We start from the raw sequence: 57,671 nt of genomic DNA, 5'->3' as shown, positions 1-57,671 counted from the left end.
TTTTGATTATTCTTTAGAAGAATTACAAGCCGTTCATGAGTATTGGCGGTCAATGAATCGTTACTCAAAACAAGTTTTGAATAAAGAGAAAGTGGCTTAATATGGCAAATATAGTCAATTTTACTGACAAACAATTTGAGAATCGCTTAAATGATAATTTAGAAGAATTGATTCAAGGAAAAAAAGCGGTTGAATCGCCAACCGCTTTTTTACTTGGTGGGCAACCAGGGTCAGGGAAAACCAGTTTGCGATCAGCAATTTTTGAAGAAACACAAGGGAATGTTATTGTCATTGATAATGATACCTTTAAACAACAGCACCCTAATTTTGATGAACTAGTGAAACTTTATGAAAAAGACGTAGTAAAACACGTTACCCCTTATTCTAATCGCATGACAGAAGCGATCATAAGCCGTTTGAGCGATCAAGGGTATAATTTGGTGATCGAAGGTACAGGACGAACAACAGAAGTTCCTATTCAAACCGCAACAATGCTTCAAGCCAAAGGTTATGAAACAAAAATGTATGTCATGGCAGTACCTAAAATCAACTCATATTTAGGAACAATTGAACGATATGAAACCATGTATGCAGATGATCCAATGACAGCCAGGGCAACACCAAAGCAAGCACATGATATTGTTGTTAAAAATTTACCTAACAATTTAGAAACACTTAAAAAAACGGGCTTATTTAGCGATATAAGGCTATATAACAGAGAAGGAGTAAAACTCTATTCAAGTTTGGAAACACCTTCTATTAGTCCAAAAGAAACCTTAGAAAAAGAATTGAATCGTAAAGTAGCAAGTAAAGAAATTCAACCGACTTTAGAACGAATAGAGCAAAAAATGGTTCAAAATCAACACCAAGAAACCCCTGAATTTAAAGCAATTCAACAAAAAATGGAAAGCTTGCGGCCACCTACACCACCAATACCCAAAACACCTAAACTTCCAGGTATTTAAACCTTAAAAAAGGAAAAGAGTAGTTACCAAAAAACGGTAACTACTCTTTTTGGGGTCCTACCAACAAAACGTGGAAAACATACGCTAAGCAAATGTCGACATGAAGAAAGCCGATTTTTCCTACGCTAAGGAATTATCGGCTTTTTAGTCATTATTTTTGTCGTGTCATTCTATTTATAAAACCAGTTACATTACCAAGACAACAAGAACCTTGAGGGTTGTTTACTTCGCATCCACATCGATTTGCCTTTATGTGCATTGAGATGTTCTGTACAATGGTATTTTCTTCGGTTTTATTACTTTCTTCAGAAACAATTTTTCTTGTCCATCCAAAACAGTAACAAATTGGCGTATTTTCTTTCACGTCTTTTTGAAAGACTGGTATTTTTAAATCACTTTTAGTAAATATCTGTTCCTTTTCGTTAAAATACACAACATCACATTCTGAAAAAGAGCAAAATTGATAACTGGTATCTGGTTGCAAATTTGCTAAGGCTTTAGGAAGAAGTAAACTTTTAAGCGTTATTAATTTCATCTGCTTCCCTTTATTTTTACAAGAGGGGCAAACATTAGACTTTTCCTTTTCATTCGACTTGGAACAACAATCCTCCATTTTTACTTATATCTTCTTTTTCTTAAAAATCATTTTTATTCTTTAACCTTCAATAGTCGTAAACTGTTTAGTGTAACAAGTAATGTTGCTCCCATATCGGCAAAAATCGCTATCCATAAAGTTAACCAACCAGGCATAACTAATAGTAATGCTACTAATTTAATGGCTAAAGAGAAGGTAATGTTTTGTTTGATAATTGCTAAAGCCTTACGGCTTAATTTGATAGTATATGGCAATTTGCTTAAATCATCAGACATTAAAGCAATATCAGCCGTTTCTAATGCAGTATCCGTTCCAGCACCACCCATTGCGACACCAACTGAAGAAGCTGCAAGTGCTGGTGCATCATTAACACCATCTCCAACCATTCCTACACTTTGATGTTTTCCACGAAGTTCTTTAATGAAATTCAGCTTATCCTCTGGTAATAAATCAGCTTTAATATCCGAAACACCGACTTGTTTTCCAATTGCTTCTGCGGTTCTTTGATTATCACCAGTCAGCATTACTGTTTCAATTCCGATATGATTCAATTTACTAATAACTTCTTTTGATGTTTCTCTCATTTCATCTGCTACGGCAATTAACGAAAGAATTTCTTTTTCCGTTCCTAAAACCATTACGGTTTTTCCTTCTGTTTGCATACGAGTAATTCTTTCTTTGATGGTACTTTCAATTGTTTGATGTAATTCTTCAAACAGATTTGGACTTCCTACATAATACATTTCGTTATTTACTTTTGCTTTTACACCTTTACCTGTAATAGATTGGAACTCTTCAACCGAAACACCATTTAAATTCAATCCATTTTCTTCTGCTTTTCTTACAATGGCTGAAGCAAGTGGATGTTGTGATCCTTTTTCAATGGCTGCTGTAACTGTAAGCAATTCATTTTCATTTCCACCATACGTCACGATGTCTGTTATAGCAGGAATACCTTTTGTTAATGTTCCTGTTTTATCAAAAGCAATGGCTTTTAAGTGTCCTGCTTCTTCTAAATGGATACCACCTTTAATTAACACACCATTTTTTGCCGCATTCCCTATTGCAGTAACTACGGCAACTGGAGTTGAAACAACTAAAGCACACGGACAACCAACTACTAACACAGCTAAACCTTGATAAATCCATTGGCTCCAATCTCCACCGAATAATGGAGGAACAACTGCAATTAAAAGAGCTAAAAGCACAATAGCTGGTGTATAGTATTTCGCAAATTTATCGACAAATGCTTGAGAAGGTGCTCGTTCTGCTTGAGCTTCTTCTACAAGATGAATAATTTTTGAAAGAGTAGTATCTTCAACTCGTTTTGTTACTTTAACTTCAAGTAACCCTTCTTCATTCAATGTTCCTGCAAACACTTCATCATCAATTGTTTTTGTTACTGGAACACTTTCCCCAGTAATAGCAGCCTGATTTAGTGTAGATGTACCTTTAATAACTAATCCATCCATTGCTAATTTTTGACCAGGTTTTACAATCATAATGTCTCCAACTTGAATATCTTCAACGTGAATCATCATTTCTTCATTTCCACGCCGAATTAATGCTTCTTTTGGGGCAATATCCATTAATGATTCAATAGATTGACGAGCTTTATCCATTGAATAACGTTCTAACGCTTCACTGATAGCGAATAGGATAACAACTGTTGCGCCTTCACCCCATTCACCAATGATCGCAGCACCTATAATAGCAATCGTCATGAGCGTATTCATATCGAATTTTAATCTGCTTAGATTTTTAAGACCTTTAATAAACAGTGTATATCCACCAATTAAAATGGATGCTGCGTAGCCGATCATTGGAAGAAGATGTTCTTCTCCTAATTGCTCGCCCAAAAACCAACTAATCACAAGTAATAACGCTGAAATATAGACCTTAATGTTTTCTTTTTGCTTCCAGAAAGGTTCACGCTCTACCTTTTGTTCTTTTTCATCCCGAACTTTTAAATTTTCAAATGCTCCTGCTTTTTCTAGTTCCTCAATTGTTGTATTTCCTTGAACATAAACTTTAGAGGCTCCAAAATTCACTTTCGCGTCTTTAACTCCTGGTAATTGTTTCACATTGTTTTCGAAGATGCCTGCACAATTGGTACAAGTAAATCCTTGAACACGATAGGTTTTCATTTCTTCTTCAGATAATTTTGCTTGTTGATCAGACACTGGCTTTCACCTCATTTTTATGAGCTAAAGCAATAAGTATTAACTGTTTGATATGTTCATCATCTAGTGAATAAAACGCCAATTTTCCTTCTTTTCGATACTTCACAATCCCTTGTTTGTGAAGGGTTCGTAAGTGATGGGACGCTGTTGCAACAGTGGAACCAATGATATTCGCAACGTCACACACGCATAACTCCCCATCTTGGCATAAGGCATAGGTAATTTTTGCCCTATTTTCATCTGCAAGTGCTTTAAATAATTGGGAAACACTAGATATATCTTCTTTTTGTAACTCTTCTTGTATTCGATTGACTTTTTTTTCGTCATAACAATAAATTTCACAACTATCTTTATTACTCAACATCATCACTCCATTATCATTCAAATATTCATTTGAATATATTATACCCCTTTTTTCAAAACATTAAAATACTTATTTGAATGTTTTGTAGAAATAATCGTTTCACAAAAATTCGGTGGTAATAGCAAGTACCGAAAACGACCGTTTTTGGCTATGACAAGTGAACTGTTCTAAAAATCTTAAAAACTACATAAAACCTATAACCAAAAATATAACCAAAAACAAAAGACCAATATATCTATTTCAAACCCCTTTTTGGTATAGTTAAAGTGTTAAGAAAGAGGGGATTCGTATTGAAATTTGGATATGCTCGTGTCAGTACGCAAGATCAGTCATTGTGAGTATGCTAAAAGTTGACGGCTTAAACGTTGATACCTTGCCAGTATCAGAACAAGAAGGGTTAAACGAAGATTTTGGTGTCTTTCTATCTCAAAACGTTCTATATGAACCGCAGATCACTTCTAAGAATGTACCAGTAGAAATTGACGATTTTGTAGAAGCCTGGGGGAATACAGTAGAAAATTATCGCAAAATGCCAGGGCATAACGAAGCTTTATTACAACTAAAGGCTAGTTACTATTATCATTATAGAAATTTAGCAAGTAACATGGAAACTTCAAAGAAACAACATTTTGTAATTAATTCTGAACCAATTTCAAAGGAAACATATGATAGTTTAGAATTGTCCTATCAAGTGTTACGTGATAAGACAAGAACAATCAGAACAGCTTTAATTGCATTTTTAAGTAAATATGATTGTCAGGTTGAAATTTGTACGATTGGCGAGATGAAAAAGGTTTTGAATAGTTAGGAGCGTTAAAATGGAGAAGATACCAAAAGAGAAAATTATTGTAATACCCGAAGTTGATACGGACGTTGTATCTGATTTAGCACCATTTAACTTTACAGTAGAACGTGACAAATTATTGATTGATGATTCATACGCAGTTCCCTATGTCATTACAAAATACAATAATAAACCAAGAGGAAATTGGTTTAATCGTATTCGTAAAATGAGTGGAGATATAACCATATCTCATTATTACACTAAAGCAAACGGTAACTCATTGAATGATTATTACAACAGAACCATTAAGAACAAGCAAGCAGAGATCGATCGTTCGCATGATCCGTTGACGATTATCCGTTTAGAACGTGAAATGAAAATTGCACAAACGCAGTTAGAACAAGCCGTTGACGAAAACACTTCTTATCTTTATTTATATACCTATGTTTTGATCAAAAGTAAGTCCGAAGATAAGCTGAAAAAATTGTGTGAAGATTTTGAAACACGTTGTATCGCAAGTGGAGTAAAAGCCTTGATTCCATATACTATGATTGATAAAGCGTATTGGAGTGCCTTACCTTTGCAATCTAATGAAGTGCCTGAATACACGTACACAATCGCTAATTCAATCAGTGCAAGCAGTATTTTTCCTTTTGATGATAATGAATTAAGTGTATTTACTAAAAATATGATTATTGAGGGAATTAATAAAGATACTGAAAATATCGTTAGTATTGATTACACCAACAGAAAATTAGTAGTCAATCGTAATAAATTCGTTTTTGGTTTATCTGGTGGGGGAAAGACCACTTACCTAACGTCAGACTATTTGAAAAAATATGCTTTTGCTGATAACTCGACAGAACTAAAACACAGAATTGTTTTATTTGATCCCGAAGATGAACAAACAGAACGTGTACGTTCTCTAGGGGGCGAAATAATCAATCTTTCGTCTATGTCAGATGTTCGTATCAATCCGTTTCAAATCTACTCACGCAATACACCAGATGTGGATTTAAAAGAATCGTTATCCGATTTTGAAGAGGACGAACTTGTAGAAAATCTTGAAATAAAGCACAAAGATTTTGAAATGACTGAAAATGATATTGATAAAGAAATCAGTAAACGAATGAATATTTTAACGCCATATTTCCTAATGGTGGATCACTCTTTGACTGACAGTCAATTATCTATTATTAAGTTAGAAGCTAAAAAATGCTATACGAATTTATACGAAAAGAAAAACTTGTCGAAAATGGAAAACACCGATTTTCCAACATTTTCAGACTTAGAAAGTCGATTGAAAGCTTTAGAAGAAACTGATCCCAAACGATACAAGCGAATTGAAGATTTTATTTATTCATTAGAAGATTTTACAATCGGAAGCCGTACCATATTTAACGGTCATACAAATATTGACTTAAATAATCCGTTAATTTGCTTCTCTTTGCGAGATTTACAGACCGAAGAAGGAATCAGAGATTTAGCATACCTCAACAGCTTTAGTTATCTATTTGAAGAAATAACCAACAATCCGCAAATTGTAACGTCTGTTTATGCAGATGAATTTCACTTTTTACTGAAAAATAAAATTAGTGCAGATTTTTTCTTCCAGGCTTACAAACGCTTTAGAAAATATAACGCCGATTGTACCGTATCAACCCAACAGATTGATGATGTATTAAAAGCACCTGATAATATCGGTAAAGCAATTATTGGGAATAGCTTTACAAAAGTGTTCTTTGGACTTGATGAAACGGAAGCGCAAGGTATCTCAAACGAGTTGAAACTTAAACTTACAAAAAAAGAATTATCTTTCATTACCTCAAAACGTCAAGGGGAAGCTTTACTCTTTCATGGAACAAAGAGGGCTAAAATTAAAGTCGATTTGACCCAGGAAGAAATGCGTTTGCTTAACCCAGGCGGATATGAAGATATTTACGGCGTTAGTCCGAAGAAAGAGATCAACTGGTTGTTAAGATCGAAAATTCAATAGAAGGGAGAAGCAAATGAAATACAAAATCTTGAACAATTTACAATTTTACTATCAAGAGAACGTGATTGTCGTTCAAATAAACGAAAAATATTTGACGAATCGAGAACATATTTTTGATGTAGAAGAAAGTGAACAATATTTTGTTGATGTCGAGGAGATTTTGACCAAAGACGGAAAGCTAGAAATTGTTTATAACCGACCTAATGGCTATACACCACTACTAGATTTAAAAGAATATGCTGATTTTTATAAATTGGATATAGTGAATCGATTACTTGAAATGAATGTACTAGAAAAAACAAACACCTATCTAGCAATGCAAAATATTCTACTCAAAGATACACGTGACTTGCTATTTATTTATAAAGCAGATCATTTTGATAATTTGCCTTACTCAACTAAAGAAGAATTAGAACAGTGGAAAAATTTTATTTGTAGTTTTTTTGGTAAATTTTCACTTGAGAAGTATGAGAAGAACCGTATTGAGGTTCTAACAAAAGAAAAAAATTCATTTTTAAATGATGTAGAAGCAGTTGAAAGTTTGGAATCATTAAGAGATTTAATAAAAAATCGACTAACCGAAGAACAAAAGAATTTCTTTTCTGCTGAATTACAGGATAAGAAAGCAGACGTCCGAAAAATTCGCAGAAATAAAAGCTTAAAAATTGCGTTAGTTGTAGGTGTTATTGCGTTATATGGCGGTACGGTTTTTCTTATGAAAGTAAATGAGAAAAAACAAGTTACGGCTACACAGCAAAGCGCAGAAACAGAGATCACTATTTTAAATAAGATTATTGATAATGATAGTGAGAATATCGAAGAAGATATGCAAAAACTCAACTATCCTAAGAAAAAACAAGTTGATATTTACGTGAAACTTGGTGACTACACTAAGGCTTATGAACTTGATAAAAAGTCAGATAAAAAAATTATTCAAAGTCTGTACAAACAAGGGGAAACCGAAAAAATAGAAGCCCTTGATTTGCCAGGAAGCGACTATTTAGCAGACTTCAAAAAGATTTTAGCATATGACAATTCAACAGATACTGAGTATTTGGTTCAAACTAGTACCGATACAACAATTGTTGAAGCTTTAATCGATAAATCAGTAAAAGAAAAAGACATTCCAACAGTAAAAAATATTCGTCAAGTATCAATTACACAAAAGAAATTAGCAATCGATCCTAAACGTCAAATCAGCATGATTGACTTATTGATTGAAAATAACAGTGAAGAATTAGAAAATATGTATAAGGATAATTCTTTAAATGAGGACTTGAAGAAAAAACAAACCAATGACTTGTTAGAAGAAAACAACACATTGCTTAGTGAAAAGATTGAATTAACAAACGCTGAAAAAGATTAGGAAGGTTGGTGATTTCATATCATGGGAGCAACAGCTGCTAAACTGCTTATTCGTTATCGAAAACCGATAGCGAAAGCAATTTTAGGCTTTTTCGTCTTTATCATTGTAATCTTCCTTCTTATTTTTAATAATGATCAAACCGCCCCTAGTGGCGGACTAGCAACAGAAAACAAAAATTTAAGTGAATCTGTTTTGAGGTACAAAAGTACCGTTGAAAAGTACGCTAGACAATATGACGGTATGGAATATGTACCTTATATCTTAGCCCTTATGCAAATTGAATCAGGTGGTGAAGGTGGCGACCCTATGCAATCAAGCGAAAGTTTAGGACTGCCCCCGAACACTATTAAAGACCCCGAACGAAGCATACAACGAGGAGTAGAGTTTTTTGTAGAAAATATGAAAAGCGCTATAAACCGAGGATCAGATATAAAAACAGCTCTTCAAGCGTATAATTATGGCGGTGGTTTTGTTGATTTTGTAGTGAGGAATGGCGGAACGTATTCTTTTGAGTTGGCTAAACAATTTTCTATTAATATGTCAGGTGGCGAAAAGGTAGCTTATGTAAATGCTTTATCTACTTCAATGGGCTACAATTACCGCTATAACTACGGAAATATGTTCTATGTGCCAAAATTACTTGAATACGTTAACGAAAGCCAGGCAAGCGCAGAGGGCGTTCAAAACAATTCTAATAATACTGGCGTTGTTCAAGTTGATGTACCCAGCGAATACAAAAATAAATTACGTTATCCAAGATATGACGGACACAACTATAATACAAGCGGTAGTTATCCATTTGGGCAATGTACCTGGTACGCTTTTAATCGTATGGCTCAAATAGGAAAACCAGTTGATGATTTTATGGGCAATGGTGGCGAATGGGGCTATAAAGGGAAAGCTTTAGGCTATAAAGTAACAAATAAGCCAAAAGTAGGTACGGCAATTTCTTTCCCACCTGGTTCTTTTGGCTCTGATCCAGTTTACGGACACGTTGCCTTTGTAGAAGTCGTAAATGCAGACGGTACGCTTCTTGTATCAGAGTGTAACGTAGTAAACCCAGGAAGCGGAACAATCAGTTATCGAGTAGTGCCAGCTTCTATTGCAAACATTGCAAGTTATGTTGAATAAGGAGAGGAAGAAATGGAGTTTGACAAAATAAAAGTTGGTTTGTTTATCTCAACGCTTGTGTTACTTGTGGTTACCATAGGCATGATTGTTTTTGGAATAAGGCAAGGCGAACAGATCCGTCACTTAAAAAGTGATTTAAAAAGCGTACAGACGGAACTAGCAGACAAACAAGCGGAACAAAACACTAACCAAAGCGAATCGGAAAAAATTATCAAAGAATTTTACAAGACCGTTTATAACTACGAAAAAAGCCAAAAAGAAATATCTATGACAACGGTTAAAGAATTAGCGACAGACAACGTTTATCAAGAATTACAAAACGAGATCAACGTAAACAATTCATATAGCCCACAACAAAACACGATTCAAAAGTCTTCAGTAAACGAAAATGAAATAAAAATTCTTGCTTATGCAAGTAAGGATAATTCACAGCAATATCTAGTAACAGCACCGATTCACCAGGTTTTTAACGGTACAAAAAATGATTTTGAAATAAACCAAATTATCCAAATTAAAAACCAACAAATTACTCAAAGAACGACCATTCAATTAGGAGAGGAGTAGAAGCATGGCAAAGAAAAAGCAAGAGCAAGTAAAACTGATTATCCTAGTTATACTCTATCTACTATTATTACCAGTAACATTGATTGTGTTTAAATTATTACCTTTTATCATTGCGAATGATACAAATATTGAATTGAGTACCTTTGTTACAACTATTTTAAAGCACCCGATCAATACTTTTTTAGAGATCATTCAATCTACTTACATGATTCCGTTCTTCATTGTACAAATCATTGTTTTAATTATTTTATTTGTCTTTCTTCACCCTACCAAACGCCAACCGTTTGAGGTTGTCGGGAAAACAAACCCTGTTCATGGATCGGCTTATTGGGGGGAAGAATCAGAAATAAACGCACCCAAAAATGTTCATTTGATCCCTGAAAAGTCAATGAAAAAGATATTAGAAAAGTCAATGAGGAGGGGGAAAAATGAGTAGTTTGTTAGCAGAATCAGACGGTTTAATCTTAGGGAAATTTCAAAGCGGAAATGTTGTGATCCAACCCGAAGATAGCAAAATAAGTAATCGAAATATTTTTGTAGTAGGTGGTCCAGGATCATTTAAAACACAAAGTTATGTTTTGCCTAATGTTGTAAACAATCGCAGTACATCAATTGTTGTAACCGATCCAAAAGGGGAAATTTACGAGTTAACCAATGAAATAAAAAAAGCCCAGGGCTTCAAAACAGTTGTGATAAATTTTAAAGATTTCTTGCTAAGTTCTAGGTACAATCCGTTACTCTATATCCGCAAATCAAATGATACAAACAAGATTGCAAACGTCATAGTATCAGCAAAGAATGATCCCAAACGGAAAGATTTTTGGTTCAATGCACAATTAAACTTATTAAATACGTTGATTAAATATGTTTATTTTGAATATGAACCAAGCGCAAGAACAATTGAGGGTATTTTAGACTTTTTAGAAGAATTTGATCCACGCTATAACGAAGAAGGTGTATCAGAACTTGATGAACAATTTGAGCGTTTGCCAGACGGACACGAAGCAAAACGCAGTTACTATTTAGGCTTCCGACAAGCACAAAGTGAAGCAAGACCAAACATTGTTATTAGTCTATTGACGACTTTACAAGATTTTGTTGATAAAGAAGTATCAGAATTTACCAGTACAAACGATTTTTTCTTTGAGGAATTAGGAACGTCAAAAATTTGTTTATACGTGCTAATTTCCCCATTAGATCGAACTTGGGACGGCTTAGTGAATCTCTTTTTCCAACAAATGTTTACAGAGTTATATTTTTTAGGGGATAAGCACAACGCAAAATTGCCAGTACCTTTAGTTATGTTACTAGATGAATTTGTCAATTTGGGCTACTTTCCAACATACGAGAATTTTCTTGCAACGTGTCGAGGGTATCGTATTTCAGTTAGTACCATATTGCAATCCTTGCCCCAGGGCTTTGAACTTTACGGAGATAAGAAATTTAAAGCGATCATTGGGAATCATGCCATTAAAATATGTCTAGGTGGTGTAGAGGAAACGACCGCCGAATACTTTTCAAGACAAGTAAATGATACAACAATCAAAGTATATACAGGCGGAACAAGTGAAAGTAAAACGTCCGCAAAAACAACTAACCGAAGCGGAAGTAAGTCAGAAAGCTACGGTTACCAAAAAAGGCGATTGATTACCGAAGGGGAAGTTATCAATTTACAACAAGAAGAAAATGGAAGAAAAAGTATTGTGTTAATTGACGGTAAACCTTACATGTTAAGAAAAACGCCACAATTTGAATTGTTCGGAAATCTTCTTAAAAAGCATGAAATTTCACAGCAAGATTATATAAGCAGTCAAACAGAATTTGCCAAAGAATACATTGAGGAGTTGGAAAAACAGCACAAACAACGAAAAGTGCAACTAGCAAGCGCCCCAATTTTTCACGAGAAGAAACAAGAAGATGATTTGAATAAAAAAGAAATAAATCTACCTGAACAACCGATCGAATCAGAAGTAACAGAAGAAGAGGAAGAAAAAGAACTATTAATGAGTGATATTCTAAGTAGTTTTGATGAAGGTATAGAGGAAAACACAACCAACAATGACAACAGCGAATTACCATTTTAAAGATCGGAGGAAATCAAATGAATGGATTGAAAGAATTTTTTGGGAATATCCCAATGTTTCAAAAGCAAGTAGAACAAGAAATTGAAGAAAAAGGGATTGAACCTAGTGAGGGTATTAAAAAAATGGAATTTAGCCGTCAAGTGATCCGTAACGTAGTGATTGGCGTTTTAGTTGTCGGTATTCTTGCTTTTGTGGGCATTTCTTATTTTAACAATAAAAATCAACCACCAGTGACACCAACCGCCACCACCGCAAGCAAAGAAAGCAACCAGTCAGAAACAAGCGGAGAAGCCACAGAAAACAGCTCACAAGCCGTTCAAGGTTCAAGCGACCATTTACTCAAATTAAGTGCGAAAGAGCGAGCAGACGAAGCGACAGAAGCTTTTGAGAGTTGGTACAAGTCTTTCTCTAATGGTGACGTAATTTTAGAAATCAACAAAGAATTATTGAAAGAAGGATCAGGCGGTACAAGTCCGATTGAATTACAAACCAAACTGATTGATAACTTAAAAGCCAAATTTGGCGATAAGGTATCAGATGATTTTTATACAGGGCTACAAGCAAGCTTCAATTTCAATCCAGTGATCGTTGACGGTACCAAAGGGCTAACCATTTCTAAACAAAATGACGATAAAAGCCAATGGTTGCGTACCTGGTTCTTAGATACCCAAAAAACAGAACAAAATACGAAAATTGTTTTGCGTAATGATTTCCCTTATGAGTGGGCAGATTGGCGGAACAAAGGGCAACATGATGAAAAAGTAGGATCAATGTTTTCACAAATTGATTGGGATAATGATTTGAGATATGAGGTTATAGGGCTAGTAACTAGCAAACAAAAGAAGAATATTGAAAACATTGGTGGAGTATTTGTAGTTATGCAATACAACGAAAAAATTGGAAAGTGGCAAGTTAGTGGAACGATTGGTGGTGTAATGTAATATGGACGTAATAGACCAAATAAAAGATACAGGATCGGATATTTTAAGTTCTGCTGGTGAGGCTATCTCTAATGTGTTTGAAGGCGTAAAAGAGAGTGTTGATAGTGTGTTGCACCCAATCGATACCTTGTTAGGCAATTGGGGCAGTGACCTTTTAGAAGCCAGTATGAAAATTGCTAATAAGACGACCTTTGATATTCCCAATATCGAATTGATTAGTACCATTACCAACGTGTTTGTCTTTGCAACGACAACCTTTGCGATTTGTATTGTGTTGTATAAGGTCATTGAAGCGCAAATACAAGCTTCTAATGGGAGTGGTGACGCATTGACCGCTAATATTGTTCAAAAGCTGTTTTACTCGTCTATTGCCTTAGCAACGTTGCCCTGGGCAATGAACTTTTTTATCAAAAAGATTGTTGCACCAATCGGTGAATATGTGATTCAACAAGTCGCTAATGATTTGAACGTGGAAACGATCGGCGAACGATTGCGTAATTTCTTAGTTTCCAATTTCTTTAATGGTGGCGTTAGTGCCGTTGTTCTCTTTGTTTTCGTGATCTTCTTTGCCTTTTCCATTGCCAAGTATTTTGTAGCGATCTGTGTCTTTTATGCTGATTTCTTGGTACTGACTATGTTAACACCATTAGTTGCCTTATCGCTTTTAACAGACGAACAAAATTACTTTCAAATATGGATCAAAGAACTGTTATCCGAAGCACTCACAATGCTTATTAAGCTTATTTTGTACTTACTCATGATTACACTCATGATTGCTGAAAAATACACGTTACCAAACTTTATGTTAATGGTTGGTTGTGGCTTGTTGATTATTAAAACACCGTCAGCCCTACAAAATATGTGGTATTCAACCAAAGTTTCAAAAGGTGGCGGACTAGGAAACTTAGCTATGATGGCTATGTTTAGAAAATAAGAGAGGGGGATAACGATTGTCTTATTATTTTGAAATACGAATTATTCTTCCCGAAGAAGAAAATCAATTTTTGAATCGAAAATTAAGTAAGAGCGAATTATCCGAAGTTACACACTATTTACAACAAAAGACAAGTCGAGGAATTCCAGTTAAATTTCGTGTAGGTATTTTTAGAGTAGAAGATCAAACAAAAATTATGTCTGTTACGCTGAATACAAAAAATACCAAAGAAACGGACGTAATTAACTTGTTATTAAATCGAGTAACAGATCAACACGTTTTAGTTTACTTGAATGAACCAATAGAACCAACGCTTAATACGCAAGAATTAAATCGTCAGGAGTTAAAAACGAGTAATGAACGCCAAGAAATACCGCAGACAGAAATTCCAACTGAAACAGTAAATGAACCTAGTGTTATTAAGGAAATATCGAAAAAGAACCAAGCAAAACAAACGAATAGTAGAAAAGAATCACTATCAGAATCCATAACCAAGAAAAATGTTCCCAGAATTCATTTGTTCATATCTATTTTGACTCTTTTTATTGTATTATTGATAGGAATAAGTGTTATTCAACAAGTACAACTTCAATCAGTAAAAAAAGAGAGCGAATCATTGAAAGAACAAATTGAACGTGTCAAAGAAACGGATATTTCCCAATCAAAAATAGATACATTTGGTAGATACTTTTTAACTTATTATTTTTCACAAGAAAAAAATAAAGAAAATTATCAATCTAATTTAAGAAATTATGTATCAGAAAAAGTAGATATAGCTGATTGGGAAGCGTTAGGGAAAACGCTTAAAAGTGTTAATTATTACGGTAGCGAACAAACAAAAAAAGGGTATAGAGTTGAATACCTTCTAAATGTTTCAGTAGACAATCGTAGTAAAATGCAAAAAATCACTTTTGAGGTTGAACCAACTAAAAACGGCTTTCTTGTGACAACTCAACCAAAACTTACAGACTTCTCTTTTAACTGAAATACGCTAAAAAGAGAGTGCTTAAACAATGGGAAAAATTAATTTAAATCAAATTTACACAGCAAAAGAAATGAGTGAAAGGATAGGTAAGAATAGAAATTACCTATCCCAAGCTTACCGTAACAACAAACATGAAATACTTAAAAATTTTAATTATCGAAAAATTGGTGGAACAATTATTTTCTCTGATAATCCCAATAATGATTTATCGCAATTGATTACAGCAAAAAAAGCAAGCCAGTTGTTAGGAAAGAATGATGAATACTTTGCCCACATTTATAAACGGTTTCCTCATAGACTAGAGGGAATCGATCACATTTATACAGGTAAAACATTATTCTTAACGAAAGAATCGCTAGAAGTTTTTAAAAAAAAGATGAACAAAAATGTCAGATAAAGCATATTTGTGATATACTATTTATGTACACAAATACTAATTTTTAAGGAGATTATAAAATGAAAAAACTTGCACTTTTAACACTTTTTAGTACAGCGCTATTGGTATCAGCACCGATTGTCAGTTTTGCAGACGAAACCGCAAGTAGCAGTGATGTTACTATCTTAGCCGATGATGATCCAGTCGTTCCAGTAGAGCCGACAGACCCGACTACTCCAGTTGATCCAGTTGATCCAGTTGATCCAGTTGATCCAGTTGATCCAGTTGATCCAGTTGATCCAGTTGATCCAGTTGATCCAGTCGATCCAGTCGATCCAGTTGATCCAGTTGATCCAAGCGAACCAACAGAGCCAAGCGAACCAACGGAGCCAAGTAAGCCGACAGAACCAAGTACACCAACAGAGCCAAGCAAACCAACGGAGTCAAGCGAACCAACGGAGCCAACGGAACCAACGGAGCCAAGCAAGCCAACGGAACCAAGCAAGCCGACAGAACCAAGCAAGCCGACAGAACCAAGCAAGCCGACAGAACCAAGTAAACCAACAGTACCAAACAAACCAGTAGACACAAACCCAATTGAAAGCCCAGTTAATACAGATACAGGCGTTGTGATTGTCGCAGTTGAAGATAGTAAACAAATCATTCAATTAGCAGACGGAACAACAAAAAAAGTTGAAGCTAAAGAAATTGGAGCAGACGTTCGAAAAGACGGAACAGTAACGGTTAAAGGTTCAGACGGAAAAATGAAAGTATTGCCACAAACAGGCGAAAAAGAGACTATTGCATTATCTATCGCTGGTATCTTTATGACCCTCACAGGTGGATTTTCCCTATTTAGACTTAACAAAAGGGATAGAGCCAAAAGCTAAGTAACAGAAGTTGACAATTTAATTAAATAGCTTATAATAGAAGATGATAGATGAGTGGTTAAAACGTCTAAGCCACATAAAATAATGATATGACGCGTTGAGTGGTCGAAACGTCTAAGCCACATGAAATAATGATATGACGAGATGAAATCAAACTTACGAAAGGCATCTTCTTTTAAGCAATTAAGAGAAGGTGTCTTTTTATACAGTTTGAGAAATGAGGAAAGCGCTTTGAGTTCAGATAAATTTGTATATGTGATCAATACCTCAAAAATATTAAAAGATAATAATATATCGATTGCAGTTGATAACAAAAATATCATTCAAAAGGATAATAGACCTTATTATGTTTCTATTTCTTTGAATAACGATTATTCAGCTTTTGTTCCAATCAGAACAAATCTTACTCATAAATATGGTTTTATTACAAAAGGAACAGGCAGACAAAGAAGCGGACTAGATTATACGAAATCTTTGATCGTTGAAACCAAAAAGATTCAACAATATCTAATTCGTGAGACAGGGATTTCTTTTGCAGAGTATACCAAAATTCAAAAAAACCATTCATTGATTTCTAGGAAATATAAAGAATTTATTTTTGATACATTTATACCTATTTATGAAAAGAAAAAAGAGAAACGTACTGAAACTGAAAATAGGGTTTTTGATTTTTCTAGCCTACAATATTTTGAAGATACGCTTCAAAATATAAAAAAAAATAAAGATCGACTTAATGAAAAAGCATAGTATAGAGGTTGCTTCTCTATACTATGCTTTTTTGTATGCAGTATTATTTGTTAGACAGAAAATATTTAATACCTGACGCAACTAACAGTCCAGCAACTAAACACACTAGTATAATCGAACCAAAAAATATTATGCTAGCTCGTATTTCTTCATTTGAAAAATAGTAGAGAAAAGCAATTACTATTAAAAGGACGATAATAAGTAATAACCAAATTGTCTTATTATTCATTATGAATCCTCCTTTCAAATTCTTCTAAGTCTACTTTTACATACTCTAAATTTTCGTTGACTTCGATAAATGAAGGTACTTCTGTTACTTGAAAATCAGCTAATTCCTTCTTATCTTCAGAAGTTAATAAATCTGTATCCACATAAAAGATTTTTATAGGTGATTTTCGTATAGCTTCTTCATTTTCTATTATTAATTTTCTGCAATATATGCAAGTGGATCTTCCAAAGTATATTAGTTCATCATTTTGAGTTGGTTCTGTAATGTCTTTAAATTTGACTAGATCAATTTTTTCTACATTATCACTTTCTAGTGCCTTCTCGTATAAACCAATTTCTTTGTCGATTATTACTTGCTCAAAATTAGAACTATTCAAAGTTTCAGAACTACTTTTTGTACCATTGTCTGAAGGGGAATTACATGCTGAAAGAATGGGTATTAAAAACAATAAGATCAAGAAATGTTTATAGGTAGTCATTTGCTTCACAGAATGATTTGATTGGTCCATATTTTTTAAATTTCTTACAGCCAGCTGACATACCCCATTTAGTGAAAGCGGTAGTTATTTCAGTAACAACTGCTGTACCAGCAATGACACCAACCGCCTTAATAGCTAGTATTAGTAGAGCGGGTAATGCAAAGGTTGTAATAGTACCTTGTTTTGATTCGTTTGCGTAAGGCTATAAGCTCTTTTTCCGCTGGAGTAAGATTATCGACTTCTTTGAATGAACCTGTCTTTTTTGCCTGACGGACCCATTTGTCAAAGAACGATGGTGTTAGTTCATATTCTCTGATGATGTCGGCTCTCGGTTTCCCCGAATTTAATAAGTCGACCATTTGTTGTTTAAATTCTTGCGTGTAGGTTCTGCGTTCTCTTCTTTGCGACATGAAATGATTCCTCCAGTGTGTTTTCTTATAGTTTACACACCTTATCTTTTCTGTCTAGTTTATTGTAGCCTATCCACTTCTTACTTAAATATCTATTAGATATTTATAATAAACCTACTCACGAATAAAGCAGACACTCTATAAATATTTATTAAGTATTTATGGGGCTAAAATTTTACTCTTTTAAAACATATTTTTTATATTTCTCATACATCCCAGGCCTCTCCTGTATCCATTCTATCCCTTTATTTCTTTCAAATTTTTCCATTAATTTCTTCATGTCTTTAGCATATTCAATCTCTTCCAAGTTGGGATCATAAAACTTTTCAGTCATTTGCTGCAAAGTTGGGATACAATCCAATTGCGAGGATGAACTAATATAAATTATTTGATCAGTTTTTTCAGATAATTTATATTGAATAGTAGTTTTTTCAAAATTATCTTGTAAATAAGAAGACATACTTCTATTAGTTCCCATTTCAAAAGGATTAAATTTAAAAGTATCTTCTATATAGCTAATCAAAGACGTCCAATATTCGCTATCACCTCCATTTGAATACATATGGTTCTGAAATTCTTTTTGATTTTTATTTATCTTTTTAATGAATTCTTCCCAATTTGAATAGAGTGAAGAGGCTTTTTTTGTCGATTCAGAAATAGCAAACTCAATATTATTAGGTAAATTCAATTCAATTCTTTCTGATTCACCATCATCACTTTCGATTTTACTAATAGATACATATTTCTCATCAAAGTTTTCTACGATAAACCTACGAACTTGTTTGTCATGTTCTTCGCTAAAACCAGCACTTATATTAGAATATGAAAAAATATCACCGTTTATCTGAAACACTTTTTCAAAATTATTCAGAACTACTTTTTCTATACTTTTAGAAAAATAAATACTTTCAATAGCTGAAACCTCTGACACTACGCGAGTTATGACCTTTGTGTATTTTTGCCATTTTTTTAATGTATCTTCACTAGAAAAATATTTCAAATAATAGCTATCAAAACCACCCACAACATCTTCATTTTTTTTAATAATGGTAATATTAAGAGTAATGCTATTAATCAACAAATCAATAAAAGATTGATTTAAACATTCATCCTCAGTAAAAAAACTAAATATTGGAGACTCTTTCTTCCATCCTTGCATTGATCTAGAAAAATACATTCCCTCTATTTCACCTAAACGAAACAATGCCTCATTCATTAATAATATTAAATCAAAATATTCAGTTTCTTCAATTAAAGCATTAAATCGATTTAAATAATTAGCAAAAAAAGCTTCATTCTTTTTCTTAATGACTTCTGGGATCCCTGTTGTTAAATATTTAATTTTCTCTTCTTCAGCTTGTTCTTTTCGTTCGTTTTCCTTTTGAATATGTTGCTTCTCATAAAAATTTTTTTCCGCATCATAAAGCCTTTTTAGATTTCTAGCAGCCTGATCGTTTTTTTCTTTCATTTTTCTTTCTGTTCGGTCTATAATTTTACCGAAAATATATAAATCAGTTAACCATGACATATTTCAACACCTCTTTTTAATAGTCAAAAATAATAAATAGCGCTTTCCATATTTTGATAATAGCATAACTTAATATAATTTACTCTGAGATTTTTTCCGATAGCGTAAAATATTTTGTGTAAATAGAAATTTAGGGTAGAAAAAAAGAAAGTCCATTCTGTAAAATTAAAGTTACCACACAGAAATTTTATAGGAGGACTTTCTCATGATTAATTTTACTACAGAAATTATGCAAACTCTACTCAATAAAGGGGATTTAGATGAATTATTTCGGGAGCATTTAGAACGAGCGATTAACTCGCTCCTACAAGCAGAGCTAACTGCTTTTTTAGATTACGAAAAATATGATCGAAATGGATTCAATTCAGGAAATTCCCGTAACGGGAATTATTCACGTACATTTAAAACAGAATATGGAGAGTTGAATTTAACTATTCCTAGAGATTGGAATGGCGAATTTTCTCAACAAACACTACCAGCATATAAGAGAACCAATGATTCGTTAGAAACGACCATTATCCAATTATTTCAAAAAGGCATTACTATGGCTGAAATCTCCGAATTAATTGAAAAAATGTATGGTCACCACTATACGCCACAAACGATCTCCAACATGAGTAAATTGGTGTCTGAAGATGTTTTAGCTTTTAAAGAAAGAACGTTAGAAGCCAATTATTCCGTTATATTTATGGATGCGACGCATATCCCTGTGAAGCGACAGACTGTTTCGAAGGAAGCCATTCATATCGCAGTTGGCATTCGCCCGGACGGTTCAAAGGAAGTGTTGAGCTATGCGATTGCACCAACTGAATCTATCACGATTTGGGAAGAGATTTTAATAGACCTCCAGGAACGTGGCGTGAAAAACGTCCTCCTTTTCATCACGGATGGCTTAAAGGAGATGGCAGGGGGGCCGTGCAGCGGTTCTACCCCAAAGCCCGTTTTCAACATTGTTGTGTGCACGTTTCCCGTAATATCAGTCACAAAGTGCGTGTCGATGATCGTAAGGAAGTCTGTGATGATTTTAAAATGGTGTATCAAGCGTCACCTAGAAAGGCGGCATTGGAAGCACGTGGTGCTTTTGCGGAAAAATGGAAAACCAGCTATCCAAAAATGGTGGAATCGATCCTTTCGAACGATTACCTGCTCACTTTCTATGATTTCCCATTAGCCATACGCAAGACTATTTACTCTACGAACTTGATTGAATCCTTTAATAAGCAAATCAAGAAATACAGCCACCGCAAGGAACAGTTCCAAAATGAAGAGTCGATGGAACGTTTCTTAGTCTCGTCTTTTGATACTCACAACCAAAAATTCCTAGGTCGCAGTCATAAAGGTTTCCAATAGGCCGAAGGCGAGCTTGAACAAATGCTGAGTCAACCGATGGAGAATTAGAAACAATCTACAGTAGGGAAGAACCATTTACACAAAATTATTGACGCTCCCAACTAAAAGTGTCAAAACAATGATGAAATCATTTAGTTCTTATAAATTAGACAAGAGAAAATAAATATTCCATATCTACTTTATTGGATCCATGACATGACTAAATTCTGAATACTTTTTAAAGCTTATGATTTGGTAAAACTGAATTTAATTAACTTAAAAGTACTGACAAAATTTTTTAAAGGGGCAATATTAATGTTCTGAGATAATCAAATCTTACCGAAAATCTCAAAAGTCCAATGTGACACAATCAGATTATGTCACATTCGCTAAAATCGCTCCATCCTTAGAGGCTCTAAGAGGAAATCACTTTTCTTTTAGGGCCTTGTCATTTTAATATTTAAATGGCGCATAGTTTGCTTCATAACTAGCGTTCAAAAAAACTAAAAATGTATCATAAAAAGAAGGCACGCTTATAAACATGCCTTCTTTTATTTGTTGTGTTATTTAACTTTCATCAATCGTAATCCGTTTAATGTTACTAAAAGCGTTGCTCCCATATCTGCTACAATAGCAATCCATAGTGTTAGCCAACCTGGTATGACTAGTAGTAGAGCTAATAGTTTTATACCTAATGAGAAGGTGATATTTTGCTTAATTACTTTTAGAGTTTGGCGGCTAAGTCTAACAATGAACGGTAATTTTTGTAAATCGTCGCCCATTAGAGCAACATCAGCAGTTTCGAGAGCCGTATCTGTTCCTGCACCGCCCATTGCAATACCAACCGTCGATGCAGCTAATGCTGGTGCATCATTAATGCCGTCGCCCACCATTGCTACTTTATTATAAGTTGTCCGCAACGCTTTAATCGAATCTAATTTTTCTTGAGGCATTAGATCTCCTTTTATTTCAGTCACACCTAATTGCTTACCAATAGATTCAGCGGTTTTAGTATTATCACCAGTAAGCATAATAGTGTGTTCAATTGACAACTTGTGGAGTTCAGAAATAACGGCAGCACTTGAATCTCTTACTTCATCCGCGACAGCAATTACTCCTAAAATTTGTTCGTCAGTACCGAAATACATGGCGGTTTTCCCTTGTTCTTGAAATTGTCTGTATTGTACTTTGACCGCTGTTTCTTCGATTACTGATGCAGAAAACAGTTTAGGGCTTCCAATATAGTAACGTATGTTTTGATGTATACCTGTAAGTCCTTTACCTGTGATAGATTGGAAATCCTCGATTTGTATTGACTTGTAATCCACATTAGTTTTATCCGCTTCGTTTAAAATAGCAGAAGCTAATGGGTGTTGAGAAAGAGATTCCAACGATGAAATAATCGATAGATAATTTATATCAGTTTCAGAACTGGTTGCAATGAAATCCGTTACGACAGGCTTTCCTTTTGTTAAGGTTCCAGTCTTATCGAAAGCAATTGCTCTCAAATGACCAATTTCTTCCAGATAGACTCCGCCTTTTACTAAAACACCATTTTTTGCTGCATTACCAATAGCCGAAACAATTGAAACAGGTGTTGAGATCACTAATGAACAAGGACATCCGACAACTAAAATGGATAACCCTTGGTAAAGCCATTTATTCCAGTCACCACCAAAGAATAGCGGAGGAACAACCACTATCAAAAGGGCCATAATAATTATGAATGGCGTATAGTATTTTGCAAATTTATCTACAAAGGCTTGTGCAGGAGCTCGTTCTCCTTGCGCTTCTTCAACTAAGTGAATGATTTTGGCAATCGTTGTATCCGTTACTTTTTTTGTTACTTTGACTTCAAGAACACCTTCTTCATTTAGTGTTCCTGCAAACACTTCATCATCTAACTGTTTTTCAACAGGAACCGATTCTCCTGTTATTGCTGCTTGATTTACTGAAGAATGACCGTTGATAACAAGCCCATCCATGGCTATTTTTTGTCCGGGTTTAATGATCATAATATCGTCGATATCGATTTTATCGACACTGACTAATTGCTCTATATTGTTTCTCCTGATAAGAGCTTCTTTGGGAGCTATATCCATAAGAGAACGAATCGACTGTCTTGCTTTATCCATTGAAAATCGTTCCAAAGCTTCGCTAATAGCAAATAGTATTACTACAATAGAACCTTCGGCCCATTCTCCAATAAATGCGGCCCCAATAATTGCAATAGTCATTAAAGATTCCATGGAGAAGTCCAATTTGATCAAATCAGAGAACCCTTCTTTAAATAAATCAAATCCACCAATTATTATTGCCAATATATAAAGAGCTTTCGTTAATAAATGATCTTCGCCCAATGATAGTTGGGAAATCACAGCAACAAGTATAAAACCAAGAGAGATGATTAAAGCGATATTCCGTTTAATAAAAGACTCTTTTGATCTAACTTGTTCATCATTTTCTTGATCATCACGAATGATAAGATTTTCGAAGGCTCCCGCTTCTTCGAGTTCTTCAATTGTTGTTTGGCCTTCTACTGAAATCTTACTTGCACCAAAGTTTACTGTTGCACTCGTAACTCCTGGCAACTGTTTTACATTTTTTTCAAATTTACCTGCACAATTTGTACAGCTTAATCCTTCTATTCGATAGGTTTTTTCGGTCATTTTCTCACTCATGCTAGCACCTCTTCTTTAAAATTTACGCCAAGCTCCATAAGATTTAAGATTTTGATATTTTTAATAAAATAGTAGACTAACTTACCATCCTTGTGACTATCAACTACTCCCAATTTTTTTAAGGAGTTCAGATGGTGTGAAGTTGTTGCGACCGAAGCATCAATGATATTAGCAATATCACAAACACATAGCTCATCTTCATGAACTAAAGCATGTACAATTTTAAGTCGATTTTCATCTGACAATATTTTAAAGAAACCACTTACTGACGGAGTATCAAAGTTTGCTAGTTTAGATTTAGCACGATTAACTTTGTCTTCATGAATACAAGTTATTTCACAAATTTCATTATTCATACGATCATTCCTTTACATTCAAATGTTTGTTTGAATGTATTGTATCAGAACATCCATCTATATTCAAGTGAATGTTTGAATGTTCATAAAATGACTAATTTCTGGACACTCTTTTTAGATACAACGATTGATGTATATTGCTCTATTTTTATGTTCATAAACTCGTAACTAAATCATTGTTCAATTAATATTTAAATTTATGAGTATTAGGACAAATCTTGGATGTGGTCAGAAACTTAAAAGTTTTTGATCCTTTGTTTATTTCCTTAATTCATAGATCATTCATTGGCTCACTTAATTATGTTCAATAAGATATTGGATCATTATAGTGTTCTTATCTGTATGCTTTTGGTGATCAGACTGATAGATATATCAAAGGTTTTAAATGAAAAATAAACAATAAAAGAGCTGCCGACAGAAATCAAGTAATCGCATTGATTTTCAAACTAATGAATAGATTAGTGGTATAATAACGTTGTTTATAAATATATTTTCATGGGAAAATTATATGACCTTAGACGCAGCAATATTCCTTATTCTAAATTAATTTAAATATTTGGAGGATAGAATGACTGAATTGAGTATTTTTATGCTTAAGAATAAAAAAAGTAGTAGCATAAACAGTTTTATAGACGAGAAATACCTCAGATATTCTTCTGAGGATCTATTCGAAAATGCAGAAGATATCAATGAGTTTAATTTAGCTATATTTCCTTTAGATGATCAGTTGAGAAGAAATCATAATGTAACCGGGAAAATATTTATACTGCAAGAGAAACAAGCAGAAGTAAGGTGGTTAGAGAGCGTCAATTTATTTTCTGAAAGGCAGATAGATTTTACTACGCCTAATATACTTAATAAACCATTAATTATTATTAAAAGTACCAGCAGTAGTATCTATGCTATTTCATATTCTTATGGATATACTCTATTAAATAGAGAACATGTAGTACCTGATTTTGGATTAAATATCGCTAGAAAAGAACTAAAGTTACATACTATAAAGCGTGTAAAGAACACGAACTTCTCAGACACACTATATGTGAGTAATTTTTCTAGCAATAATAAGATTAATTTAAATGAAATTTCCACTTCACAATCCACTCCCAATATAGTTGATGAAATCTTTGGGGAAATGACAATTAGTTTTACAGATGGAAATAATAATATAAAAGCATTAAATATATTTGCGAGTAGTAAAGATTCAATTAAGATTAATGGTAATTTTTCTATAGAAGACGATCTCGTTCCAATTTTAAAACAATTAGGTAATACATACAGACAAAGGAGATCAAAAAGAACGTTTTTGGATAAAGAGATCCTAGCAGTATCACCTAGAAAGAAAGAGTATCTTAATAAGAATCTTGATGATTATCTATCCAAGTTGATGGTCACTTTCAAAAATAATAGCAATGAATTTAAAGTAAATGATCTAGATAAATTATTTATAGATATACCCTTAAATAAAGTGAAGTTTAAAATTGAAGATTTAGAATTTAGAGTTCACAGTATTTTTAGGCCAGATGAGTATTTCAATTTTTTCGCTAATACTCAGGAAGAAATATTTTCTAAAATATTTTCATTTTTTTTAAAATACAACGTTCAAGAATTTGCTGATAAACTAAAATCTATAAAAGTATCTATAAAGAATCGGAAATCCGATTCATCGAAAGACACATCTATTGGAAATCTATTTTCCTGTCTATATATGGAGTTAGATCATGATTCTGATAAATATATTTTGTATCAAGGAGATTGGCTTAGTGTAAATAAGAACGTTTGGCGTGAAACTAGAGATTTTGTTAATAGTCTATCTTCCGAGGCTCATGGTATAGACTTTAATGAGTTTAATAATGAGGATGCTAATGAAGGTGATTACAACATCAAGATTTCCAAAATAGATTCAAATAAGGGGTTGATATGCCTTGATAAAGAAAATTTCGGAAACCAAAATCTGGATGGTGGATTTGGCTTATACGAAATAAATGGGAGGAGTCAAATCGAACCATGTGATATTCTCAAAGTAAATGAAGATAGCGCATTTTTTTGTCATGTAAAAAGAGGAACAGCGACTTCAGGACTCTCACACTTGTTATCACAGGCGAGAGCCTCGTGCATCTTATTGAAAAAATCGGAAGACTTTGTAAATCATATTAATTCAGCAATAAAAACTGAATCGTCTGAGTCAGGAGCAATTTTTCTAAATGAAACAAACCTTAAACGTTCCAAAATAATTCTAGGAATTATTATTCCAGAAAAAAAAGTTCATTTTAAAAACTCAAAAGTATTTCCTGTCCTTTTTTCTCTAAACTTGGTAGCGTTAGTGAATGCATTATCCTTAGAAGGATTTGAGGTATCTTTGGTTAAAATACCTGATAAAAAGGGGAAAAAAAAGAAAACTTAGAATTTAGATATTTAAAAACCAATGAGACACAAGCAGGTTGTGTCACTTTCGTTAAAATCGATCCATCCTTAGAGGCTCTAAGAGGAAATCACTTTTCTTTTAGGGCCTTTTTTCTATAGCTTGTTTAAATGTGACTTATTATCTGTTATAATCATATTAAGTAACATTTGAAAGGCGGCTAAAAATGAAGAGCGTAGAACCGATTCGCGACAAAAAAAAGATCGATGCCATGAAAGCAATTTTGGCTTCCGGCAAATATGGGCAACGAAATTTGGTGCTTTTTTCGATCGGGATCAATACAGCGTATCGAATTTCCGATTTAAGACAGTTGAAATTAAGTGATGTGTTAGAAATTTCCCGTGGACGGGTGATTGTCAAAGAACGTCTGGCCATGAAGGAACAAAAAACAGCTAAACACAATTCGGTTTTCATTTCGAACAAATTACGAAAAGTGATTCTTGAGTATGTTCAATCGGATTTTCCTGACCAGCTGCAAGTACAGGACTTCAGTAATTATTTGTTTCCAAGTCGCAAAGGAGCAGATACGCCTTTGACCCGACAAAGCCTTTGGCGGATCATTCATGAAGCAGGAACGGCGGTTGGGTTGAAAGAAATTGGTCCCCATTCGATGCGCAAGACCTTCGGCTATTTTTTGTACAAGCAAGGGACCAAAACAGAGATTATTCAGTCGCTGCTCAACCATTCTTCGCAACGGGAGACCTTACGCTATATTGGGATCACCCAGGAAGATAAGGATACCGCAGTAAAGAGTTTGGATCTATGACAGAATAATGCCCTATATAATAGAAGGAAAAATTCAAGAGGTGAGAAAATGAACGAAGAAAAGCGTCCGAAATTTCCTAATAAATACCACTTATCTCGCAAAGAGTCGGTGTACTTATTGAAAAAAAATATTGTGGAACTGGTGTATAATGCGGGAAAATTTGAAGGATTGAATACAACGTTATTACAAACAGAAGAGATTATTAAGTATAATCGGGCCAATAACGTGGCTGTAGATGATGTCCTGACCGTCGTTAACTTAAAAAGAGGCTTTGAAATGCTTTTAAACGACGTACAGGAACCATTGCTAGAGACAAGTAAGCGGATTAATCGGATCGTTGCAGCGGAAGATGCGCTTTTTCCTGGTGAAATAAGAACCGGCGGAGTAGAAGTATCGACTATTCAGGGAAGGTATGTTCCTCCAATGTTAACTGAAGATGAGGTAAAGAATCAATATGACAAGATAATGAATCAAGAGATATCAGAGACAGAAAAGGCATTGCGACTGTTTCTATTCATTTCGAAAAATCAAATATTTTGGGACGGTAATAAGAGAACTGCGTTATTAACTGCTAATCAGATTATGTTTAGCCAAGGTTTGGGATTGTTGTCCATTCCTGAAACTGTATTTGAAAGATTTAATGAATTGTTATCTATGTATTATAATAGCAACCAATTTAGTGATGAATCAAAAATTTTATCATTTATGTATGACGAATGTATTTTTGGAATAACTTACAAATCCTAGGTATGGAAAATCATTTTAATAAGTCAACTAATAGATACATGTATGACCGATGAAGTTTTGTATTATTTCGTCGACCTAAAATTAATTTAAAAGTTAAGTTAGTAAAAAACAGCGCATATTAAAAAGATGTATAAAAGTAAGAGAAAAATAGTACTCATTTTTCTTTTTATTTCATGCTCCAAACAACGATAAAAATCTTTGCACAATTAATGTAAACATTTCACTGTCATTTGCTATAGGATGATGGTATAATTTGGTTGTGTTAATTGAGAAGTAAAAAATATCAATTATTATCTTTTACATTTTAATTAAAAAATATCTTGAAAAATATTTTTACTGTGTTTAACACTTGAAATTCTATTGATTTTAAAGTATAAAAATAGAGTACAGAGATATTGTAGTATCTCCGTACTCAAAGAGTAGCTACTAATTTACTGTGCGGTAGCGAGTTACAGCAACAAATCCAAGAACAAATAGATTAACCGTTTAATGCTGCCAGGCTTCTAACGGTTGGTCTTTTTGTTTGTTACTAGACTATTAATGTATCGTGCCAGTTTTTCAATTACTGGTGCAACTGTTGCAATAATTTTTACAATAGTTGCGATTTTAAGAATATCATCTAAATCTACCATTTCACCATCTCCTCATGAAAAAAATTTTTCCATAAAAATCACATACGTGATTTTTGACAGCTACCGCTTGGCGATTAGATATAACAACCGATATATAATTACTTAACTAAAAAATATATCTGTTGTACTCTGCTACACTCCAAGTATAAATTAATCAAAAAAAAAGTCAACGGAAAAACACTATATCTTGTGCTTGTGATTACTTAATACACAATAAATAGTGTGTTTGGTTATTTTATACAATTCTAATTTTGAAGGGAATATTGATTTGATAGCTTTTTTTTGTAAGATTTAGGGAAATATTCAGAGAAAATGAGTAAAAAAAATTCCCGTTGTGCTAAATTTCACAAAAAAAGATTTCTACTTGGATTCTATTATATATTAAATATAACAATACGATAGAATACCAATTTTTAAAATGATTATCAATAATTAATTAATCACATGAAGCGGTTCATTTGATTTAAGTCATATAAATATAATGATAAATTTTTTAGATCAAACATATTATAAAATAAAGGGACATCATAATTTTTATTTAGTTTACATAAGATATATTATACAAAGTTAAAGGCGTTTAACAGATAATTATCAAGCTATATAACGTCTTTAAAATATTTATGTTAACTAATAGCTTTTCATCATACTGATAAGTAGTCCTCTTCATCACCAGATGTTTATCTATTCTTTTAAAAAGCTAATATAATCACCTATCCAGATGATCATATTAGTTTCTTATTTCTGAATTGTAAATTAGGAAAGATTATTTAAATTTATAGTAAATCTGAAGCGATTTTATATGAGTTGATAAAAAAATAGATATCGCTCAATAACTATTAATTTTTTGCCCTGCACAGTAATATTAATCATTTTACTGTTTGATATATCTTTTAGTTAGACTTGGATAAATTAGATTGTAACTATGATTACATAATAAAGAGAAGGTGAATGTGAATGGTAACAAATAGTGAAGAAAGTTCAATGATTAAGGTAGTAGATAAAGGTTATATACTACCTTAATTTCTTCGTCATCTTTCCCATGACTCCTGAAAATTTATCAGAATGAATACTTTTATTTGAAATTTTATTACGTACTACTTTTATGGTATCTATAATAAACTAAAAATCTACTACCATAATGGCTAATTATGGTAGTAGATTTTTAATGTTTATAATTCATTCCCCAATTAGTTCGTAAAATCATTTGAGTTTCTTCTTCTATTTCACTGACTGTACGAATTATATTTCCATCTACATCTGTTTCTGGGATAGTGGGTTTCTTCTCCCTAAACATTTCTACTTCCCTCATAACATTATTAAAAAGGTCTTGTTTATCTTCTTGTGTCAAGTGCTGTTTGATGTATTCATCGAGTGCTTTTCGTAGTATCTCGTCTCTAGTAAGATTTGTTTCATATTTTTCAACCATCACTCTTGAAGTAGCGTTTAAAATAGGCGAAAGTTTCAAAGGCATTTGAGCAGAGAAAGATCGATCAAATTTCCTTATAGGAGCCCCTACCCCTTTTACTTTCTTAGATAGACTGTTTTTTTTCTTAGTTTGAATGACCGTTTGTCCAATATCTTCAGAAGAAGGAGTCGGAGATTCGTGGATCACTTCTTTATTATTAATTGTATCTTCCTGTGACTTTGTGGTACCTATATCATTAGATGGAGACGTGGTTTGAGGTTTCTTGCTACTTTTTCTAGCTGAGTTCCCTGCCCTAATTTTATCTAATCCTTTGTTGCTTCTAAAAATACCTAAATCTTTTATATCAGCCATTTAAAGAACCTCCTACTCATACCAAGCTTCATGTTCAAGCAGCTCTTCGTAGATATTAATAAATAGATGGTGGCAACGCCTATCCCATTGCTTTAATTTCCCAGCCTTAGTTAACTCCATTGTTATTCCAGATCCATCATATCGCTTTAAACGTGCATTTTTTAGTACAACATTTTTGAGCAAATGATCACCATAAATTTGTTGTGCTTGGGCATACATTTCCTGATCGACTGCGTCCCCACTCTCTAACATAAATGGAATCACACCAGCAACCTTCAATGAAGTATCAAATCCTTCAACAAAGAAATCCATATATTCTAAGTATTGCATGGCATTTCGCATGGACTTAACCTGTGTTTGAAGAACAACGATCGCATAATCTGCTAGATACATTGCAGATTTGCTATAAATTGAAATGGAAGGTGGAACGTCTAGATATACAATGTCAAATTCTTCAAGCAGCGGTCCTAAACGTTTCTGCATATAGATAAGTTTATCGGCAGAATCTGAGAATTGGTCTTTGATCCAATCATCATAAAGTTCAAAGCTCATATCTGCGGGTAATATATATAAATTATCTACTACCTTATATATAGCATCTTTTGGATCTACACGAGTATCATTATCTACTACCTTATTCCAGTCAACTTCCCCATAGGTTTCAAGATTTAAATCAATAGGTTCTTTTCCAATCAATACATCGGTTATTGTATTTTCATAATCAAGAGGCTTACCGCCTCCACCACCCTCTTCTAAAGAAAAGTTCATATGGGTTAAGCTCATTACGTCAGAGGTATTCCCTTGCATATCCAGATCGACGATCAGAGTTTTTTGATTTTTTGCAACAGCTGCTTCGAAACCTAACATCTGTGCACACGTACTCTTCCCTACTCCACCTTTGAAATTTCCTATCACAAATTTCTTTGACAAGCTAACTCACTCCTTTTATTATCTACTACCTTTATAATAATAGTAACATACTACTATAAATAATGCTATGTAAATTACATACTACCCAAAATAAATTCTATGTATAAATGTTTTTGATATTATAAAATAGTTACTACTTTAAAAACAATATTTATATACTACTGTAATAAATAATAAAACAAGACTACTCTATTAGTCACTACACGTTATTAAGACGCTAGTTGTATTAAATATATCTTAAGAGGGAAAACTTAATTTGGAAGAGATGTCAGTTTTACTTGGTTAGTTCATAAAGCTTATGATCGAGTAAAATTAGTTCATTAAGGTAGTACTTAAATAAAAGCGAATTGTTGCAATTGAAATTCAATTAGTTGGGTAGTAATTAAAAGCATAAAACGGTAGTAGATAACTTCTAAATATGGTAGTAAGTAATAATTTTTAAAATGGAATAAGGTAGTATATAATATATTTTTTAGGTAGTATCTATTTAAAATAAAAGTAGTATATAACAAAGGAATAAGGTAGTAAATAATACTCTCATTAAAGGTAGTAAGTAATTTTAGAAATTTTTTAAAAAAGGTAGTAACCAATTCTATTAAGGTAGTATGTAGTTATGATTTCAGGATAATATAAGTTAGATAAGGGTATTTTAATTTTATTACCTACTACCTAAAGAACAATATATTAATTACTACCTATCAATGGTATTGTTATAAGGTAGTAGATAATTAATTTTTAAGGTAGTATATAATATAAAATATGAGACAAAATCGTAGTAGATAATTAATGATTTAAGTAGTACATATTATAATAATTATCTCTACAAATGTAGTTGTTAATCTTTAATTAGAGTAGTAAATAATAATAGGAAAACTATATTTAAGGTAGTATGTAATGGATTTCTGAGAAAATAGCGCTTGAATTAAATGGCGTTTTCATATATTCTTAATATGAAAATAAATCAAAAAAAAAAGAGACGGATAAAAAAGTGAATTTGGCCTCACTCTTTCATCTGAATCACATACACAACTATGTGTTCTCGCTCGTCTCAGAATTATGTAAGTGGCTGGTTACCACTTATGTGATTTAATTAAATCTATTCGGACTGGTAATCCGAACTTATAGGTTTATTTTACCATTTTTTGACGGGCAACTCAATATATATATGCTTATTTTGTCATGCGATTTAACGAGATGCTGACGTTCTAAGCCATTGAGAGAACACAAATCTTTAAGATTATTTGTGTTCTCTTTTTGTTTAGGAAGGAATAACAGTCATGGCAGCTTCTTTGGATGTCGTATATTCGACGGTATTACAAAATGGTATTCGTAAATTTAAATATAAAAACAGCCACTTAAAACCGGTCTCTTTTAGTGATCAGTCGGGAAAGGGGGCTATTTTTGCGTACCGTTCAAAGGAACACATGATCGAGGGGATTGGACTAGTGATCACTTCAGAAGAAGGGGTGATCGAAAACAATAATCGATTCACTCATTGGACACCAAATGTATTTCGCTATGGAACGTATGCTGATGAAGCCAGAATGTTTACAAAAGGTCATTCGGAGGACAATTTACGCCAAATCAATACTTTCTTTGTTGATTTTGACACATTGGATCCAAACTTTGACTACGGAGAAATTATCTTAGCCAGTCACGAGAGCGGCTTTATGCCGACAATGATTTTACGTACACCGCATGGATTTCAAGCTTTCTATGTACTAGACAAGCCTGCATACGTGACGAAGAAATCAAATTTTAAAGTGATCAATGTGGCTAAAATGATCTCAAAAAATCTAAGAAACAAATTTTCAAATGATTATCGGTTTCCTGTTGATGTAAATGCCAATCATTTTGGGATCACACGAATGCCTTCTGAAGAGAATGTTTTATTCTTTGAACCACAGTATCGTTATAGTTTCGAAGAATGGATCGGCTGGTCAATGAGAGAAGATGCGGACAAAAAAGCGGAGATCAAGAACGTTTTTGTATTGCCATCTACTCAAGAATTTCGTCAAGTTGATGAACCTTGGTTCCAGCTGTTGCTAAAAAGTCAAAAAATACAAGGTGAAAAGGGCGTATATGGTCGAAATAATGTCATATTCACCTTGTCTTTGGCATACTTTTCGTCAGGATACGAAGTAGAAGCATGTGAATTGACGATGTTAGAATTCAATGACCGCTTGGCTAACCCTTTATCTGATCGAGAATTAACCAGAATCATTCGATCCGCTTACTGTGGAAAATATCAAGCAGCGCACAGAGAAAAAATTGTCCTATTATGCCAAGAGTGGGTCGATGCCAATCTTTCTGAAGAGCAGCTATTCAACAAAAAACGGGGTTGGTGGAAATTCAAGAAAGAAAGAGCTGTTCGCAAGTATTCACATAGTCATGAATGGGCAGAAGATCTACTGTCCTATTTGAATGAGCAATCCTATGAAGAACAACCATACATTATTTCTACAAAAAAAGAGTTAACTGAACGTTTAAAGATCCCAAAACGTTCCCTGGACAAAGTGCTGAAGCAGTTGAGAGAAGAGAACAAAATTCATTTTCGTGTTCGTGCTGGTCGTAAAGGAGGTATTATGCTAGCTTCGATACATGGATTGATGCGCTCTGTTATCCGGCTAAAAAAAGAAAGCCAGGGGGCTTATTTCGCTGCGATCTCAGAAGCTTTTGGAAGAGAATACATGTTTATCCAGACAGCACTGAAACGCTTGATAGAACCCAATAAGATCGGCGTGCAAACAGATCTGTTCATGATTGATACAGGTTGAAATTAAAAGGTGCAAATTGCCTATTACATTATATCTATGATACGTTCCTTCTTTTCTCCGCTTTGCTTGCTGGTCTTAAGAAAGAGTAGTATTATTATCGCAAACGTAATAATATGGGGGGAGGTCTTTCTGACTATGAGTATCAATACCTTTGTATATCCCTACCCGATCAATGTATTTATTATTTCGCGGTTAGGTATGACAGTAGAACAATTTTGTGAGTTGCATGGATATAAGCAGAGTACAGTAGCAAGTTGGGTAACAAGAAACCGTACCGTAAAGACGTTGCCTTGTGATTTTTTGTATTGTCTTAGTCTTTCTTCAGGCTGGTCAATGGATGATGTTTATCGTCATTTATTGGTGTTGGAGGAGAGGTTTTTAAAGAGTATTGATCCCAAGAAGAAGAAAGAGCAGGTGGATTGATGAATGATTGAGGAGGAAATAGCTGAGCTTAATAGGATCAAAGAATGGGCTGTTATTTTGAAAATCTATTATGGTATTCTGATTCTTTCTTTTATTACGGCCGGATTAGTTTCTCTTTTATTGGTTCTTTTATCGTTATGGACGAATATGATGCTATTTTTGTCTTTACTTTTACTGTTTTTCTTAGGATTAGGGGGAGTAGGTACTGCCATTCTTGATGATTATAAGTGGTCATTGTTTAGTGGAATTTGTAGGAGAATGAAAAAAAGTGCAACTGTTGAGTCTTATGAATGTTGGAAGAAGGAATTGAAGGTATAGATATATGTATCTATAAAAGCTGAGTAAAGAATACTAGGCTTTCTCTTATGTTTTTAAAATGTATACAGGTGGAATATGAGTATTATTTGGACAGGTAGTATTTTTGTCAGAAAAATGGTGTAAATCTTTATGTAGACCTTTATCAAAAGATTTAAGTGTAATAAATTGTGTTATTTAGAAACGTTTTAATTCAATTTAATGAAGTTATTTTATTTTTTAGAGTAGATCTATAGTAAATTCCTAAAGGATTGCGGCCGCATTTTTAGTTTTCAAGAAACCATGTGAGTTACTGTGGCGATTAATTTATCTAACATAATTAAAAGTGTCTTTAACGTTGAAGTTGATCCATTTTCAAAATGTATTGCTATTTTATGTATAGTTGTTACAGTATATCTCTTAGTTTTTAATTATAGCGATAAAGTCCATATAATTGTGTAAAAGATAAAGAGCCATGTAAACGCCCTTTTTACGGTACAATGTTTTTAACGACAAAAACATACCTAGGAGGACTTTACATGACCCAAGTACATTTTACACTGAATAGCGAAGAGCTTCAAAGAATTATTGACTATTCTGTCCAAGGAGATGCCGCAAAAAATATTTTGACCACCGTATTTAACCAATTGATGGAAAACCAACGGACTGATTATATTCAAGCTGAGGGCTATGAACGCTCAGAAACACGTCAGAGTCAGCGAAATGGTTACTATGAGCGAACGTTTACCACGCGTGTTGGAACTTTGGATTTAAAAGTCCCTCGAACCCGAGATGGCCAATTTTCACCATCGGTGTTTGAACGTTACCAGCGAAACGAGAAAGCGCTACTCGCTGCTATGCTTGAAATGTACGTCTCGGGTGTCTCTACCCGTAAAGTTTCTAACATTGTTGAAGAACTCTGCGGGAAATCGGTCTCAAAATCCTTTGTGTCTAGTCTTACTGAACAGTTAGACCCGTTAGTTAACGACTGGCAAAACCGGTCTCTCACAGGAATCGATTATCCTTATCTGATGACCGATGTTCTCTATCTTAAAGTGTGTGAGAATCACCGTGTGCTTTCTAAAAGCTGTCATATTGCGATTGGTATAACAGATGACGGTAACCGCGAGGTGATTGGTTTTATGATTCAAGATGGAGAAAGTGGCCACACTTGGACGACTTTTTTTGATTCTCTCAAAGAACGCGGTTTACAGGGAACCAAGCTCATCATTTCGGATGCCCATAATGGGTTAGTGTCTGCCATACGTCAGTCGTTTACCAACGCGAGTTGGCAGAGATGTCAAGTTCACTTCTTAAGGAATATCTTTGAAACTATCCCTAAGAAAAATTCTAAACCGTTTAGAGAAGCCGTAAAAGCCATCTTTAAATTGACAAATATTGACAGTGCGAGAGAGGCTAAAAACCGTCTCGTTAATGACTATGTTGACCAAACAAAATATACAAAGGCCTGTGAAACCCTGGATGACGGCTTCGAAGATGCCTTTCAGTACACTGTCAGCGGTCATGGGCATAACCGACTGAAAAGCACCAACCTTATTGAACGTTTAAACCAAGAAGTTCGTCGAAGAGAGAAAATCATTCGCATCTTTCCTAACCGTGTTTCTGCCAACCGATTGGTTGGTGCTTTATTGATAGATACCCACGAAGAATGGCTTGGCTCGACCAGAAAGTATCTTAAATTTGATCAGTGAGAGAAGGTTGAACATTGTAGTGTATTTTACACAAGATTATGGACTTGACTTAAATATCAAAATCGTTATCTAAAGCAGTACAAATTCCTTCTATTTCTCTTTTTTTAAATGAACTATCTAGCTGTTGTTCAATTAAAACATAATCTAGTTTACCAATGCTAAACAGATCGACAGCTCCAGTAAACATTTGGCAAAGTTCAGCTTTCCAAGATTTTTCGTTAAAGGATTGACTAGAGTGGATGGTTATGTGAATTATCCTGTAACTACCTTTATCTACTAGTCTTTTCTTTTCAAAAAGAATTTGATACCAGCGAGAATTTTTATCTATATTCTTTGTTCTTTTTTGAATACACAAATCTATTAGAGCTTTTTCGCGCTCAGTGAGATCAGCTATGGGAAATCGTAAAGTCTCATAGTCAATTTTTACGTCAATTGTGGGCAAACCATTACTTAATTCTTTCTGAGCTTGTAAACAAGGGAATTGTTTTTTTAAATTTTCTAAATCCATTTTTTCACCCCATTTTTAAAGTTTAGAGCTATCGTAATTTCATTAAGAATGAATATCTTGTATAATTTCCTTGAGTAAAACAAAGAAAGATTGCTTTGTCAACAAACATTCGATAATATTTACATTTCATACTTTAATGATAAAGAAGATTTTATCCAGTTTGTGAGCAAAGAAACGGAGGATATTGATGAAAAGGACTACTTTGAAAGATATTGCTGATAGAGCTGGGGTTTCGACTGCGACTGTGTCGTATGTTTTAAACTATTCAGATAAACAAAAAATAAGTAACGAAACTAGGCTGAAAATCTTCGAGATTGCGAAAGAAATGAATTATGTACCAAATATGCAGGCTAAATCTTTAGCTTCATCGACTATACAAAACAGAGTTGCTGGTTTCGTATATGAACGAAAACAACTCCTAGATGAAGCTGATCGACTTGTTTTCTTTGATTTTTTCAGTAAATTGCAAATTGCTATGATAGATGCAAGTATAGACATGATTCCAATTGTTGTAGAAGACTACTGTGAAAATATTCCAGAAATAAAAAAGCATTCATTGGATTTTTTGATAGTGATGGATTTTCAAAAAGAGAGTGTTAGTGATTTCACTTCCAATTTTTATATTCCTATTTTGTTTTTAGGCTCTAAAATCGAAGACCCATTATTTAATAATATATCTATTTGTCACGAGGAGATATTCAAGGAATATAAAAGGAATGCAAAAGGGCCTAATCCAATAATTATCTTAAGTGATAATCTTCCAGAGTATATTTCCAATTTTGCAGTCTCTATATTTAGTAAAAAATCAGTTGTCTTTAGTACGGATATTAAACAAATTAGTGGAGTAATAAAGGAAGAAACTCCATCTTCAATTTTCGTCTATAACGAGATAAAGGCATTGCAGATGGAAAGGATGACTGAACTTTCTAAAGTAGAGTTGTTTGCTTTAGTAAGGGATAAAAGTAAGTCATTGTTAAAGAATGATACAAAAAAATTTGTTATAGATGATAATGAAATTATCGAAAAAGTGTTGGAAAGAATCCATACTTTTATGAATATGAAGGATAATTCTGAAGATGATAATAAACTTCGAGTAATGCCCATTAAATTTCAACAGTATGAAAACGCTTGAAAAAAGTGTTGACAATCTCTTTTTTTATGCTATTATTACCTTAACTTAAGCGCTTAAGCAAAAAAGCGCTTAAAATTTTGCACTTTAACTTAAGCGCTTAAGTGGAGGTTAATATGATTAAAGGTTCAATTTACCATAGACCTGAAAGTGAGTATGCTTATTTGTATGATGCAAATACTGCGCATTTAAGGATTAGAACTGAAAAAAGCGATATTGAGAGTATTTTTCTTTTAGCTGGAGATCCTTATAACTTTGGGACTAAAAGATGGGAGTCAAATGAAATACCACTTACCCATCTGTTTTCAACGGATTGCCATGATTATTGGTTTATCTCACTGACTCCAGAACACAGGAGACTACAGTATGGATTTCATTTGATCGATAAGAGCGGAGAGGAAATCTTTTATGGAGATAAGGGAACTTATCCTTATCGAGAGGAATTTTTGAAATCCGCAAACTTATATTTCAAAATTCCTTATTTTCATGAAGTTGATCGCTTTAAGATCCCCGATTGGATAGGTGACACAGTTTGGTATCAAATTTTCCCAGAGCGGTTTTGTAATGGAGACACAGCGAATGACCCCAAAAATGCTTTGCCATGGAATTCAAAATTTCCAGAGTGGGATGATTTTTTTGGAGGTGACATAGCAGGTATTCTATCAAAATTAGACTATTTGAAAGAGCTTGGAATTAATGGCATCTATCTATGTCCTATCTTTACTTCTCCATCGAATCACAAGTATGACACATTAGATTATTACGAGATTGATCCGCACTTTGGGATAAAAAATTATTTAGGCAGTTTGTAGAACTTGCCCATGAAAAAGGATTCAAGATTATGTTGGATGCAGTTTTTAATCACATCGGTGATACATCGCCACAATGGCAGGATGTTTTAGAGAACGGTGAAAATTCAAAATTTGCTGATTGGTTTCACATCCAAAAATTTCCAGTTTCGTATGATCAGACTGAAAACTTTGAATACGCCGAAAACATTACGTATGACACCTTCGCATTTACGCCACACATGCCAAAGTTGAATACAGCCAATAAAGAAGTACAGAGTTATTTGCTAGATATCGCTAAATATTGGGTAAAAGAATTCGACATTGATGCTTGGCGATTAGATGTAGCAAATGAGGTTGATCATCAATTCTGGAAACTATTTCACAAAGAAATTTGTGATTTGAAAGATAACTTCTACATTTTGGGGGAGGTATGGAATTCTGCACAACCATGGTTGCAAGGGGATGAATTCCACGGTTCAATGAATTACGCCTATACTGAAATTATGACTCAGTATTTTGCTGAGAAAGTTATTTCAGCAGAAAAAATGATTTTCTCTCTGAATGAACAAATGAGCATGCACCGGAAACAAACGAATAGTTCAATGATGAATATGCTCGATTCGCATGATACTCCAAGAATACTTACGGTATGTGAAGGAAATCAAGAGTTGATGCAAAAAATGCTGGTTTTCATGTTTCTTCAATCTGGCTCACCTTGTATCTATTACGGCACAGAGATTGCGATGGAGGGTGGACCTGACCCAGATTGCCGTAGATGTATGGATTGGGAAGTAGATTTTTCTGCAAATGATTCATTTAAGATGGTTCAAAAATTAATTCATATTAGAAAGGAGTACTCAGAACTGCTAAGCAAAGGAGATGTTCGTTTCACACTCTTAGAAAATGATCTGATTCAGGTAGAAAGGAGTCTTGATGAGGATAAAATAATTGCATTTTTTAATCAAAGTGCTAAAGAAATACCGACTCGATCTTTTGAAATAGAAACACTTATTTTTTCAGATCAAAAATCTAACCAGCAAAACTTATCTGGTTTCGGATGGATTTTAGGGCGAGCAACCAATAGATAAATTTCATAAAGTCAATATGAGAAGCATGAGAGCATTTGGTATGCAAATAAAATAATCGGAGTGAAAATAGCGTGGAAAAACAAGCCGTTCTACACAAAACAAAAAGCAATTATGCTTATGCGTATGATGAAACGACAATTCATTTGAGACTTAGAAGTAAAAAAAATGACTTACGATCGGTTACATTGATTACGGATCATGAAGATGGATGGGTGGAAACTAAATCTGGTAAATGGGTTTGGAAAAAACAAAATCTAGAAATGAAAAAAGAATTCTCTACAGAGCTTTTTGATTACTGGTTTATTGAGTTTCAACCATCAAACTTCAAAATGAGATATGGTTTTATGCTGAATGATGGTAAACAAGAAATTTTATTCGTGGAAAGAGGTTTTTTTGATCCAAACGACAGCTTTTTAGAGAATGATATAAACAGCTACTTCTCATTTCCATATATTCATAAGAGTGATTTGTTTACCGCACCTGATTGGGTGAAGGATACGATCTGGTATCAAATTTTTCCAGATCGATATGCAAAAGCAGACTCATCGGGAAAAACAGTTTCTTTATCAATAGAACAAGATGGGAAAAGTGATCTAGGAGAAAATACCTTTCATGGAGGTAATTTAAGAGGAATCATCAATAAACTGTCCTACCTCAAAGATTTAGGGATTACGGGGATTTATTTAACGCCAATTTTTAAGGCACCGACAGCACACAAGTATGACACAGAAGATTACTATGAAATTGATTCTCGATTTGGTACGAAAGAAGATTTACGAGAGTTAGTTAGTAAGGCACATGATTTAGGGATAAAGGTCATGCTTGATGCAGTTTTTAATCATATAGGCATCACTTCTTATCAATTCAGAGATGCTATACTTAATAAAAGAAAGTCAAAATATTATGACTGGTTCTATTTTGAAAATGAGGAGTATAGAAATTTTTCTCCAAACATGCCAAAACTTAATACGAGTAATCCAGAAGTAATCAATTATTTGCTTTCAGTTGCTAGATATTGGATCTTGGAAACAGATATTGATGGCTGGCGCTTAGATGTTGCTAATGAAGTTGATCATAACTTTTGGAAGTTATTTAGGCAAGCAGTCAAGCAAATAAAGCCAGATATATACATTTGTGGAGAAGTTTGGCATGACAGTCAGGCTTGGTTACACGGAGATCAATTTGACGGAGTGATGAACTATCCTCTCGCAAAGCCCATACAAGAATGGATTGCAGCTGAAAGAATTGATGGCATGGAATTTCTCGAGGAATTTATTCATGCATATACGCGCTATCCGAAAAATCAAAACCTGAGCATGTTTACACTTCTGGATAGTCATGATACTCCTAGAATAACAAATTGGGCTGGAGGCGATCATCGAAAAGTGGATATGTGCTTTGCACTATTAGCAACAATTCCAGGTTCCATCTGTTTTTACTACGGGAGTGAGGTTTATTTAAATGGGGCAGATGATCCTGATAATCGCCGATGTATGGATTGGGATTCTAATCGAGAAAAAAGTAATATCAAATTATTAGCTACTTTAAGAAAACGCTATCCTGAATTTGGCTCCTACGGTGAGTATTCGTTTTTATCCGTGAATAGAAACTCAATAATTTTTGAAAAAAAATCTCGGAACTCGGTTATTTATTTCCTATTTAATACTCAAGCTCGTCAATGCATTGAATTACCTGAAAAGATGAAAGAAAAGAATTATCTAAATTTGATTAGTAACGAAAAAGTTAATGTCAAAAGCCACGTTCAATTAGAAGAATATAGTTACCTTATTTTAAAACCTGAAATGGAGGAGAAAGAAAATGAGATTTAATTGGAAAAAGTTTAGTGCAGTTTGTATCGTTTCTTTGGGTGTAATTGGATTATCAGCTTGTGGTGGAGATTCTGAAAAGAAAGCCAGCAGTTCTTCGGAGAAAAGCTTAGAAGTCTCGGTTCCTACAGAGTATGTTAAGTACATTAACGATGTCAAATCAGAGTTTGAAAAGGACAAAGGAATTTCTGTTAAGGTGATCGAGAAAGATACTTTTGAACAATTAGATGCTTTACCATTGGATGGTTCTGCAGGAATTGGGCCTGATGTAACTCTGGCTCCGTTTGATCGAGTGGGCCAAGGGGCTTCTCAAGGATATTTAAGTGAAGTTAAACTACCTAAAGATGATCGTTTCAATGAAAAAGATCAGCGGCAAGTTTCTTTAGATGGAAAGACTTATGGTCAACCAGCAATGGTTGAGGCATTGCTACTATATTACAATAAGGATTTAATAGCAGAAGCGCCAAAATCATTTTCAGATTTAGAAAAAATTGCTAAGGATGATAAATATAAAGAAGGCGACAAGAACATTGGATTTTTAGCTCGTTGGACTGATTTGTATTTTACTTACGGTTTGATTGCTGGTAACGGGGGATATATCTTTGGGGACAAGGGAACGGATGCGTCTGATATTGGTTTAAATAATGAGGGAGCCGTAAAAGGGATAACTTATGCTGCAAATTGGTTTAAAAATATCTGGCCAGAAGGAATGCTTGATACTACTGCAAATTCTAATTTGATTTCTGATTATTTTAATCAAGGGAAAACCGCTGCGATCATCAGTGGACCTTGGGATGCTAAAAATATGAAGGACTCTGGGGTCAATTATGGTGTTTCGAAAATTCCTACTTTAGATAATGGAAATGAATATGCTTCTTTTGGCGGGGGCAAAGCGTGGGTAATAAGTAATTTTTCTAAGAATAAAGATGTGGCGAATGATTTTTTAGAGTACCTTACAAATGAGAAAAATCAAGATAAACTGTATGAAATGCGTGCCGATGTACCAGCGAATCTTAAATCACAAAAGAAAGTACAGAAATCAGACGATGAGTTATCAAAAGCTGTCATTGATCAGTACACTGTTTCAGAACCAATGCCAAATATACCAGAAATGGCTGAAGTTTGGTCAGGTGCAGAAAACATGTTATTCGATGCAGGATCAAATAAAATGACTCCTCAAGAGGCTGCTGATAACACAGTTAAGACGATCAAAGAATCAATTGAGCAAAAATATTAGTTTATAAGTTCGAAAATTAATCAAACGATAGTTAGTGGTTTTTAAATCATTAACTATCGTTTGGTTTGAAGAAAGGCAGGACAAAAATGAAGGTTGAAACGAAAAAGATGAATCAAGCAATGTTACGTTCAATAATTCCTGGCCTAGGACAATTTTATAATGGGCAAGTCATCAAAGGTGTGTGCTTTTTTGTAGTATTTCTACTGTTTATTGGAGAAATGATTTTGTGGGGAAATCGCGCCTTTTATAATTTCTTCACGCTTGGATCAGTGCCTATGGTGGATCATTCACTCTTTTTGTTAGTTCAAGGTATTTTACAGATGGTTTTTACCGTTATTTTCATACTCTTTTGGCTAATCAATTTGCGTGATGCAAAAATAGTGGCGGAAAAGAAAAATGCTGGTGAAAAAATTAATACGAAATTGAAAGACAATCTATTAGATTTGTATGAAAACGGTTTTCCATATTTGCTAACGATTCCAGCTTACATCGTCATGATTGTTGCAATTGTACTTCCAGTACTGGTGACTCTTTTCATGGCATTTACTAATTATGATTTTAAAAATATTCCGCCAGCCAATCTTTTGGATTGGGTTGGAATGCAAAATTTCTCTAATATCTTTACTCTGACTTCTTATAAGGCTACATTTGGAAAAGTTTTTTCTTGGACGATTATTTGGACTTTGCTATCAACGACATTACAAATATCTATAGGAATTTTCTTAGCAATTTTGTGTAATCAAAAATTTCTAAAGTTCAGAAGGATTTTTGGCGTTGTCTTTCTACTTCCTTGGGCAGTTCCTGCTTTTATAACCATTATGAGTTTTTCTAATATCTTTAACGATACAGCAGGAGCGATCAACACCCAGGTAATTCCTTTAATCAACCAGCTTCCTTTTGTCGAAATCGGTAGTATCGCATGGAAAACGAATCCTTTTTGGACCAAAGTAGCAATCATATTAGTTCAAGGATGGGTCGGCTTTCCTTATATATATGTCATGGTGACAAGTATTTTACAATCAATACCTGAAGGCCTATACGAGGCAGCAGATATTGACGGTGCTAATGCTTTTCAGAAATTTAAAAGCATTACATTGCCTTCGATTTTCTTGGTTGCTGCGCCAACATTTATTACTCAGTATACAGGGAATTTCAACAATTTTTCCTTGATCTATCTTTTTAATAATGGTGGTCCAGGAAGTTTAGGAAACAATGCAGGTTCAACAGATATCTTAATTTCATGGATTTATAAGTTGACTACAGGTGGATCTCCGCAATATGCAATAGCCTCCGCAATTACTCTGATTATTTCAGCTATCGTAATAACAATTTCACTAATTGCCTTTAAACGAACCAATGCATTTAATATGGAGGATTAATTATGAAAAAGAAAAGATACAGTTCAGAAAAAAGAAAAAGATTTCTAGTTAAATTGGTTACGTATTTCGTCTTGCTATTCACCGCAGTAATTATTATTTACCCATTACTGATTACTGTAACCTCCGCTTTTAAACCTGGAAATACAATCGCCTTTAAACTGGATTTTAACACTGCCTGGACTTTAGATAATTTTAAGCGTTTGTTTAATGAAACACTGTTTTTAAAATGGTATGGAAATACGCTTTTTATTGCCGTTGTAACCATGATTATTCAGGTAATGATCGTCACGTTGGCGGGCTATACGTATAGCCGCTATCGTTTTTATGGTCGAAAACAGAGTCTGATGCTTTTCTTGGTCATTCAAATGGTTCCAACAATGGCAGCATTGACAGCATTTTATGTAATGGGCTTATTATCGAGCGGATTGGATCACTTCTGGTTCTTGATTCTGATTTATGTTGGGCAAGGAATTCCTATGAATACTTGGTTGATGAAAGGATATTACGATACAGTTCCTTATGATTTGGATGAGTCAGCCAAATTGGACGGAGCTGGTCATTTTCGAACGTTCATCCAAATTATCACTCCTCTAGTTCGACCAATGATTGCGGTACAAGCTTTGTGGGCATTTATGGGACCATTTGCTGATTTTATGCTAGCAAGATTTTTGTTAAGATCGCCTGAAAAAATTACAGTAGCTGTCGGTTTGCAGACATTTATTTCGGATAGTCGAAATCAGCGTGTCACTTTATTTGCTGCTGGTGCCATATTGATTTCTGTACCAATCGCAGTGCTGTTTTTCTTCTTACAAAAGAATTTTGTATCTGGACTGACATCAGGTGGTACGAAAGGGTAGGTTATTGATATGAAACAAACATTTCCTTTGAATTTTTTTGGTAGTGTTCTTTCACCAAAAAAGATTTTAAAAAATAGAGCCGAATATGGTTTGGGAAAATTAGTTTTGATTTTTATATTCTTAAATTCTCTTTTGATAGTGCCGCTAATTTTGAATATTAATCATCAGTCTCTTAACGTGTACTATGAGAGTATTTCATCTAAGGTTCCGACATTAAGTAAAGGGACTTCTAAAAAAATAAGAGAACTAAATTTTAGTAATAATCAGCTCGATACACCAGACAGAAAAATTTTCTTTCAGAATGAGCATACGGTAATTGGAACCAATTTAAGTGAAAGTGATACAAAAGAAGGACGAACACAAATTAGTTTTAATAAAGCAGAGTGGGTTCTTGCCGTTAATGATGAAGAGAAAAGGCAGACAATTAAGAATACTTATACTGATAATTTTGGTGCTATTAAGACATCTAGTGATACTGAAAAGTTTTTAAAAACTAATCTAATAGAAATCAACTATTTTTCTATTCTGCTCTCCATGGTATTCTCTTTTCTAATTATTTTAACAATGATGACTCTACTATTGATATCTGGAGTAAGTATCTTTTTATATTTTACCAAGAAAGTCTCAGTAATCTCGAGCTTGAAGGAATGTTTCAGTATTTCGCTTTCTGCGATGTCGGGTGGAGTTATTCTAGCTAGTTTGATTGGATTAATCAATAGTGACATTTTTCTGATGATAGGTATTCAATCAATATGGATGATTATGATTCTAATGCTTATCCTCATAAAGACGAAATATCAATTTAAAACTGCTATTTAAAGCATAGTGGTAATAAGTCAACAGAAAAGTTGAAATAATTCTTCCCTATGTATCGTAAATTGAGCGCACTTAAATAAGACTAGCCAAATGAAGCGTTTTCACAGACTGAATCCAAGTGAATGCGTAAATAACTTTTTGTTATTTATCTTCATACCCCCTTGGTGGCGTATAAAGTTGGTGATTACGTAGTAGGATAAAGTCCATATAATTGTGTAAAAGATAAAGAGCCATGTAAACGCCCTTTTTACGGTACAATGTTTTTAACGACAAAAACATACCTAGGAGGACTTTACATGACCCAAGTACATTTTACACTGAATAGCGAAGAGCTTCAAAGCATTATTGACTATTCTGTCCAAGGAGATGCCGCAAAAAATATTTTGACCACCGTATTTAACCAATTGATGGAAAACCAACGGACTGATTATATTCAAGCTGAGGGCTATGAACGCTCAGAAACACGTCAGAGTCAGCGAAATGGTTACTATGAGCGAACGTTTACCACGCGTGTTGGAACTTTGGATTTAAAAGTCCCTCGAACCCGAGATGGCTAATTTTCACCATCGGTGTTTGAACGTTACCAGCGAAACGAGAAAGCGCTACTCGCTGCTATGCTTGAAATGTACGTCTCGGGTGTCTCTACCCGTAAAGTTTCTAACATTGTTGAAGAACTCTGCGGGAAATCGGTCTCAAAATCCTTTGTGTCTAGTCTTACTGAACAGTTAGACCCGTTAGTTAACGACTGGCAAAACCGGTCTCTCACAGGAATCGATTATCCTTATCTGATGACCGATGTTCTCTATCTTAAAGTGCGTGAGAATCACCGTGTGCTTTCTAAAAGCTGTCATATTGCGATTGGTATAACAGATGACGGTAACCGCGAGGTGATTGGTTTTATGATTCAAGATGGAGAAAGTGGCCACACTTGGACGACTTTTTTTGATTCTCTCAAAGAACGCGGTTTACAGGGAACCAAGCTCATCATTTCGGATGCCCATAATGGGTTAGTGTCTGCCATACGTCAGTCGTTTACCAACGCGAGTTGGCAGAGATGTCAAGTTCACTTCTTAAGGAATATCTTTGAAACTATCCCTAAGAAAAATTCTAAACCGTTTAGAGAAGCCGTAAAAGCCATCTTTAAATTGACAAATATTGACAGTGCGAGAGAGGCTAAAAACCGTCTCGTTAATGACTATGTTGGCCAAACAAAATATACAAAGGCCTGTGAAACCCTGGATGACGGCTTCGAAGATGCCTTTCAGTACACTGTCAGCGGTCATGGGCATAACCGACTGAAAAGCACCAACCTTATTGAACGTTTAAACCAAGAAGTTCGTCGAAGAGAGAAAATCATTCGCATCTTTCCTAACCGTGCTTCTGCCAACCGATTGGTTGGTGCTTTATTGATAGATACCCACGAAGAATGGCTTGGCTCGACCAGAAAGTATCTTAAATTTGATCAGTGAGAGAAGGTTGAACATTGTAGTGTATTTTACACAAGATTATGGACTTGACTATTATAGCGATTTACTTGACGCATATAATGTGTATGAATAATCATTAAAATTTAAATTATAATATCGGTTAACATAAAAAAAAAGTTCCAAAATGATTTTCTCAAAGGAAGGATAAAAATTGTTGATCAAAATGCTACCACTTTTAATACTCATAGGGTTTTATATTTTTATTAGTATTAAGATAAGAAATGCGAATGATATTAGCAAAACGACTAAATATGTTTTCTACTTTTTTATTGTTTTGGGAGGGGGAATCCTCCTTTATATTGCATTTGTTTTTTTATTTTTTGGTATAAATTTTTGAGGATGGAGGAGATGTAATAGTTATGAAGAAGACACTTGTTTTCTTTAAAATACATTTATAATACTAACCTCTACAGACGTGCCTTGCACGTCTATTTTTTTTGCCCTCCTAAGTGGTGGAGGCGGCTGGAACGTGGAGGGCAAAAAAGATCGCTTTTCTTTCTTAAAAAAGGTCTAAGTACCACCATTGTTCCGAAATTTAACCATCCATTTTCTCGGTATTCTTAATCCATCAGGTACTTGAAATACCTTTCATGCGCATGAAGAAACTGAGTGAACAATGGAAAATGGTACAACAGAAAATAAAGGCACCTTTTTAGATCTTTTTTCAGGAATCGGAGGATTTCGTTTAGGGATGGAACAAGCTGGCTTTCGATGTGTTGGGTATTGTGAGATCGATGGCCATGCCAGAAAAAGTTATCAATCAATTTTTGACACAAAACAGGAGGTAGAAATGCATGATATCACAAAACTTTCAGATGAATTTATTCGAGGAATCGGACGTGTGGACATTATCACGGGAGAATTTCCGTGCCAAGCTTTCAGCCTTGCAGGAAAAAGAAAAGGTTTTTCAGATACTAGAGGAACTCTCTTTTTTGAGATTGCACGCTTCGCATCTATCTTGCGACCTAAGCTTTTATACCTTGAAAACGTCAAAGGACTCCTCAACCATGAACGAGGGGCTACGTTTGAGACGATCCTCCGAACCCTGGATGAATTGGGGTATGACGTGGAATGGCAACTGTTTAACAGCAAAGAGTTTGTCGCCCAAAACAGAGAGCGTGTATTTATTATCGGACATCTTAGAGGAGCAGGTACCAAAAAGATTTTTCCTCTCACAAGAGAAGAAGGATCAGCTGATCAAAAATCAGGAAGGATCCATTTAGCTGGAACGACACATGCAGCGAATGATTTAAGTCGTTTTACACGAGAAAGAACGTACTATACGGACGGTCTGATGGGGACTTTGACCGCAACGGACTACAAAACACCGAAACAAATCGTTGTTGGCAACGTCAATCCAAGCGGTGGAGGAATGAATGGCCAAGTGTATGACGCTTCAGGACTTAGTCCTACGATCACCACAAACAAAGGAGAAGGAAATAAAATTGCGATCCCGATCCTAACGCCAGATAAAGCTACTATTCGTCAAAACGGCCGTAGAATGAAGGAAAATGAAGCGCCTATGTTTACTTTAACCACACAAGATCGTCACGGAATTATCGTGGCAGGGTCGATCGATGGTTCCTATCAGCTGCAGCGATCCATTTCGTAAAAGGGTTATGCCCTACACTTACCACCATGAGTGGTGGCGGCCACGAACCCAAAATAATGGTGAAAGAAGCCACGAAAAAAGGCTATACTGCAGCACTACCAGGCGATAGTATTAATTTCGCTTATCCTAAATCTACAAAACGTCGGGGACGTGTGGGAAATCAGCAAGCAAATACCGTCGTTACAGGTGATCAGCAAGCCGTAGTAACCGATGATTTTCAGATCCAGAAACTAACACCACTTGAATGTTGGCGACTGCAGTCGTTTCCTAACTGGGCATTTTTGTCAGCGAAATTCGGTAGTAGGCAGATTGCTGAAAAGATAATCGATAACGGGCTTGATCACTATGACTGCATATATAATCAAAAAACTTCGGACAGTCAGCTGTACAAGCAAGCTGGAAATTCGGTTACTGTATCCGTCATTTACTTCATTGCAAAACACTTCAAAATTTACAGTAACTAAATTTATTTAAAACTACCTAAGTAAAATCTACTTAAATAGTAGTCCGAGAATTTAAAGAAACCTTTTGCGAAAAATTTTAAGTGTGTTAAAATAAATTTAAAGTTAATAAATATCTTTAGTTTATTTATTAGCTTTTGTTTTTTTATGCTGAAAGGGTGGAAATAATAAGTAATAATAAAAAGAGAGCAATTTACTTGATTGGTGTTGTTTTAATATTTATCTTTATTTTCGGATTTGTTCACACAAAATCATCCTCAGGAAGTAACACTGTTCAAAGCACAGATATTACTGCGAGTGAAGATAATGAACAAGTTCAGGTGGAAAATTACGATAAACAAATTTCTAACTTGGTTAAAACTGAAAAATTGATAATAATAAACCACGAAGAATTATCTTTGCTAGAAGAAAATGATGTTTTGTTATATTTTGGAAGAAATGATTGCCCGTCTTGTCAAGGATTTATACAAACTTTAACACCAATATTAAATTACAATGATTCAAAAGTTTATTATTTTGATACAAATGATAAAGAGAATGAAAACTATGATTATTTGATCAAAAAATATGAAGTATCAAAAGTACCAACTTTATTACGGATTAACAACTCAAATAACACCAAAGATATATTTGAACCAGAAAAGGAAGGTCTTGCAACATTTATTAAAGAATAGTAAAGGAGAGTAACTATGAAGATTAAAGGTTTATTATTGTCACTATTTGTATTAATTGGAATTTCTTTATCATTCGGATCTACAAATGTAAGTGCAGAAGTAAATACAGATGTGAATGCTAATGTAGTAGAGGAAGAGTTAACTCAAGAAAATGAAGACGTGATAGATATTGTTGAAAGCTATACGTACTTAGATGATGAAGGAAATAAAAGATTTAATATCGAAGGTGCGCAAGCTGATGGTGTTGAAGACTACATTATTGAAATTGGCTATATAATTGAATCTTTTGATTCAAGCACACAAAACGTGTATGCAAGAGCAACATTTCTAATTTATGGTAATTACTGTGGCTATGGAAATAGTGGTAAAGGAAAGATGCCTACAGATGATCTAGACACTGCATGTATGTATCATGATTATTGCTATGTTCATGGTGGAAACAATACCCAGTGTAACAAAAACTTTAGAGCAAGATTAAAAGCTATTATGAATAACACAAGTAAATTGAGTTATAAGTATGCAGTTGCTGCAGGTGCATATGTGGTATTTGGATAATGGTATCAATTAAAAAAGTCTTACCCCTCATAACCATAGTAATATCACTATTAATGTTTCTGCAACAATACATGTTTTCTTTAAGAATTCCTCTAGCAGCTTATACACCTATCGTAGGAATTGTTGGAATTGTCTTAGCATTACGGATAGAAAAAGGAAATTTTAGAACATGTATACTTATAATAAACACTATTATTACCTTTTTATTTCCTGTTTATATTATCTTAACATTTATTTTTCCAAATCTATTTGTATAGATAAGAATAAGAGAGTTATGGAAAATCCAACATTTACTAATATAAGAAATAAGCAAATTTTATAAATAAGAAGTAAAAAGTCCAACCTAATTAAAAATAGATTGGACTTTTTTACTATAGAATAATTTTGAGTACTTATTCTAATTTTAAAAAATCAATGAACATTTTCCATCCAACTCAAAAACCAGTGAGTTTTTTGGAATACCTGGTTAAAACATACACTAAGAAAGGAGATCTCATATTAGATAACTGCATGGGAAGTGGCACGACGGCGGTTGCTTGTCTAAATACATAACGTCACTTTATCGGTTTTGAAACAAATGCCGAGTATTACACGAAAGCAATCGATCTGATTCAAAACAATGTGACTCAGCTAGATCTTTCGAATAAATTCAAAAAAAGGCAATAATAGATTGTCATTATCGGTATACCGTGGTATAATAAATGCAACGGTATACCGATTTATTTAATTTTTAGAAAGGATCTACAACTATCTGAAGATTCGGTATACGGATAAAAAAAGGGAGGGATCACTACTGCAAAATAAAAAAAAAGCACTTATTCTGAGTGGGTCAGAACAAGCGCAAGTAACAAAACCGTGCAGGGAATGCTACTACTCAAAATATACCATAATTGTGAGTAGTGGCAAGTTTTAATTGTCATACTCCTTTCAGGAGGAAAAAAGATGTACGCAGATAAAGATAAGATAGAATGGTTGCTTTTTGAAAGTGGAAAATCATTGTATGAAATTCAAAAAAAATCAGGAGTTGCCGCAACAACTGTTGCAGATCTTGCTCATAAAAGGTCTTCTATAGAAAGAATGCGATTTGATAATGCCGCCAAGCTTACAAAACTTGCGGATCAATTAAAAAAAGAAGCCACTGAATAATCAGAGCTTGATAATGCAACTCCTTATCTCTAGGAGGAAAAATAATGAATGCCGTTTTAAATAAGAAAAAATGTACTGTGATATTTGATCACTATGAAGATAATAACAATGTAGCGATTCAACTGATTAAGAAAAGAAGAGGTCAGTCTGAAGAAGAGCTGGTTGCCACGGCCACGGTGAACACGAGTATCGGAATCAAACAAGATTTCGTCGCAATCAAAGGGTGGTCTGAAAATACGGGCATTGAAGATGTACTGATAGCAGCTGGTGTCATTTGTGAGGAAGCTGTAGGGGCAATTCCTTGTGGCATGGCTGTTGCAAAAGTCTTTCCGCTTACAGAAGAAGCAAAGGAAGTCATGAAAAACAATCAGTAGAAAAGAGTCCGTTCAAAGCTGCGGCGAGTGTGATTTACGCTCGCTGCGTCTTTTATCAAATCTACGATCGTTTCAATGAAGGAGAGCGAGTTATGGCCATTGCAAAAGGAAATACACGTCTTCCTGTAACGCTTAATGAAAAGAGGAAGCAGGGGCTGAAGCACTTGAACACCAAGTACAAGAAAAGTGAATCGAAATTAATGTGTATCGCTTTATATATGTTGCTTGAGCAAGAAAAAGCGGGATTTGAGATTCCTGCGCTCAGAAAGTGACCGCACTTTATTTTCTATTTCATTGAAGTGCTATCACTTATCAGTGAAACCGTTATCCAATACGTGGTAAACTAAAATCAGACAAAAGGTGAGATCCAATGGATGAAAAAGCCAAAAAGAAAATCGTAAAATTATTAGCTCTTGCAAATGATGCCAATGACGAGGAATCGATGTCAGCTTTAACAAAAGCACAAGAGTTGATGCTTCAGCATAATATCGATGAATCAGACGTGTTTCATTATAAGCAAGAACAAAAGTCAGAAGCAGTGATCAATACGGTGATTTATGAAGGCCGGCCACAAAAATGGCTTTACCGATTAGCGAGGATCATTGCTAAAAATTTTCGTGTCCGGTATTATTATCAGTCCGGAAAACCGATTGAACTTCACTTTGTTGGGATCATGTCCGATGTACAAATTGCTCAAATCACGTTTGAGTATGCTCGTGGTAGTTCCAGCTACTGTGCAAGGCAGTTTCTTCAGTTGCCAGAGATCAGACGAAAATACAAACGGAAATGGCAGTTAAAACAAGACTATTTGGAAGGATACTTGAAAGGTTTGTCGCAAACATTTCGAAAACAAGTGCTGACAAACGGCTATGAATTGGCTTTGCAAGTACCTGAAGTGGTTCAGGCTGAAGTCGAAAAAATTGGACTGGTACCTGGTAAAGATACCTCTCACACCGTGAGGGATCGGGAAGCATTTTACTCCGGTTATGCAGAAGGTGTCCGTTTTAAGGATAAGGATCGATTAGGTGCTTAATCGTATGTTGAAAGGGGACTTATAAAGATGGCTGAAGAAAGACAATGTTACGGTGGGCAATGGAAAGTACCAATAACGCCCTACAATCGACGCTTATACTGGCCGCCTAGCTGGATCAAATGTGATTGTGGTGAGTTAGCAAAACAAGTTCGTGTCAGAAAAGGGGACGTTCTTTATCCTAATGGTCATTATTTATGTAAAGCGTGTCAACGAGAGTATCAGAAGGTCGATGGAAGAGATCACTTTATCCTGGTCAAACCAAATGAAGAATGATGCAGGTGGTAAACTATCTTCTATTGAAGATAGAAGAGAAAAGGTTTAGACAGTGATTGTTTTCAACCATTTTTCTAAGGAATTGATGGGCTTTTTGAGTAACGCTGCGACGGTTGAAAATTTGCAATTTACGCAAAGAAAAGAAGAGTTAGGTCTTTTTAAGGAGAACGAAGCAAAGGCAATCCTTGATGCCATACTTGCGCTAAAAGATGAAGAGGATGTGATCCGCAAAACTTTTACAGATAGCGGTCATATAGACTGGGTATCTGGAACGTATTTTGATTTTGAAATTGCAAAAGTAACGTTTGAATAATCACTGAAGGAATGGTCAAAACCAATTAGAGGAGGAACAACAATGGAGGAATTATTTCTAAACAAGGAACATATTGCCAGATTTAATTTTATGATGGATGAATTGAGCTTTACAGATCTTCGAGATCCTTATTGGCGTAGTTTGGTTTTTATTTTTTCCGGTGATGATAGGCTGTTTAATCAACGTGGATCGTTAGTTAACTTTGTCCAAAGAGAAATCAATAGTGACCTATGGTTTGACGGCACGTTATCTGGTGGAGAGCAACGACTGGTTGCTTTAGCCTATAACTTGTTTACCAATCAAGATTTTTATGAATTTGAAGATGGTAAGAGGTACAATATATCTCCGTTAGAAATCTTTTCTGGTGTTGATGAATCTGGTTATCAGTTGGCTAAAAATGCGATCGATATAAGGTTGCAATTCTACTAAAAATAAAAAAACACATGATATTAAGCTTTAAGCTTTAATCATGTGTTTTTTAAACTCTTCTTAGACGAAGTTTAGTTTCCAGCCATTCTATTTGTAGTGTTTAATTCAGATTATTTTTCTAGCCATTTACCGTTTGTTAATTGGACACGTTTGATCTCATACGCTGCGCTGATTTTGCTTGGGTTACCCAAAATCATACCGATTTGAACACCGTTGCTAGGATCAGTATAGATTCGGCGACGGAAAGTAACTTCAACTAATTTATAATCCTTATTTTTGCTCATATAGTTTTTTACTTCTTCGATTGCTTTACGACCAGCAGTTAAATAATTTTTTTCGTCATTTGCTGCACCCTCATTGATTAAATCAATCATTGCTACACAAACATTGGCCATAGTAGTAAGTGCAGGGTTAGTAACAACGCCACCAAGAAAGAAAATTTTCTTCAAAGCTGCTTTTGTAAGTTGTGTAGTAGCTTGGTTTTTCAAATAGTTAAGTACTACTTGATAAGAACTAGATGACTTTAATAAATTATCGAGAAAAGCCTGTTGAAAAGTTCTCATTTTTTCTAAATCTGCTGTTGTTAATTGAACGGTGATCCATGATTCTGAACGAAATGCCATTTTAAATCTCTCCCTTTATTTTAGTATCAAATTTTATTGATCAATATTTATTTGATACGTTTAGTATGAAGGTAGGCAGAGAAAATTTTCTTATGTGTAAAGTATAATTGATAGTGTTTAGCTATTGTAATTCTTTAAAATCTTCATAAAGCCATTCCATTCCGAACTTCTTTGACTCTTCGAGTAATGGATCTAGAGGTTTCCTTTGTATGACAGCTTCTAAGAATTTAAACTTTAGCAGTTGTGATACGCTTATATTTTGAATGTTTCTACTGATCATTTTATCTAAAATGCAGAAATACTTTTTTGATAATATCAATGATTTTTTCTCTAAAAAATAATAAGACAGATTTGTATAGAACGAAATGATTTCAACCTCATATTCTTGTCGAGCTTGGATACTTACAGTATATTTTTGTACTATTGAAAGCATATTAATCACATAACTGTATTCAAAATATCTAAGGTAGTTATTAAAAAGAGCAAACTCATAGTGATAAAAAGTTTCTTTGGAATGGCAACAGTTTTTTTGACAAATTTTATAAGGTGCAGAACTTCTTTCCGTATGCTATTCCGATTGTCCTTGACAATGAGCCTCCTCGGATGTGACGATCTTCGGCAGGAGCTAACAGTTAAAGTTAGACTGCCTCGCTAGCGTTAGCACATCCGAGCTCATTATCAAGGATTCGCTGCGCCAATCTCTGGTTACGGTAACCAACCGGTGTCTCGTAGCCAAGTGTACCGTGCAACCGAAGGTGGTTCCACCAATTGACATAGTCAAATAACTCCAAATCCAATTGTTGTAAGGTTTCAAATGTGTATTGATAGACAAATTCTACTTTCAACGACTTATAAGTTGATTCAGCTACGGCATTATCAAAAGGACAGCCTTTATGACTTAATGATCGATTGATGTCAAAAGTTGTTAATAATTCATCAATAGCTTGGTTATCAAACTCTTTTCCACGATCAGTATGAAAAATCTCAACCTCTGTCAGAGGTTGTTTGATACGGCTAAATGCTTTTTTTACTAGAACGGCATCTTTATGTTCTCCACAAGAATAGCCGAGAATTTCTCGATTGAACAGATCCAAAATGAAACAGACATAATTCCATTTTTTCCCGACTCGTACATAAGTCAAGTCTGTTACGATCGCTTCTAATGGGTTGTCTCTTAAGAATTTACGATTCAATACGTTTGTCGTTTTGGCTTCATTGCAAGTAGAATGATGTACTTTAAAATAAGCAACAGTATAGCTCGATTTTAATCCTCTATTTTTCATGATTCTACTAATTTTTCGTCGGCTGATCTGAATGCCTCGTTTTGATAAGGCTTTTTTTATTTTTCTTGAGCCGTAGGCCTTTCGGCTGCGGATAAATTCTTCAGCGACTACTTCTTCAAGTTCTGATTCATCTTTCTTTGGTTTTGATTGATAATAATAGGACTGACGTGATAGACCTAATATTCTGCACATCGCTGATATAGGGTAAAGATGCTTATTCGCATCGATTACTTGTCTCTTCGTCCGAATATCAGCGCTGCTTGCTTTAAAATATCATTTTCCATTTCTAATTGCTGGTTTCTTTTACGTAGTTCTAACAATTCTTTTTGTTCAGGCGTAAGATTATCTTTTTCTTTGAATGAACCACTCGTTTTAGATTGCTTTACCCATTTGTCAAATGCTGAAGCCGTTAGTTCATATTCTCGAATGATTTCTACACGTGGCTTTCCAGCTAAGTAAAGATTGACGATTTGTTGCTTGAATTCTTGTGAAAAAGTTCTTCGTGTTCTCTTAGACATAAAAATTCCTCCTGGTATGTTTTCTTCTAGTCTACACACCTTAATTTTTCTGTCTAGTTAATTGTAGCCTATCCACTTTTTCGAATAAGTACTTTTTAACAATGATTAAATTGGATACGCTTACCTTATTTTCCGCAGTATAGTGTTTAAAGAAGATATCTTCATTTTGCCCACTACTATTTTCTATAGAGTTTAACGAAAACATTTTTTTTTAATAGATATATTTGAGTTAATAAGTAAAGAAAATTCTTTATATGAAACATTCATTCTATCTAATATTTCAAATAGAAAGTTACTACTTAGGAATGCGTCTCCTTTTTCAACCTTATAATAATGTTGAGGGGATATTAAACCTTTAGTTAAATACTTCACAGTTAACTTTTTTCCTTTGCGTATTTCTTTTAGTGTAGCGCCTATTATTTCTTGATACATATGATTGACACTCCTCTTTATAATATAAAACAAAGACTAACCACAGAAGGCTAGTCTTTGTTTTTTTTGTCTATGGTTTTCAATAATTCGTTTATTGACTCTTGCAAAGTATTTATTGTCTTCTCAAGTTTTGTAATCAAAAAAATAGATAAAACTATTGGAAAGCCAATATTTGCAACCATATCACCTATAACTCCAACCCGTCCAAGTAACCACCCCCTTTCAAACTAACCAAAAGGATTAATCTCTGTATACATAGATAATACCCCCTTAACTTTATGAGGTAATTCTAAAATTAGTTACAGACAAAAAAATTAATAGTAATTTATAATTGATGGTTATAGATTTATTATGGGTTATGATGTATTTTTAAACTTAAATGGTTTATTTTTGGGGTGGAAACTATTTTTACTTCAGTAAATGCTATATAA

51 protein-coding genes and 7 pseudogenes (1 of these 58 running past the window's edge) are annotated in these 57,671 nt (G+C 34.2%); 42 read left to right on the top strand and 16 right to left on the bottom strand.

The features are described 5' to 3' along the window. Window positions 1–100, top strand: the end of a protein-coding gene (locus tag EGX73_RS15825) for an antitoxin (RefSeq protein WP_000301765.1). 173 nt of this gene lie to the left of the window's left edge; the window shows 100 of its 273 coding nt (coding positions 174–273); its start codon lies off the left edge, out of view; it ends in the stop codon at window positions 98–100. A gap of 1 nt (window position 101) precedes the next feature. Then, complete coding sequence (locus EGX73_RS15820) at window positions 102–965, top strand: zeta toxin family protein (RefSeq protein WP_123867122.1); 864 nt, start codon at window positions 102–104, stop codon at window positions 963–965. A 151-nt stretch (window positions 966–1,116) separates the two neighbouring features. Here EGX73_RS15820 and EGX73_RS15815 read toward each other — a convergent pair whose 3' ends face one another. The 3 genes from EGX73_RS15815 to EGX73_RS15805 are packed head-to-tail and all read right to left on the bottom strand — an operon-like array spanning window position 1,117 to window position 4,104. Continuing rightward, the gene (locus tag EGX73_RS15815; protein WP_123867121.1) at window positions 1,117–1,578 is read right to left on the bottom strand and encodes a copper chaperone Copz family protein; all 462 of its coding nucleotides are present in this window, start codon (window positions 1,576–1,578) and stop codon (window positions 1,117–1,119) included. A gap of 35 nt (window positions 1,579–1,613) precedes the next feature. Then, window positions 1,614–3,743: a heavy metal translocating P-type ATPase gene (locus tag EGX73_RS15810; RefSeq protein ID WP_115234514.1), complete on the bottom strand. Its 2,130-nt coding sequence runs from the start codon at window positions 3,741–3,743 to the stop codon at window positions 1,614–1,616. After that, complete coding sequence (locus EGX73_RS15805; protein ID WP_123867120.1) at window positions 3,736–4,104, bottom strand: metalloregulator ArsR/SmtB family transcription factor; 369 nt, start codon at window positions 4,102–4,104, stop codon at window positions 3,736–3,738. The genes EGX73_RS15810 and EGX73_RS15805 overlap by 8 nt, the downstream gene beginning before the upstream one ends. Window positions 4,105–4,438: 334 nt before the next feature. Here EGX73_RS15805 and EGX73_RS15800 point away from each other — a divergent pair. From EGX73_RS15800 to EGX73_RS15740, 13 genes and pseudogenes are all read left to right on the top strand, one after another. Next, window positions 4,439–4,915, top strand: a pseudogene (locus tag EGX73_RS15800) (hypothetical protein); the annotation flags it as partial. 10 nt (window positions 4,916–4,925) lie between these two features. After that, the gene (locus tag EGX73_RS15795) at window positions 4,926–6,887 is read left to right on the top strand and encodes a VirB4 family type IV secretion system protein (protein ID WP_000411529.1); all 1,962 of its coding nucleotides are present in this window, start codon (window positions 4,926–4,928) and stop codon (window positions 6,885–6,887) included. Between the two features lie 13 nt (window positions 6,888–6,900). After that, window positions 6,901–8,253, top strand: a complete 1,353-nt coding sequence (locus tag EGX73_RS15790; protein ID WP_123867119.1) for a conjugal transfer protein TraF — start codon at window positions 6,901–6,903, stop codon at window positions 8,251–8,253. Between the two features lie 21 nt (window positions 8,254–8,274). Next, window positions 8,275–9,384, top strand: coding sequence for a lysozyme family protein (locus tag EGX73_RS15785; RefSeq protein ID WP_123867118.1), 1,110 nt, complete (start codon window positions 8,275–8,277; stop codon window positions 9,382–9,384). Between the two features lie 12 nt (window positions 9,385–9,396). Next, window positions 9,397–9,948, top strand: coding sequence for a hypothetical protein (locus tag EGX73_RS15780; RefSeq protein WP_029485693.1), 552 nt, complete (start codon window positions 9,397–9,399; stop codon window positions 9,946–9,948). A gap of 4 nt (window positions 9,949–9,952) precedes the next feature. Then, window positions 9,953–10,384, top strand: coding sequence for a hypothetical protein (locus tag EGX73_RS15775; RefSeq protein WP_002301637.1), 432 nt, complete (start codon window positions 9,953–9,955; stop codon window positions 10,382–10,384). Further along, complete coding sequence (locus tag EGX73_RS15770; RefSeq protein WP_010706428.1) at window positions 10,377–12,032, top strand: VirD4-like conjugal transfer protein, CD1115 family; 1,656 nt, start codon at window positions 10,377–10,379, stop codon at window positions 12,030–12,032. The genes EGX73_RS15775 and EGX73_RS15770 overlap by 8 nt, the downstream gene beginning before the upstream one ends. 17 nt (window positions 12,033–12,049) lie before the next feature. Then, a complete protein-coding gene (locus EGX73_RS15765) occupies window positions 12,050–12,973 on the top strand; it encodes a hypothetical protein (protein ID WP_123867117.1) in 924 nt (307 codons plus the stop codon). A 1-nt stretch (window position 12,974) separates the two neighbouring features. Then, the gene (locus tag EGX73_RS15760) at window positions 12,975–13,907 is read left to right on the top strand and encodes a conjugal transfer protein TrbL family protein (protein WP_002325632.1); all 933 of its coding nucleotides are present in this window, start codon (window positions 12,975–12,977) and stop codon (window positions 13,905–13,907) included. Window positions 13,908–13,923: 16 nt separating this feature from the next. Next, window positions 13,924–14,892, top strand: coding sequence for a hypothetical protein (locus EGX73_RS15755; RefSeq protein ID WP_002332641.1), 969 nt, complete (start codon window positions 13,924–13,926; stop codon window positions 14,890–14,892). A 28-nt stretch (window positions 14,893–14,920) separates the two neighbouring features. Then, the gene (locus EGX73_RS15750; protein WP_010782365.1) at window positions 14,921–15,289 is read left to right on the top strand and encodes a hypothetical protein; all 369 of its coding nucleotides are present in this window, start codon (window positions 14,921–14,923) and stop codon (window positions 15,287–15,289) included. 59 nt (window positions 15,290–15,348) lie between these two features. Then, window positions 15,349–16,158: an LPXTG cell wall anchor domain-containing protein gene (locus tag EGX73_RS16040; protein WP_123867116.1), complete on the top strand. Its 810-nt coding sequence runs from the start codon at window positions 15,349–15,351 to the stop codon at window positions 16,156–16,158. A 144-nt stretch (window positions 16,159–16,302) separates the two neighbouring features. Beyond that, complete coding sequence (locus tag EGX73_RS15740; protein WP_216642190.1) at window positions 16,303–16,905, top strand: hypothetical protein; 603 nt, start codon at window positions 16,303–16,305, stop codon at window positions 16,903–16,905. 221 nt (window positions 16,906–17,126) lie between these two features. Here EGX73_RS15740 and EGX73_RS15735 read toward each other — a convergent pair whose 3' ends face one another. The 3 genes and pseudogenes from EGX73_RS15735 to EGX73_RS15725 all read right to left on the bottom strand — a co-directional run bounded on the left by EGX73_RS15735 (window position 17,127) and on the right by EGX73_RS15725 (window position 19,550). Next, complete coding sequence (locus EGX73_RS15735; protein WP_069027558.1) at window positions 17,127–17,642, bottom strand: hypothetical protein; 516 nt, start codon at window positions 17,640–17,642, stop codon at window positions 17,127–17,129. A 152-nt stretch (window positions 17,643–17,794) separates the two neighbouring features. Then, window positions 17,795–18,022: pseudogene (locus tag EGX73_RS15730) on the bottom strand (transposase); the annotation flags it as partial. Between the two features lie 175 nt (window positions 18,023–18,197). Then, window positions 18,198–19,550 (bottom strand): hypothetical protein, encoded by a 1,353-nt coding sequence (locus tag EGX73_RS15725; RefSeq protein WP_123867115.1) that lies wholly within the window; start codon window positions 19,548–19,550, stop codon window positions 18,198–18,200. A 205-nt stretch (window positions 19,551–19,755) separates the two neighbouring features. Here EGX73_RS15725 and EGX73_RS15720 point away from each other — a divergent pair. Further along, window positions 19,756–20,900: pseudogene (locus tag EGX73_RS15720) on the top strand (IS256 family transposase). 542 nt (window positions 20,901–21,442) lie between these two features. Here the strand turns inward: EGX73_RS15720 and EGX73_RS15715 are convergent. After that, entirely contained in the window at window positions 21,443–23,560 is a 2,118-nt protein-coding gene (locus EGX73_RS15715; RefSeq protein WP_123867114.1) for a heavy metal translocating P-type ATPase, read from the bottom strand. Next, window positions 23,557–23,916: a metalloregulator ArsR/SmtB family transcription factor gene (locus EGX73_RS15710; protein ID WP_003726380.1), complete on the bottom strand. Its 360-nt coding sequence runs from the start codon at window positions 23,914–23,916 to the stop codon at window positions 23,557–23,559. The genes EGX73_RS15715 and EGX73_RS15710 overlap by 4 nt, the downstream gene beginning before the upstream one ends. 568 nt (window positions 23,917–24,484) lie before the next feature. On the opposite strand from EGX73_RS15710, the gene EGX73_RS15705 reads away from it, so the two are divergent. The 3 genes from EGX73_RS15705 (at window position 24,485) to EGX73_RS15695 (ending at window position 27,851) form a co-directional block, all read left to right on the top strand. After that, window positions 24,485–26,320: a DUF6119 family protein gene (locus EGX73_RS15705; RefSeq protein ID WP_123867113.1), complete on the top strand. Its 1,836-nt coding sequence runs from the start codon at window positions 24,485–24,487 to the stop codon at window positions 26,318–26,320. A 184-nt stretch (window positions 26,321–26,504) separates the two neighbouring features. Continuing rightward, the gene (locus tag EGX73_RS15700) at window positions 26,505–27,104 is read left to right on the top strand and encodes a tyrosine-type recombinase/integrase (protein ID WP_021470057.1); all 600 of its coding nucleotides are present in this window, start codon (window positions 26,505–26,507) and stop codon (window positions 27,102–27,104) included. 48 nt (window positions 27,105–27,152) lie between these two features. Beyond that, window positions 27,153–27,851, top strand: a complete 699-nt coding sequence (locus EGX73_RS15695; protein ID WP_123867112.1) for a Fic family protein — start codon at window positions 27,153–27,155, stop codon at window positions 27,849–27,851. A gap of 503 nt (window positions 27,852–28,354) precedes the next feature. Here EGX73_RS15695 and EGX73_RS16425 read toward each other — a convergent pair. From EGX73_RS16425 to EGX73_RS15685, 3 genes are all read right to left on the bottom strand, one after another. Further along, window positions 28,355–28,483 carry a hypothetical protein gene (locus EGX73_RS16425; RefSeq protein ID WP_267912433.1) on the bottom strand — a complete coding sequence of 43 codons (129 nt, stop codon included), beginning with the start codon at window positions 28,481–28,483 and terminating at the stop codon, window positions 28,355–28,357. A gap of 1,162 nt (window positions 28,484–29,645) precedes the next feature. After that, complete coding sequence (locus EGX73_RS15690; RefSeq protein WP_100908276.1) at window positions 29,646–30,260, bottom strand: hypothetical protein; 615 nt, start codon at window positions 30,258–30,260, stop codon at window positions 29,646–29,648. A 12-nt stretch (window positions 30,261–30,272) separates the two neighbouring features. Beyond that, the gene (locus tag EGX73_RS15685; protein WP_123867111.1) at window positions 30,273–31,190 is read right to left on the bottom strand and encodes a ParA family protein; all 918 of its coding nucleotides are present in this window, start codon (window positions 31,188–31,190) and stop codon (window positions 30,273–30,275) included. Window positions 31,191–32,467: 1,277 nt separating this feature from the next. Between EGX73_RS15685 and EGX73_RS15680 the strand changes: the two genes are divergently transcribed. The 4 genes from EGX73_RS15680 to EGX73_RS15660 all read left to right on the top strand — a co-directional run bounded on the left by EGX73_RS15680 (window position 32,468) and on the right by EGX73_RS15660 (window position 36,396). Then, entirely contained in the window at window positions 32,468–33,967 is a 1,500-nt protein-coding gene (locus tag EGX73_RS15680) for a primase C-terminal domain-containing protein (RefSeq protein ID WP_123867110.1), read from the top strand. A 135-nt stretch (window positions 33,968–34,102) separates the two neighbouring features. Further along, complete coding sequence (locus tag EGX73_RS15675; RefSeq protein WP_012481689.1) at window positions 34,103–34,390, top strand: PrgN protein; 288 nt, start codon at window positions 34,103–34,105, stop codon at window positions 34,388–34,390. Between the two features lie 3 nt (window positions 34,391–34,393). Beyond that, entirely contained in the window at window positions 34,394–34,708 is a 315-nt protein-coding gene (locus tag EGX73_RS15670) for a hypothetical protein (protein WP_123867109.1), read from the top strand. Between the two features lie 515 nt (window positions 34,709–35,223). Further along, window positions 35,224–36,396, top strand: a complete 1,173-nt coding sequence (locus tag EGX73_RS15660; protein ID WP_123867108.1) for an IS256 family transposase — start codon at window positions 35,224–35,226, stop codon at window positions 36,394–36,396. Window positions 36,397–36,445: 49 nt separating this feature from the next. Here the strand turns inward: EGX73_RS15660 and EGX73_RS15655 are convergent, their stop codons facing one another. Beyond that, window positions 36,446–36,904 (bottom strand): hypothetical protein, encoded by a 459-nt coding sequence (locus EGX73_RS15655; RefSeq protein WP_123867107.1) that lies wholly within the window; start codon window positions 36,902–36,904, stop codon window positions 36,446–36,448. Between the two features lie 187 nt (window positions 36,905–37,091). Here EGX73_RS15655 and EGX73_RS15650 point away from each other — a divergent pair, with 187 nt between their 5' ends. The 19 genes and pseudogenes from EGX73_RS15650 to EGX73_RS15555 all read left to right on the top strand — a co-directional run bounded on the left by EGX73_RS15650 (window position 37,092) and on the right by EGX73_RS15555 (window position 54,384). Beyond that, the gene (locus tag EGX73_RS15650; RefSeq protein WP_123867106.1) at window positions 37,092–38,036 is read left to right on the top strand and encodes a LacI family DNA-binding transcriptional regulator; all 945 of its coding nucleotides are present in this window, start codon (window positions 37,092–37,094) and stop codon (window positions 38,034–38,036) included. Window positions 38,037–38,149: 113 nt separating this feature from the next. Next, window positions 38,150–39,912, top strand: a pseudogene (locus EGX73_RS16490) (glycoside hydrolase family 13 protein). A gap of 71 nt (window positions 39,913–39,983) precedes the next feature. Next, window positions 39,984–41,741: a glycoside hydrolase family 13 protein gene (locus EGX73_RS15635; RefSeq protein ID WP_029486107.1), complete on the top strand. Its 1,758-nt coding sequence runs from the start codon at window positions 39,984–39,986 to the stop codon at window positions 41,739–41,741. Further along, window positions 41,731–42,975 (top strand): extracellular solute-binding protein, encoded by a 1,245-nt coding sequence (locus EGX73_RS15630; RefSeq protein WP_123867103.1) that lies wholly within the window; start codon window positions 41,731–41,733, stop codon window positions 42,973–42,975. Before EGX73_RS15635 ends, EGX73_RS15630 begins: the two co-directional genes overlap by 11 nt. A gap of 65 nt (window positions 42,976–43,040) precedes the next feature. Beyond that, on the top strand, window positions 43,041–44,354 hold the full coding sequence (locus EGX73_RS15625; protein ID WP_277607186.1) for a carbohydrate ABC transporter permease: 1,314 nt from the start codon (window positions 43,041–43,043) through the stop codon (window positions 44,352–44,354). Between the two features lie 2 nt (window positions 44,355–44,356). Further along, complete coding sequence (locus EGX73_RS15620; RefSeq protein WP_029486110.1) at window positions 44,357–45,211, top strand: sugar ABC transporter permease; 855 nt, start codon at window positions 44,357–44,359, stop codon at window positions 45,209–45,211. A 9-nt stretch (window positions 45,212–45,220) separates the two neighbouring features. Further along, window positions 45,221–46,030, top strand: a complete 810-nt coding sequence (locus EGX73_RS15615; protein ID WP_123867101.1) for a DUF1189 family protein — start codon at window positions 45,221–45,223, stop codon at window positions 46,028–46,030. A gap of 293 nt (window positions 46,031–46,323) precedes the next feature. Continuing rightward, window positions 46,324–47,496 (top strand): annotated as a pseudogene (locus EGX73_RS15610) (IS256 family transposase). 709 nt (window positions 47,497–48,205) lie between these two features. After that, a pseudogene (gene dcm, locus EGX73_RS16360) lies at window positions 48,206–49,590 on the top strand (DNA (cytosine-5-)-methyltransferase). A gap of 194 nt (window positions 49,591–49,784) precedes the next feature. Further along, window positions 49,785–50,261 carry a thioredoxin family protein gene (locus tag EGX73_RS15600; protein WP_172956427.1) on the top strand — a complete coding sequence of 159 codons (477 nt, stop codon included), beginning with the start codon at window positions 49,785–49,787 and terminating at the stop codon, window positions 50,259–50,261. 15 nt (window positions 50,262–50,276) lie between these two features. Then, on the top strand, window positions 50,277–50,816 hold the full coding sequence (locus tag EGX73_RS15595; RefSeq protein WP_123867099.1) for a phospholipase A2 family protein: 540 nt from the start codon (window positions 50,277–50,279) through the stop codon (window positions 50,814–50,816). 405 nt (window positions 50,817–51,221) lie between these two features. After that, a pseudogene (locus EGX73_RS16350) lies at window positions 51,222–51,482 on the top strand (DNA methyltransferase); the annotation flags it as partial. A gap of 276 nt (window positions 51,483–51,758) precedes the next feature. Further along, on the top strand, window positions 51,759–51,962 hold the full coding sequence (locus EGX73_RS15585) for a hypothetical protein (protein ID WP_123867098.1): 204 nt from the start codon (window positions 51,759–51,761) through the stop codon (window positions 51,960–51,962). 44 nt (window positions 51,963–52,006) lie between these two features. Continuing rightward, window positions 52,007–52,336: a hypothetical protein gene (locus tag EGX73_RS15580; protein ID WP_123867097.1), complete on the top strand. Its 330-nt coding sequence runs from the start codon at window positions 52,007–52,009 to the stop codon at window positions 52,334–52,336. Window positions 52,337–52,428: 92 nt separating this feature from the next. Next, entirely contained in the window at window positions 52,429–52,608 is a 180-nt protein-coding gene (locus tag EGX73_RS15575) for a hypothetical protein (RefSeq protein ID WP_123867096.1), read from the top strand. A 98-nt stretch (window positions 52,609–52,706) separates the two neighbouring features. Then, window positions 52,707–53,369 carry a DUF2786 domain-containing protein gene (locus tag EGX73_RS15570; RefSeq protein WP_123867095.1) on the top strand — a complete coding sequence of 221 codons (663 nt, stop codon included), beginning with the start codon at window positions 52,707–52,709 and terminating at the stop codon, window positions 53,367–53,369. A 27-nt stretch (window positions 53,370–53,396) separates the two neighbouring features. Next, window positions 53,397–53,642 carry a hypothetical protein gene (locus EGX73_RS15565; RefSeq protein WP_123867094.1) on the top strand — a complete coding sequence of 82 codons (246 nt, stop codon included), beginning with the start codon at window positions 53,397–53,399 and terminating at the stop codon, window positions 53,640–53,642. Between the two features lie 52 nt (window positions 53,643–53,694). After that, window positions 53,695–53,955 carry a hypothetical protein gene (locus EGX73_RS15560; RefSeq protein WP_253764205.1) on the top strand — a complete coding sequence of 87 codons (261 nt, stop codon included), beginning with the start codon at window positions 53,695–53,697 and terminating at the stop codon, window positions 53,953–53,955. A gap of 42 nt (window positions 53,956–53,997) precedes the next feature. Beyond that, window positions 53,998–54,384, top strand: coding sequence for a DUF6075 family protein (locus EGX73_RS15555; RefSeq protein ID WP_123867093.1), 387 nt, complete (start codon window positions 53,998–54,000; stop codon window positions 54,382–54,384). 110 nt (window positions 54,385–54,494) lie between these two features. Here the strand turns inward: EGX73_RS15555 and EGX73_RS15550 are convergent, their stop codons facing one another. The 4 genes from EGX73_RS15550 to EGX73_RS15535 form a co-directional block, all read right to left on the bottom strand. Beyond that, entirely contained in the window at window positions 54,495–55,007 is a 513-nt protein-coding gene (locus EGX73_RS15550; RefSeq protein WP_123867092.1) for a hypothetical protein, read from the bottom strand. A gap of 638 nt (window positions 55,008–55,645) precedes the next feature. Further along, window positions 55,646–56,808, bottom strand: a protein-coding gene (locus EGX73_RS15545) for an IS3 family transposase (protein WP_086956687.1) whose coding sequence is annotated in 2 segments (ribosomal slippage) — window positions 55,646–56,532 and window positions 56,532–56,808 — 1,164 coding nt in all. Because the reading frame shifts where the segments join, the coding sequence is not laid out codon by codon here. Between the two features lie 192 nt (window positions 56,809–57,000). Next, window positions 57,001–57,240: a helix-turn-helix domain-containing protein gene (locus tag EGX73_RS15540; RefSeq protein ID WP_123867091.1), complete on the bottom strand. Its 240-nt coding sequence runs from the start codon at window positions 57,238–57,240 to the stop codon at window positions 57,001–57,003. Between the two features lie 50 nt (window positions 57,241–57,290). Then, window positions 57,291–57,422 (bottom strand): YvrJ family protein, encoded by a 132-nt coding sequence (locus tag EGX73_RS15535; protein ID WP_123867090.1) that lies wholly within the window; start codon window positions 57,420–57,422, stop codon window positions 57,291–57,293. Window positions 57,423–57,671 lie beyond the last annotated feature (249 nt).

Source organism: Enterococcus sp. FDAARGOS_553 (genome assembly GCF_003812305.1).
GTDB classification, from domain to species: Bacteria; Bacillota; Bacilli; order Lactobacillales; family Enterococcaceae; genus Enterococcus_D; species Enterococcus_D gallinarum.
Note: the sequence above shows the minus strand (reverse complement) of the source record. Positions and strands in the feature narration are given on the sequence as shown.

Bases quoted from the DNA above. Each gene is read 5' to 3' on its own strand.
- EGX73_RS15820 (WP_123867122.1), top strand. From the start codon at position 102: ATGGCAAATATAGTCAATTTTACTGACAAACAATTTGAGAATCGCTTA.
- EGX73_RS15815 (WP_123867121.1), bottom strand. From the start codon at position 1,578: ATGGAGGATTGTTGTTCCAAGTCGAATGAAAAGGAAAAGTCTAATGTT.
- EGX73_RS15795 (WP_000411529.1), top strand. From the start codon at position 4,926: ATGGAGAAGATACCAAAAGAGAAAATTATTGTAATACCCGAAGTTGAT.
- EGX73_RS15790 (WP_123867119.1), top strand. From the start codon at position 6,901: ATGAAATACAAAATCTTGAACAATTTACAATTTTACTATCAAGAGAAC.
- EGX73_RS15785 (WP_123867118.1), top strand. From the start codon at position 8,275: ATGGGAGCAACAGCTGCTAAACTGCTTATTCGTTATCGAAAACCGATA.
- EGX73_RS15780 (WP_029485693.1), top strand. From the start codon at position 9,397: ATGGAGTTTGACAAAATAAAAGTTGGTTTGTTTATCTCAACGCTTGTG.
- EGX73_RS15775 (WP_002301637.1), top strand. From the start codon at position 9,953: ATGGCAAAGAAAAAGCAAGAGCAAGTAAAACTGATTATCCTAGTTATA.
- EGX73_RS15770 (WP_010706428.1), top strand. From the start codon at position 10,377: ATGAGTAGTTTGTTAGCAGAATCAGACGGTTTAATCTTAGGGAAATTT.
- EGX73_RS15765 (WP_123867117.1), top strand. From the start codon at position 12,050: ATGAATGGATTGAAAGAATTTTTTGGGAATATCCCAATGTTTCAAAAG.
- EGX73_RS15760 (WP_002325632.1), top strand. From the start codon at position 12,975: ATGGACGTAATAGACCAAATAAAAGATACAGGATCGGATATTTTAAGT.
- EGX73_RS15750 (WP_010782365.1), top strand. From the start codon at position 14,921: ATGGGAAAAATTAATTTAAATCAAATTTACACAGCAAAAGAAATGAGT.
- EGX73_RS16040 (WP_123867116.1), top strand. From the start codon at position 15,349: ATGAAAAAACTTGCACTTTTAACACTTTTTAGTACAGCGCTATTGGTA.
- EGX73_RS15740 (WP_216642190.1), top strand. From the start codon at position 16,303: ATGAAATCAAACTTACGAAAGGCATCTTCTTTTAAGCAATTAAGAGAA.
- EGX73_RS15735 (WP_069027558.1), bottom strand. From the start codon at position 17,642: ATGGACCAATCAAATCATTCTGTGAAGCAAATGACTACCTATAAACAT.
- EGX73_RS15725 (WP_123867115.1), bottom strand. From the start codon at position 19,550: ATGTCATGGTTAACTGATTTATATATTTTCGGTAAAATTATAGACCGA.
- EGX73_RS15715 (WP_123867114.1), bottom strand. From the start codon at position 23,560: ATGAGTGAGAAAATGACCGAAAAAACCTATCGAATAGAAGGATTAAGC.
- EGX73_RS15710 (WP_003726380.1), bottom strand. From the start codon at position 23,916: ATGAATAATGAAATTTGTGAAATAACTTGTATTCATGAAGACAAAGTT.
- EGX73_RS15705 (WP_123867113.1), top strand. From the start codon at position 24,485: ATGACTGAATTGAGTATTTTTATGCTTAAGAATAAAAAAAGTAGTAGC.
- EGX73_RS15700 (WP_021470057.1), top strand. From the start codon at position 26,505: ATGAAGAGCGTAGAACCGATTCGCGACAAAAAAAAGATCGATGCCATG.
- EGX73_RS15695 (WP_123867112.1), top strand. From the start codon at position 27,153: ATGAACGAAGAAAAGCGTCCGAAATTTCCTAATAAATACCACTTATCT.
- EGX73_RS16425 (WP_267912433.1), bottom strand. From the start codon at position 28,483: ATGGTAGATTTAGATGATATTCTTAAAATCGCAACTATTGTAAAAATT.
- EGX73_RS15690 (WP_100908276.1), bottom strand. From the start codon at position 30,260: ATGGCTGATATAAAAGATTTAGGTATTTTTAGAAGCAACAAAGGATTA.
- EGX73_RS15680 (WP_123867110.1), top strand. From the start codon at position 32,468: ATGGCAGCTTCTTTGGATGTCGTATATTCGACGGTATTACAAAATGGT.
- EGX73_RS15675 (WP_012481689.1), top strand. From the start codon at position 34,103: ATGAGTATCAATACCTTTGTATATCCCTACCCGATCAATGTATTTATT.
- EGX73_RS15670 (WP_123867109.1), top strand. From the start codon at position 34,394: ATGATTGAGGAGGAAATAGCTGAGCTTAATAGGATCAAAGAATGGGCT.
- EGX73_RS15660 (WP_123867108.1), top strand. From the start codon at position 35,224: ATGACCCAAGTACATTTTACACTGAATAGCGAAGAGCTTCAAAGAATT.
- EGX73_RS15655 (WP_123867107.1), bottom strand. From the start codon at position 36,904: ATGGATTTAGAAAATTTAAAAAAACAATTCCCTTGTTTACAAGCTCAG.
- EGX73_RS15650 (WP_123867106.1), top strand. From the start codon at position 37,092: ATGAAAAGGACTACTTTGAAAGATATTGCTGATAGAGCTGGGGTTTCG.
- EGX73_RS15630 (WP_123867103.1), top strand. From the start codon at position 41,731: ATGAGATTTAATTGGAAAAAGTTTAGTGCAGTTTGTATCGTTTCTTTG.
- EGX73_RS15620 (WP_029486110.1), top strand. From the start codon at position 44,357: ATGAAAAAGAAAAGATACAGTTCAGAAAAAAGAAAAAGATTTCTAGTT.
- EGX73_RS15615 (WP_123867101.1), top strand. From the start codon at position 45,221: ATGAAACAAACATTTCCTTTGAATTTTTTTGGTAGTGTTCTTTCACCA.
- EGX73_RS15595 (WP_123867099.1), top strand. From the start codon at position 50,277: ATGAAGATTAAAGGTTTATTATTGTCACTATTTGTATTAATTGGAATT.
- EGX73_RS15585 (WP_123867098.1), top strand. From the start codon at position 51,759: ATGTACGCAGATAAAGATAAGATAGAATGGTTGCTTTTTGAAAGTGGA.
- EGX73_RS15580 (WP_123867097.1), top strand. From the start codon at position 52,007: ATGAATGCCGTTTTAAATAAGAAAAAATGTACTGTGATATTTGATCAC.
- EGX73_RS15575 (WP_123867096.1), top strand. From the start codon at position 52,429: ATGGCCATTGCAAAAGGAAATACACGTCTTCCTGTAACGCTTAATGAA.
- EGX73_RS15570 (WP_123867095.1), top strand. From the start codon at position 52,707: ATGGATGAAAAAGCCAAAAAGAAAATCGTAAAATTATTAGCTCTTGCA.
- EGX73_RS15565 (WP_123867094.1), top strand. From the start codon at position 53,397: ATGGCTGAAGAAAGACAATGTTACGGTGGGCAATGGAAAGTACCAATA.
- EGX73_RS15555 (WP_123867093.1), top strand. From the start codon at position 53,998: ATGGAGGAATTATTTCTAAACAAGGAACATATTGCCAGATTTAATTTT.
- EGX73_RS15550 (WP_123867092.1), bottom strand. From the start codon at position 55,007: ATGGCATTTCGTTCAGAATCATGGATCACCGTTCAATTAACAACAGCA.
- EGX73_RS15540 (WP_123867091.1), bottom strand. From the start codon at position 57,240: ATGTATCAAGAAATAATAGGCGCTACACTAAAAGAAATACGCAAAGGA.
- EGX73_RS15535 (WP_123867090.1), bottom strand. From the start codon at position 57,422: ATGGTTGCAAATATTGGCTTTCCAATAGTTTTATCTATTTTTTTGATT.